Source organism: Streptomyces sp. NPDC127108 (genome assembly GCF_042677545.1).
Taxonomy (GTDB): Bacteria; Actinomycetota; Actinomycetes; order Streptomycetales; family Streptomycetaceae; genus Streptomyces.
Map to the genome: position 1 here is coordinate 306,670 of NZ_JBHXTE010000002.1, position 57,671 is coordinate 364,340.

Annotated in this window: 49 protein-coding genes and 3 pseudogenes (1 of these 52 running past the window's edge); 24 read left to right on the top strand and 28 right to left on the bottom strand. The window is 71.4% G+C overall.

The genetic code is table 11. The features are described from left to right. Positions 1 to 318 precede the first annotated feature (318 nt). Positions 319 to 525, top strand: a complete 207-nt coding sequence (locus tag ACFVHO_RS02765) for a hypothetical protein (protein ID WP_385709202.1) — start codon at positions 319 to 321, stop codon at positions 523 to 525. A gap of 728 nt (positions 526 to 1,253) precedes the next feature. On the opposite strand, the gene ACFVHO_RS02770 is transcribed toward ACFVHO_RS02765, so the two are convergent. The 4 genes from ACFVHO_RS02770 to ACFVHO_RS02785 all read right to left on the bottom strand — a co-directional run bounded on the left by ACFVHO_RS02770 (position 1,254) and on the right by ACFVHO_RS02785 (position 4,100). Continuing rightward, a complete protein-coding gene (locus ACFVHO_RS02770) occupies positions 1,254 to 1,412 on the bottom strand; it encodes a DUF6760 family protein (protein ID WP_087886307.1) in 159 nt (52 codons plus the stop codon). Further along, the gene (locus ACFVHO_RS02775; RefSeq protein ID WP_385709205.1) at positions 1,409 to 1,915 is read right to left on the bottom strand and encodes a hypothetical protein; all 507 of its coding nucleotides are present in this window, start codon (positions 1,913 to 1,915) and stop codon (positions 1,409 to 1,411) included. Before ACFVHO_RS02775 ends, ACFVHO_RS02770 begins: the two co-directional genes overlap by 4 nt. Next, positions 1,915 to 2,358 carry a phage tail protein gene (locus ACFVHO_RS02780; protein WP_385709208.1) on the bottom strand — a complete coding sequence of 148 codons (444 nt, stop codon included), beginning with the start codon at positions 2,356 to 2,358 and terminating at the stop codon, positions 1,915 to 1,917. The genes ACFVHO_RS02775 and ACFVHO_RS02780 overlap by 1 nt, the downstream gene beginning before the upstream one ends. A gap of 140 nt (positions 2,359 to 2,498) precedes the next feature. Further along, positions 2,499 to 4,100: a phage tail sheath family protein gene (locus ACFVHO_RS02785; RefSeq protein WP_385709211.1), complete on the bottom strand. Its 1,602-nt coding sequence runs from the start codon at positions 4,098 to 4,100 to the stop codon at positions 2,499 to 2,501. A gap of 253 nt (positions 4,101 to 4,353) precedes the next feature. Between ACFVHO_RS02785 and ACFVHO_RS02790 the strand changes: the two genes are divergently transcribed. After that, on the top strand, positions 4,354 to 5,022 hold the full coding sequence (locus tag ACFVHO_RS02790; protein WP_385709213.1) for a DUF4157 domain-containing protein: 669 nt from the start codon (positions 4,354 to 4,356) through the stop codon (positions 5,020 to 5,022). A 47-nt stretch (positions 5,023 to 5,069) separates the two neighbouring features. Here the strand turns inward: ACFVHO_RS02790 and ACFVHO_RS02795 are convergent, their stop codons facing one another. Further along, a complete protein-coding gene (locus ACFVHO_RS02795; RefSeq protein WP_385709216.1) occupies positions 5,070 to 7,508 on the bottom strand; it encodes a hypothetical protein in 2,439 nt (812 codons plus the stop codon). 237 nt (positions 7,509 to 7,745) lie between these two features. Here ACFVHO_RS02795 and ACFVHO_RS02800 point away from each other — a divergent pair, with 237 nt between their 5' ends. Then, complete coding sequence (locus tag ACFVHO_RS02800; RefSeq protein ID WP_385709218.1) at positions 7,746 to 9,164, top strand: hydrolase; 1,419 nt, start codon at positions 7,746 to 7,748, stop codon at positions 9,162 to 9,164. Between the two features lie 141 nt (positions 9,165 to 9,305). Here the strand turns inward: ACFVHO_RS02800 and ACFVHO_RS02805 are convergent, their stop codons facing one another. The 3 genes from ACFVHO_RS02805 to ACFVHO_RS02815 form a co-directional block, all read right to left on the bottom strand. Then, positions 9,306 to 11,408, bottom strand: coding sequence for an ATP-binding protein (locus tag ACFVHO_RS02805; RefSeq protein WP_385709220.1), 2,103 nt, complete (start codon positions 11,406 to 11,408; stop codon positions 9,306 to 9,308). Continuing rightward, on the bottom strand, positions 11,405 to 12,100 hold the full coding sequence (locus ACFVHO_RS02810) for a DUF4255 domain-containing protein (RefSeq protein ID WP_385709223.1): 696 nt from the start codon (positions 12,098 to 12,100) through the stop codon (positions 11,405 to 11,407). The genes ACFVHO_RS02805 and ACFVHO_RS02810 overlap by 4 nt, the downstream gene beginning before the upstream one ends. A gap of 159 nt (positions 12,101 to 12,259) precedes the next feature. After that, entirely contained in the window at positions 12,260 to 13,921 is a 1,662-nt protein-coding gene (locus ACFVHO_RS02815; protein WP_385709225.1) for a helix-turn-helix domain-containing protein, read from the bottom strand. A gap of 343 nt (positions 13,922 to 14,264) precedes the next feature. Here ACFVHO_RS02815 and ACFVHO_RS02820 point away from each other — a divergent pair, with 343 nt between their 5' ends. The 7 genes from ACFVHO_RS02820 (at position 14,265) to ACFVHO_RS02850 (ending at position 19,852) form a co-directional block, all read left to right on the top strand. Then, a complete protein-coding gene (locus ACFVHO_RS02820) occupies positions 14,265 to 14,726 on the top strand; it encodes a hypothetical protein (RefSeq protein ID WP_385709228.1) in 462 nt (153 codons plus the stop codon). Beyond that, entirely contained in the window at positions 14,705 to 15,688 is a 984-nt protein-coding gene (locus ACFVHO_RS02825; protein WP_385709230.1) for a hypothetical protein, read from the top strand. Before ACFVHO_RS02820 ends, ACFVHO_RS02825 begins: the two co-directional genes overlap by 22 nt. 110 nt (positions 15,689 to 15,798) lie before the next feature. Further along, positions 15,799 to 16,260: a hypothetical protein gene (locus ACFVHO_RS02830; RefSeq protein ID WP_385709233.1), complete on the top strand. Its 462-nt coding sequence runs from the start codon at positions 15,799 to 15,801 to the stop codon at positions 16,258 to 16,260. A gap of 187 nt (positions 16,261 to 16,447) precedes the next feature. Continuing rightward, complete coding sequence (locus ACFVHO_RS02835) at positions 16,448 to 17,830, top strand: FAD-dependent oxidoreductase (protein WP_385709235.1); 1,383 nt, start codon at positions 16,448 to 16,450, stop codon at positions 17,828 to 17,830. Between the two features lie 84 nt (positions 17,831 to 17,914). Then, on the top strand, positions 17,915 to 18,922 hold the full coding sequence (locus ACFVHO_RS02840; RefSeq protein ID WP_385709238.1) for a hypothetical protein: 1,008 nt from the start codon (positions 17,915 to 17,917) through the stop codon (positions 18,920 to 18,922). Positions 18,923 to 19,028: 106 nt separating this feature from the next. Beyond that, positions 19,029 to 19,616, top strand: coding sequence for a DUF2975 domain-containing protein (locus tag ACFVHO_RS02845; RefSeq protein ID WP_385709241.1), 588 nt, complete (start codon positions 19,029 to 19,031; stop codon positions 19,614 to 19,616). Continuing rightward, a complete protein-coding gene (locus ACFVHO_RS02850; RefSeq protein WP_385709244.1) occupies positions 19,616 to 19,852 on the top strand; it encodes a helix-turn-helix domain-containing protein in 237 nt (78 codons plus the stop codon). The genes ACFVHO_RS02845 and ACFVHO_RS02850 overlap by 1 nt, the downstream gene beginning before the upstream one ends. A 61-nt stretch (positions 19,853 to 19,913) precedes the next feature. Here the strand turns inward: ACFVHO_RS02850 and ACFVHO_RS02855 are convergent, their stop codons facing one another. The 3 genes from ACFVHO_RS02855 to ACFVHO_RS02865 form a co-directional block, all read right to left on the bottom strand. Then, positions 19,914 to 20,444, bottom strand: coding sequence for a hypothetical protein (locus tag ACFVHO_RS02855; protein ID WP_385709247.1), 531 nt, complete (start codon positions 20,442 to 20,444; stop codon positions 19,914 to 19,916). Positions 20,445 to 20,602: 158 nt separating this feature from the next. After that, on the bottom strand, positions 20,603 to 21,478 hold the full coding sequence (locus ACFVHO_RS02860) for a helix-turn-helix domain-containing protein (protein ID WP_385709250.1): 876 nt from the start codon (positions 21,476 to 21,478) through the stop codon (positions 20,603 to 20,605). A gap of 20 nt (positions 21,479 to 21,498) precedes the next feature. Then, on the bottom strand, positions 21,499 to 22,242 hold the full coding sequence (locus ACFVHO_RS02865; protein WP_385709253.1) for a VOC family protein: 744 nt from the start codon (positions 22,240 to 22,242) through the stop codon (positions 21,499 to 21,501). A 63-nt stretch (positions 22,243 to 22,305) separates the two neighbouring features. Here ACFVHO_RS02865 and ACFVHO_RS02870 point away from each other — a divergent pair. The 12 genes and pseudogenes from ACFVHO_RS02870 to ACFVHO_RS02925 all read left to right on the top strand — a co-directional run. Continuing rightward, positions 22,306 to 22,407 (top strand): annotated as a pseudogene (locus tag ACFVHO_RS02870) (cyanate hydratase); the annotation flags it as partial. Positions 22,408 to 22,471: 64 nt separating this feature from the next. Beyond that, entirely contained in the window at positions 22,472 to 23,056 is a 585-nt protein-coding gene (locus ACFVHO_RS02875; RefSeq protein ID WP_385709256.1) for a sigma-70 family RNA polymerase sigma factor, read from the top strand. After that, positions 23,053 to 23,820 (top strand): anti-sigma factor domain-containing protein, encoded by a 768-nt coding sequence (locus ACFVHO_RS02880; protein ID WP_385709258.1) that lies wholly within the window; start codon positions 23,053 to 23,055, stop codon positions 23,818 to 23,820. Before ACFVHO_RS02875 ends, ACFVHO_RS02880 begins: the two co-directional genes overlap by 4 nt. A gap of 143 nt (positions 23,821 to 23,963) precedes the next feature. Continuing rightward, positions 23,964 to 25,571: a molybdopterin-dependent oxidoreductase gene (locus tag ACFVHO_RS02885; RefSeq protein ID WP_385709261.1), complete on the top strand. Its 1,608-nt coding sequence runs from the start codon at positions 23,964 to 23,966 to the stop codon at positions 25,569 to 25,571. A 76-nt stretch (positions 25,572 to 25,647) separates the two neighbouring features. After that, on the top strand, positions 25,648 to 26,307 hold the full coding sequence (locus ACFVHO_RS02890; RefSeq protein ID WP_385709264.1) for a fasciclin domain-containing protein: 660 nt from the start codon (positions 25,648 to 25,650) through the stop codon (positions 26,305 to 26,307). A 764-nt stretch (positions 26,308 to 27,071) separates the two neighbouring features. Next, positions 27,072 to 28,088, top strand: a complete 1,017-nt coding sequence (locus ACFVHO_RS02895) for a hypothetical protein (RefSeq protein ID WP_385709267.1) — start codon at positions 27,072 to 27,074, stop codon at positions 28,086 to 28,088. A gap of 103 nt (positions 28,089 to 28,191) precedes the next feature. Continuing rightward, positions 28,192 to 29,718 (top strand): amino acid permease, encoded by a 1,527-nt coding sequence (locus ACFVHO_RS02900; RefSeq protein WP_385709270.1) that lies wholly within the window; start codon positions 28,192 to 28,194, stop codon positions 29,716 to 29,718. A gap of 65 nt (positions 29,719 to 29,783) precedes the next feature. Beyond that, the gene (locus ACFVHO_RS02905; protein WP_385709273.1) at positions 29,784 to 30,584 is read left to right on the top strand and encodes a GNAT family N-acetyltransferase; all 801 of its coding nucleotides are present in this window, start codon (positions 29,784 to 29,786) and stop codon (positions 30,582 to 30,584) included. Positions 30,585 to 30,715: 131 nt separating this feature from the next. Beyond that, positions 30,716 to 31,093: pseudogene (locus ACFVHO_RS02910) on the top strand (ATP-binding protein); the annotation flags it as partial. A 164-nt stretch (positions 31,094 to 31,257) separates the two neighbouring features. Then, positions 31,258 to 34,110, top strand: a complete 2,853-nt coding sequence (locus ACFVHO_RS02915) for an AAA family ATPase (protein WP_385709276.1) — start codon at positions 31,258 to 31,260, stop codon at positions 34,108 to 34,110. Positions 34,111 to 34,271: 161 nt separating this feature from the next. After that, positions 34,272 to 35,144: an NAD-dependent epimerase/dehydratase family protein gene (locus ACFVHO_RS02920; protein WP_385709279.1), complete on the top strand. Its 873-nt coding sequence runs from the start codon at positions 34,272 to 34,274 to the stop codon at positions 35,142 to 35,144. Beyond that, positions 35,137 to 35,958, top strand: coding sequence for an MBL fold metallo-hydrolase (locus tag ACFVHO_RS02925; protein ID WP_385709282.1), 822 nt, complete (start codon positions 35,137 to 35,139; stop codon positions 35,956 to 35,958). Before ACFVHO_RS02920 ends, ACFVHO_RS02925 begins: the two co-directional genes overlap by 8 nt. Positions 35,959 to 36,011: 53 nt before the next feature. Here the strand turns inward: ACFVHO_RS02925 and ACFVHO_RS02930 are convergent, their stop codons facing one another. From ACFVHO_RS02930 to ACFVHO_RS02940, 3 genes are read right to left on the bottom strand one after another with little or no spacing between them, the layout of a single operon-like run. Beyond that, entirely contained in the window at positions 36,012 to 37,646 is a 1,635-nt protein-coding gene (locus ACFVHO_RS02930) for an ABC transporter substrate-binding protein (RefSeq protein ID WP_385709284.1), read from the bottom strand. After that, entirely contained in the window at positions 37,633 to 39,684 is a 2,052-nt protein-coding gene (locus tag ACFVHO_RS02935; protein ID WP_385709287.1) for an ATP-binding protein, read from the bottom strand. Before ACFVHO_RS02935 ends, ACFVHO_RS02930 begins: the two co-directional genes overlap by 14 nt. Positions 39,685 to 39,709: 25 nt before the next feature. After that, a complete protein-coding gene (locus ACFVHO_RS02940; RefSeq protein ID WP_385709290.1) occupies positions 39,710 to 40,573 on the bottom strand; it encodes a hypothetical protein in 864 nt (287 codons plus the stop codon). Between the two features lie 480 nt (positions 40,574 to 41,053). Here ACFVHO_RS02940 and ACFVHO_RS02945 point away from each other — a divergent pair, with 480 nt between their 5' ends. Next, positions 41,054 to 41,656, top strand: coding sequence for a phosphoribosylanthranilate isomerase (locus ACFVHO_RS02945; protein ID WP_385709292.1), 603 nt, complete (start codon positions 41,054 to 41,056; stop codon positions 41,654 to 41,656). Here ACFVHO_RS02945 and ACFVHO_RS02950 read toward each other — a convergent pair. The 13 genes from ACFVHO_RS02950 to ACFVHO_RS03010 all read right to left on the bottom strand — a co-directional run bounded on the left by ACFVHO_RS02950 (position 41,622) and on the right by ACFVHO_RS03010 (position 56,055). Further along, a complete protein-coding gene (locus ACFVHO_RS02950) occupies positions 41,622 to 43,043 on the bottom strand; it encodes a PLP-dependent aminotransferase family protein (protein ID WP_385709295.1) in 1,422 nt (473 codons plus the stop codon). The genes ACFVHO_RS02945 and ACFVHO_RS02950 overlap by 35 nt on opposite strands. A 238-nt stretch (positions 43,044 to 43,281) precedes the next feature. Continuing rightward, positions 43,282 to 44,601, bottom strand: a complete 1,320-nt coding sequence (locus tag ACFVHO_RS02955; protein ID WP_385709298.1) for a Gfo/Idh/MocA family protein — start codon at positions 44,599 to 44,601, stop codon at positions 43,282 to 43,284. Then, complete coding sequence (locus ACFVHO_RS02960; protein ID WP_385709299.1) at positions 44,598 to 45,701, bottom strand: Ldh family oxidoreductase; 1,104 nt, start codon at positions 45,699 to 45,701, stop codon at positions 44,598 to 44,600. The genes ACFVHO_RS02955 and ACFVHO_RS02960 overlap by 4 nt, the downstream gene beginning before the upstream one ends. Then, a complete protein-coding gene (locus ACFVHO_RS02965) occupies positions 45,698 to 46,987 on the bottom strand; it encodes a M20/M25/M40 family metallo-hydrolase (protein ID WP_385709302.1) in 1,290 nt (429 codons plus the stop codon). The genes ACFVHO_RS02960 and ACFVHO_RS02965 overlap by 4 nt, the downstream gene beginning before the upstream one ends. Further along, positions 46,984 to 47,820, bottom strand: a complete 837-nt coding sequence (locus tag ACFVHO_RS02970; RefSeq protein WP_385709305.1) for a sugar phosphate isomerase/epimerase family protein — start codon at positions 47,818 to 47,820, stop codon at positions 46,984 to 46,986. Before ACFVHO_RS02970 ends, ACFVHO_RS02965 begins: the two co-directional genes overlap by 4 nt. After that, a complete protein-coding gene (locus tag ACFVHO_RS02975; protein WP_385709308.1) occupies positions 47,817 to 48,938 on the bottom strand; it encodes a DegT/DnrJ/EryC1/StrS family aminotransferase in 1,122 nt (373 codons plus the stop codon). Before ACFVHO_RS02975 ends, ACFVHO_RS02970 begins: the two co-directional genes overlap by 4 nt. Beyond that, entirely contained in the window at positions 48,935 to 50,065 is a 1,131-nt protein-coding gene (locus ACFVHO_RS02980; protein ID WP_385709310.1) for a DegT/DnrJ/EryC1/StrS family aminotransferase, read from the bottom strand. The genes ACFVHO_RS02975 and ACFVHO_RS02980 overlap by 4 nt, the downstream gene beginning before the upstream one ends. Beyond that, a complete protein-coding gene (locus tag ACFVHO_RS02985; protein ID WP_385709313.1) occupies positions 50,059 to 51,021 on the bottom strand; it encodes a Gfo/Idh/MocA family protein in 963 nt (320 codons plus the stop codon). The genes ACFVHO_RS02980 and ACFVHO_RS02985 overlap by 7 nt, the downstream gene beginning before the upstream one ends. Beyond that, complete coding sequence (gene trpA, locus ACFVHO_RS02990; protein ID WP_385709316.1) at positions 51,018 to 51,824, bottom strand: tryptophan synthase subunit alpha; 807 nt, start codon at positions 51,822 to 51,824, stop codon at positions 51,018 to 51,020. The genes ACFVHO_RS02985 and trpA overlap by 4 nt, the downstream gene beginning before the upstream one ends. Continuing rightward, positions 51,808 to 53,004 carry a tryptophan synthase subunit beta gene (trpB, locus tag ACFVHO_RS02995; RefSeq protein WP_385709319.1) on the bottom strand — a complete coding sequence of 399 codons (1,197 nt, stop codon included), beginning with the start codon at positions 53,002 to 53,004 and terminating at the stop codon, positions 51,808 to 51,810. The genes trpA and trpB overlap by 17 nt, the downstream gene beginning before the upstream one ends. Next, complete coding sequence (locus ACFVHO_RS03000) at positions 53,001 to 53,780, bottom strand: indole-3-glycerol-phosphate synthase (RefSeq protein WP_385709322.1); 780 nt, start codon at positions 53,778 to 53,780, stop codon at positions 53,001 to 53,003. Before ACFVHO_RS03000 ends, trpB begins: the two co-directional genes overlap by 4 nt. Before the next feature lie 14 nt (positions 53,781 to 53,794). Continuing rightward, positions 53,795 to 54,811 (bottom strand): anthranilate phosphoribosyltransferase, encoded by a 1,017-nt coding sequence (gene trpD, locus ACFVHO_RS03005; RefSeq protein ID WP_385709325.1) that lies wholly within the window; start codon positions 54,809 to 54,811, stop codon positions 53,795 to 53,797. Further along, positions 54,808 to 56,055, bottom strand: coding sequence for a nucleotide sugar dehydrogenase (locus tag ACFVHO_RS03010; RefSeq protein ID WP_385709327.1), 1,248 nt, complete (start codon positions 56,053 to 56,055; stop codon positions 54,808 to 54,810). Before ACFVHO_RS03010 ends, trpD begins: the two co-directional genes overlap by 4 nt. A gap of 307 nt (positions 56,056 to 56,362) precedes the next feature. On the opposite strand from ACFVHO_RS03010, the pseudogene ACFVHO_RS03015 reads away from it, so the two are divergent. After that, positions 56,363 to 56,503: pseudogene (locus ACFVHO_RS03015) on the top strand (IS701 family transposase); the annotation flags it as partial. Positions 56,504 to 56,505: 2 nt separating this feature from the next. Here the strand turns inward: ACFVHO_RS03015 and ACFVHO_RS03020 are convergent. Then, a protein-coding gene (locus ACFVHO_RS03020; protein WP_385709329.1) for a PLP-dependent aminotransferase family protein crosses the window boundary here: on the bottom strand, positions 56,506 to 57,671 show its 3' portion. It continues 271 nt past the right edge of the window; 1,166 of the gene's 1,437 nt are visible here — the last part of the coding sequence; the start codon falls outside the window, past its right edge — the gene reads right to left on this strand; its stop codon occupies positions 56,506 to 56,508.

Genomic DNA, 57,671 nt, shown 5'->3' on the forward strand with positions numbered 1-57,671 from the left:
GCCGGGGCTGACGGTGCGGGGACCGCGCGCTGTGCTGGGGCGCTAGGGTCGGCTGGTGCTGGTGCTGGTGCTGGTGCTGGTGCTGGTGCTGGTGCCGATGGCGTTGCCGATGGCGATGCCCCGGTCGACGTGCTGCTCGCGGTCCGCGCAGGCGTGGGCTCCCGTCGTGCGACGGGCAGGGCACGGCGTTGCACGGCCGTCGACGCGGTCGGCGCCTTCGTCAGGGGCCGGGGCCGTGCTGCGGGGGGCGCGGCCAGCGGTACGGGGGACACGCGGACGCCGCGAGCCGGGGCCGGAGTCGGCGAGGAGGCCGGGCCCGTGGCACTCGCCCGCACCACCGGCATCGAGGCGAGCGCAGGAGACGACGACTCGCCCGCAGGAGCCGGAACCGGCAACGCACGGGACGGCCCCGACACGTCCGCCGAGCCGGACACCTCCGAGACGGCCACAGGACCGGCACCAGGTGCGCCACCGGAACCGGCCGCCCCACCGGAACCAGCCGCCCCCGCCGAAGCAGCACGCTGAACCGCCGTCGCCCCGGCCCCGGACGCCGCCGCCCCGGCCACGGAAGCCGCCGCACGCGCGGACGCCACCGCCGAGGCACTCGACGCCGAAGCCCTCGACGCCGAAGCCCTCGACGCCGAAGCCCTCGACGCCGAGGCACTTGACGACACTGACGCCGACCCGACCGAAGCCCCCGACGCCGGACGCCCACCGGACCCGACCTCCCGCGCCCCCGCGCTCCGCACAGCGGGCGCCGTCCCACCCCCGTACGAAACCGCTCCCGTCCCCGGAACCGCCCGCAACGGCACCACCGGCATCCGCCGACCCGTGGCTCCCGCCCCGGACCCGGCCCCCGCACTCCCCAACGGCAGGGATCCCGAAGGCCGTTCAAGCCCCGTCACCGGTCGCGCCGACTCCGTCAGCGCCCCCGAGAAGAGGCCGCCGGAGCCGGAGTCCAGGACCGTCGTGAGGGCCGAGGATCCGGCGAAGGACGGGTTCTGCCACGTCGGCAGCCGCGTGCCGAACGCGGCGTCCGCGACCCCGGCCCGCCCCTCGGGCACAGCGCGCTGGATCGGCGCGAGCCCCGGCCAGGCGGCCACGGGCGGCGGACCGGGCACAGGGGTACCGAACCCGGAACCACCGGACTCGGCGCCACCGGACGCAGCCCCGTCCGAAGCGGCAACAACCCGCCCCTCCCCGCCCGTGTCACCCGCAAGCTGCCCCCGCAGCCGCTTCAAGAACCCCACAGCTCAGCCCTCCGCCCCGGCGCGCGTCACGAAGGACGCGATCTGGTCCGCGTAGCGGCGGCGGTCGTGGTGTTCCAGGTCCAGGATCGCCGCCAGGCTCCAGTGGAAGTGGTAGGCGACGTACGCGATCTCCTCGTGCAGCCGGTCGGTCGCGTACGTCACGATTCCCCCAGGCGGCTCCCGCCGAGTTCCACCTCGAACGGCTCGGAGCAGTGCGGGCACTCCACCGCGGCGCGGGTGTGGCCCTCGGCGTTGATCTGCCGGTAGAAGTCCTGCAGGAAGGCGAGGTCGGAGGCGAACATGGACTCCACGGTCCCGTCGTGCACCATCGGCAGCGTGCCGAGGCGCGTGATGACGCGGCCGAGCAGCACCACCGACAGGTACGCCGGGTTCTCCTGGACCCGCACGTCGCGCAGCGGGACCAGCTCGTCCCGCGCCGTGGACAGGCGCATCACGCCGTCCCGGTGCACGGTGCCCGACTCGTCGACGTAGCCGCGCGGGAGCTGGAAGGGGAACTCGGTGCGCAGCTCACGGGGGTTCGCGTCGAAGGGTGCGGCGGCGGGAGACGGGACGGGGGAATCCGCTCCCGCCGCCGCGGTCTGGGGGGCCTGCGGCGGCGCGGCGGCCGTGCCCGCGCCGGGCGCACCGGCTGCCGTGCGCCGCATTACTCGATGACCAGTTCTTCGAAGACGATGGTCACGGTCTCGGTGAGCGCGGAGGCCTCGCCCGCCTTCAGGGTGCTGGCGTCGACCTTGCTGCACCAGGCGTTGCGCAGGTTGTAGCGCTTCACCGGGTTGTCCTGGAAGTCCATCATGATGATGGAGGCGTTCTTGCGGGCCGTGCTCATCTGGCCGTTGATCGAGTCGTTGATCCAGGTCGTGAACGACGACGACTGGGTCATGCCGCGCACCACCGTGCACTGGCCGTTCTTCTGCACGCCCGGCAGCAGATTCACCTCGGGCTTGCCCTGCGCGGAGTTCTGCTGGTGGACGATGACGTCCTGTTCGAGAGTGAGGCCGCTGACCTCCGCGAGGTACTCGACCATCACACCGTCGATCTGCAGACCGAAGTTGTGTGAGGTGAGGGAGTCACCCTGCATGAGACTCATGTGTTCGCAGTCCTTCTAGGCTTCGGATCTTTGGGGCTTCGGAGCTTCGGAGCTTCGGAGCTTCGGGGCTTCGGGGCTTCTTGGCGATGGGCGCGCTTCTTCACGACGGGCGTACGCGCGAGGGGTCCTGGCCCGGCGGCCTACTCCTCCAACTCCCCGCTCCCGCTGGAGAACTGGGACAACCGGAAGATCACGAACTCCGCGGGCTTGACCGGCGCGATGCCGATCTCGCAGATGACCCGGCCGAGGTCGACCGACTCCGGCGGGTTGGTCTCCTCGTCGCACTTGACGTAGAAGGCCTCCTCGGGCCGCTGGCCGAAGAGCGCGCCGCCGCGCCACTCGTTGACCAGGAACGCCGACACGTTGCGGCGGATGCGGGCCCACAGCGCGTGGTCGTTCGGCTCGAACACCACCCACTGGGTGCCGATCAGGATCGACTCCTCCAGGTAGTTGAAGTAGCGGCGGATGTTCAGATAGCGCCACTCGGGGTCGGAGGAGAGGGTGCGGGCGCCCCAGATGCGGATGCCGCGGCCGGGGAAGGCGCGGATGCAGTTGACGCCGATGGGGTTGAGCAGGTCCTGCTCGCCGCGGGTGATCTGCAGCTCCAGGTCGACGGCGCCGCGCACGACCTCGTTGGCGGGCGCCTTGTGCACACCGCGCTCGGAGTCGTTGCGCGCCCAGATCCCGGCGACGTGGCCGCTCGGCGGGACCATGCGGGCCTGACCCGACGCCGGGTCGAAGGACTTCAGCCAGGGGTAGTACAGGGCGGCGTACTTGGAGTCGTAGCCCGCCGTCTCCTGTCGCCACAACTGGATCTGACGGGCATTCAGGCCGGGCGGCGGGTCGATGACCGCGACCCGGTCGCCCATCAGCTCGCAGTGCGCGATGAGCCCGAGCTGGACGGCCTTGACGGCCTCCAGGTCGATCGTGCCCCGCTGGTAGGCGGCCATGAGGTCGGGCACGGCCACCATGGAGATCTCGTCGACGGCCTCCAGGCCGCCGAAGCCGGTGCGGTCCGAGGAGTCGCCCAGGTACTCGGCAGGACCCGCGTGCCCGGACGCCGCCCGCTCCGTCGGCGCGGGCAGCGGCGCCGCGGGGGCGGGCGGCGCGGCCAGGGCGACGGTCTGGTTCTCCGGACGGGCGAGCTGTGCCGCCGCCGCGGCCTCCGTCACGGTGATGAGCTTGGAGCGCTCCTTGACCTGGGCGACGACGTAGGAGCGGCTGCCCTTCTTGGCGCTCACGTCGAACGACTCGACGGCCTTGTCGCCGTCCTTGACGATCAGCTTGAAGCGGTCGGCTGTGCCCTCGCCCTCGGGGTCGGCGACCTCCACGGACAGCTTCCCGGTGCTGCCCTGCGCGGTGGCGGCCACGGAGAACGTGCCCAGCTGCTTAGCCTCGGCGGCGGGCAGCGCCGCAGGAGCGGCGGCCGTGCCGGTCACCGCCGCCGGTGCCTCGCCGTCCGCGGACGCGCCCTCGGCGGAGCCGCCGATACGGACCACGTACGCGGCGGAACCGCCGTTGTTGAAGAAGCCGTAGACGGAGTGGGCGAGGTAGTAGCCCTCGGTGAAGTCGCCGAAGGACGTGACGTACTGCGTCCAATTCGTCACCAGGGTCGGCTCGTTCAGCGGTCCGGCCGGCGCGAGCCCGACGAAGGCCGCCACGGAGGTGCCCACCCCCTCGATCGGACGTGAACCGCTGGCCACCTCCTCGACGTAGACGCCGGGCGACAGGTAGGACGGCATGCTCTGCTCTCCTCGGGTACGGGACGGGACGCTCCCACCCTCGCGGCCGCCTGCCGCCACTGAAACGTCCCCAGGTGCCGGGACCGGGGCAACGTCCGTGCCCGCAGGGGCAGTTGGCGAATCCGGTCGGCCGGAGGTCCGGACCCGGCGCCCGCAGGCGTGCCCGCGAGGGTGCCCCCGTGGACCTGTGCGGGCCGGGACCGGCCGGTCAAGGGTGGTGGGTCAGCTCTGTCCCGCGCCGAAGGGGAGCGTCGTGCACGCACACGGAACACCGGCCAAGCAGACCGGCGACCAGGCCGAGGCCCACCGCGCGCGCCCGGCCGGGCCGCGGCGCGCGCCCGGTCCCGCCACGTCGGCCGGACGGATCCTGAGCCTCCAGCGCCTCGCGGGCAACGCCGCCGTGTCGCGGGCCGTCGAGGAGGAGCGGCACGCGCACGGCCCCGGCTGCGGCCACGGGCAGACCGAGCCGTCCGGTGAACAGCCGGTCATGCAGCGGCAGGTGGGCCTGGGTGCCGCCATCGCCTCGCCCGGGGCCCCGCTGGAGCCGCGCATCCGGGAGCGGGCCGAGCAGGCGTACGGCATGAACTTCGGTGACGTACGCAAGCACGACGGCCCCGAAGCGCAGCAGTCCGCCCGGGAGTTCGGCGCCCTCGCCTACACCGTGGGACCGCACATCATCGCCGCCGAGCCGAACCTGCCCGACGACGTGATGTTCCACGAGCTGGGGCACCGCTTCCAGAACGCGATGGGGCCCGTCGCGGGCACCGACGACGGCACCGGCGTCAAGGTCTCCAGCCCCGGCGACCCCTTCGAGCTCCAGGCCGCCTCGAACGGCAAGAAGGTCGCCCGGGGCGAGACGCCCGACCTGACGCTGCCCGGCCGTCCGGCACCGGCCGGGCACGACACGGACGACGAGGGCTGACGTGGCGCCGGCCACGAGGCCGGCGCCACGCCGCCGGTCGCGGCCGGTCAGAAGCCGCCCATCTGGACGTCCTCGTCAGCAGTCGTCTGGAACCGGACCATCCTGCCGCCGACGCGGATGTAGTGGTGGCCGGTGTCGTCCTCGATGTAGATCGCCTGCCCGAGCGTGTCGAGATGCAGGGTGAAACCCGGGACTTCGGGCGCCTGCGGCGCGTATCCCGCACCGGCCGCGCTGCTCTCGCCGCCGTAGCCCGCTTGTGACGAGGAGCCCGGGGCGTAGTAGTCGGCCTGCGACGAGGAGCCCGCCTGGTAGTGGTCCGTCTGCGCGGGGGAAGGCGCGGCGTACTGGTCCGCCTGGGGCGAGGAGGCCGCGGCGGAGTCCCCCTCGAGCTCCGCGAGCCGGTCGAGGCCCTTGCGCCTGATGGCCTTCCGCAGATTGTCCCCGTTCGAGCCCGTGTGCAGGTACGCGGACATCTCCGGGACGCTGTAGTGGCCGTCGCGGCGGAGCCGGGCGAGTGTGGCGAGGAGGTCGAGGGGGGCCTTGATGGGGTTCAGGTCGCTGCCGGACCTGCCCGCGTGGAGCCTCTCCCAATCGGCGCACCAGTCGTAGCCGGACAGGCCGCGGATGGTCGCCTTGATGGTGTCCTTGGCCGCCCGGTCGAGAGGTATCCCCTTGGGGAACTGCTTGTCCACCGCGCCCTTCTTCCTGCTCTTCGGGGCATCGGACTTCGGGGCCTTGTTGGACCGCTGGGGCATGTGTGTCTTGTGGCCCTTTTCCTCGTACTCGGTGAGATAGAGGCCGAGTTTGCCCTCGGACAGGTCGATGGCCTTCCCGAGGTGCTTGAGGGTCATCATGGCGGTCGTGCGGTAGCGGGACATCAGCTCGATCGCCTGCCGGCGGTCCTCGTTGGTGGCGTGAACGCCGTTCCGGCCGTTCCAGAGCACGTACAGCTGTTGTGCCTGCGCCTCGGTGAGCTCGTCGGTCCTGCGGCGCGGGGCCGTGTGCGTCGCCTTGCCCTTGCCGATGCCCGCGGGCGCGGTCTCCTCCGACCAGGTCTTCTCCAGCGGCCGGGAGACACGGGTGTACGTGTTGGCCTCGTCGAACTCGGCGTCGCTCGCGGACGGTGTCACGTCCGCGTGCCGGGACGCGAGACGCCCGGGAACCCTCAGCGAGGGGCCGCCGTTGCGGTGCACGGCCTGCGCCGGGGCCGCCTCGTGCGCCATGGCGGGGGTGCTCGTGATGTCGTTGTGCACCATCTGCCTGATGTACTTCAGGTAGTCGTCGTCCATGATGTGCTTGAGATGGTCGCTCACGGAGCCCACGGCACCCTGGAAGTAGTGCCCGTAGTTCTCGTCGAAGCGGAGATTGCCGAAACCCATCTCGTTCCGGTAGTACATCAACGCCGCGGCGCAGCCCATGCAGGGGCGGTACTTTCCCATGATGGCGAGGGGCCTCGTGACCGCCTGCCCCGGACTGATGCCGGCGCGGCTCAGGGCGAGGAGCAGTTTCTGCTCCGCGTGCAGCGACTCCTCCTGGGTCGGCTGCCCGATGTACTTGCCCTGCTTCTTCGCCCTGGGGTCCAGTGCCGCGAACCGGAGCAGGAACACGCGGCCCGAGTACTTGGGGCTCGTGATGTAGGAGTTGAGCTTCTTGTCCTCGATGTCCACGACCGTGACCGGGGCGTTCAGCTGCGCGCGCAGTGTCAGGGCAGTGGCGTCCTCGCCCCGGCCCTGCTCGCCCGCGCCGCGCTGTCCGCTGACGATCGCGGCGTTCTTGCGCCGGTAGCTCGCGAGCTTCCGCTGCAGGTTCGCCGCCTCGTGGGGGTGCATGCCCCGTCGGTGCCCGCTGTCGCTCTGCTGGAACGCCAACAGCTCCTGCAGTGTGGGCTCTTTTCCGTACACCTGCCGGCCCTGGCTCACGAGGGTGTCGACCGACGAGTTGAAGTTCGAGGCGAAGAGCAGCCGGTCGTTGATCAGCATGCCCTGGACCTCGCGGTTGTTGGCGTCCTCCGCGTCGCGGTCCGGATCCTCCTGCTTGGCCCGCTCCTGGGCGCCCTTCATGCTGTCGAACAGCAGGGCACTGGTCTCGTGCAGGGTCTCCTCGGCCTCCTCGCCGTCCTTGAAGCGCGGAAACCGCATCCAGAACTCTTCGTGCGCCCGGCCCTGCCGCCGCGCGCCGTAGTTCACCAGCGGCGGCCCGTCCACCTCGGTCTTGATGTCCTTCAAGACGGCCTTGTCGTCCCGCCGGGAAGCCCCCTTCCGCGAGCGCTTCCCCGACCCGCTGCCCTCACCCGCACGCTGCACGGAAAGGACCCGGCTCACGGCCCCGTTGCCCGCCGCGTCGGCCATGGCGCGCACACCGGCGGGCGTCATCCCCTCGGCGGTGCGCGGCAGGGGAGAGGGGGAGCGGGCCGCCGACCGGTGGCGGGGCTCGTCGCGTCCCTCCCGTCGCTCGTGACCGCGGTGGTCGGTCTGCCGCTGCCGCATGAGCGCCTCCAACGTCGGCGGGGGTCGCCGTCCAACGTCGGCGAGAGTCGCCGTCATGGTGCCGTGGCCGCCGCGCGCGGCACAGGGCCGCGGGGGTGGCCACGAGGGCACACCCGGCTGCCCCGGGGGCGCCCCGCCCGGCGCTGCCCGACCTGCCGCAGCCGCCGCCCGTCGGGGCAACCGGGTCTGCCCGGCGGCCTCCTGACACGACCGGCGTCCGCTCCTAGCGTCGTGGGCGTGAGCCTTTGGACCTCCCTGGAACCAGCGTCCGCGACCGTCGACCCCGGCAGCAGCACCACGGTGCGGCTGCGGGTGCGCAACACCGGTGACATCGTCGACGAGTACCACTTCGAACCGGTCGGCGCCCTCGCGCCCTGGACCACGGTGGAGCCACGGTCGCTGCGCCTCTACCCGGGGACGACCGGCACGGTGGAGCTCACGTTCGCACCGCCGCGCACCCCGGACGCGACCGCCGGACCGAACCCGTACGCGGTGCGGATCTCCCCGACGGAACACCCGGACGCGGTCACCGTCCCCGAAGGCAACCTCACCATCACGCCCTTCACCGAGGTACGCGCCGAACTGGTGCCGCCCACCGTGAAGGGCCGGTTCCGGGGGCGGCCCCGCTTCGCCGTGGACAACCTCGGCAACACCAAGGTCACCGCCTCGCTCAGCGGCAGCGACACCGGCGACAAGCTGTCGTACGACCTGCAGCCGGGCAACGTCCAGATCGAGCCCGGCCGGGCCGCGTTCGTGAAGGCGACGCTGCGGCCCAAGCAGATCATCTGGTTCGGCTCCAAGCAGGAACAGCCGTACGCGCTGACCGTGCGGCGCTCCGGGACCGAGCCGATGGAGGTCGACGGCACCTATGTGCAGCGCGGGTTCCTGCCGGGCTGGCTCGCCACCACGCTCGGACTGCTCCTCGCGCTGTCCATCGCGTTCCTGATGATCTGGCTGACGTACAAGCCGCAGGTGAGGAGCGCGGCCCTGGAGAAGCCCGAGAAGGCGGGCGCCATCGCCAAGCCGAGCCCGTCCGCCCCGATCAAGAGCGCGCCCCCGAAGCCCGAGGACAAGCCGGACGAGGAGCCCGAGAAGTCCGGCGGGGGCGACGAGGAGGAGAAGGGCGGTGGAGGCGGCGGGGGCGGAGGCGGCGGGGGCGACGAGCCCGAGAAGGACAAGAAGCCGCGCAAGGTGTCCGCGGCCACCGCCGTGCGCAAGCTCGCCGAGCGTGAGGAGGGCCGGCACATCTGCTACCGCGTCTACGTCGCGGACGGCGGCTGGCAGAAGCCCGAGTGCGACGGCGCCGAGGCGGGCTCGGTGGGCCAGGGCAAGGCCGTCAAGGCCCTCAACGTCGCGGTCTCAAGCACCAACGGCGTCACCGGAGCCAGCGCCTTTGTCGTCGACGGCTGGCGGGAGGGCGACGAGTGGGAGACAGCGGACGACGAGACGAACCTGTACCTCGGCAGCACCGACGGGGACGTCAACCCGATGCAGGGATACACCATGCAGGTCTTCGACGGCTCGGTGTGCCACGACGCGTACGTGAAGGACAAGCAGTGGATGGGGCAGTCCTGCACCGAACCCGGGAAGTGGACGTACGGCGGCAGCCCCATGGAACTGAACCTCCAGCTGGAGGCGGTCCGCTTCACCGTCTGACGGGTCCGGAGGCCGTCCGCTTCACCGTGTGACGGGTCCGGAGGCGGTCCGCTTCAGCGTGTGACGCGTGGGGGCGTGACACGAGGCGAGGGGCCGGTGACCTGGTCAAAGGCCACCGGCCCCGCGCCGTTGTGCGCCCCCTCACCAGTTCGCCTCACCCGGCACGAGCCGCCCCGCCTTGCGGTACTCGCGGCGCGCGCCCTCCAGCAGATCGCCCGCGCCCACCGGCTCGTCCCGGCCCGCCGCGAGGTAGGCGGCCGTGACCACGGCGCCGCGGATCGCGCCGCCGGACAGCTCGAAGTCCCGGGCGAGCGGCCCGGTGTCGAGGCCGTCCACGCGCGGCACGTGCGCGAGACCGTGCCGCCACAGCGCGAGCCGCTGCTCGGCGTCCGGGAAGGGGAAGTCGACCACCAGGTCGAGGCGGCGGGTGAACGCGTCGTCGATGTTGGCCCGCAGGTTGGTGGTGAGCAGTGCGATGCCGTCGAAGGACTCCAGGCGCTGCAGCAGGTAGGCGCTCTCCAGGTTGGCGTACCGGTCGTGGGAGTCCTTGACCTCGGAGCGCTTGCCGAAGACGGCGTCGGCCTCGTCGAAGAGCAGCACCGCGTCCGTGCGGTCGGCCTCCGTGAAGATCCGTTCGAGGTTCTTCTCGGTCTCGCCGACGTACTTGTCCACGACCGACGACAGCTGCACCACATACAGGTCGACGCCCAGATCGGCGGCGATCACCTCGGCGGACAGCGTCTTGCCGGTCCCGGACTCGCCCGCGAACAGGCCGAGGACACCGCGCCCGCGGCCGCCGCCCGCGCTGAGCCGCCAGTCGCCGAGGACCCGGTCACGGTGGCGGGCGCGCAGCGCGAGTTCGTGCAGCTGGGCGAGCGGCCCGGCGGGCAGCACCAAGTCGTCCCAGCCCACGTCGGGTTCGATGCGCCGGGCGTGCTGTTCCAGCCCCGAGGCCGACTGCCGACGGGCGGCGAGCCGGACGTGGGCGGCGCTCAGCGGCGTCCCGTCGAAGGCGGCGAGCGCCGCGGCGGCGCGGGCGGCCCGCCCCACGCGGTCACCGCCGAGGTGGTACGGGGCGACGGTCCCGGCCAGGTCGAAGGCGTCGGCGCCGGGGCCGAGCGCGGTGCGCCAGACGGTCGTACCGCCCGTGGGGAGCCGGGGTGCCTGCAGCACCAGCGGGTCGTGCGCGGACCACTGCGGGTCGTACGGGCGGGGGTCGGCGAGCAGCACGGTCACGTCGGTGGCCGCGGTCAACTCCTCGACCATCGGGCCCGGTCGGTCGGGCAGGCCGCACACCACGACCGCCCGGCCGCTGAGGCGCGCCTCGCGCAGGAGCTCCGGGACGTGGTCCGCGGCGCCGGAGTAGCGCAGCGCGTCGACGCCCGCCGTGCGCAGGGCGGACGCGAAGGTCGCCAGGGCGTCGCCCTCGCGGTGCTCCCGCAGGTAGACGGCGAGCGGGCCTTCGCCGAGCCGGGCGGCGAGCCGCTTGGCGAACGCCTCGTCGTGCCCGGCGGCGGGCGGCGGTTCCGGCATCGGGGCGAGACCACCGAGGAGCGCGGCGTCCGGGGTGTCGTCGCCCAGCAGGTGGGCGGTCAGACGGTCGGGCACGCGCAACGCCCGGGACAGCAGCGGCCGTTCGGTGTCCTCGACGGTCAGCAGGCCGTGGGCGCGCAGCGGCGCCGAGGGGTGGAAGCGGGCGCGGGCCTCCGCCAGGTGCGCGGGCACCCCGCACAGGTCGAGTACGAGGCCCACGGTGGCGCGGCGGCGGCTCACGTCGTCGTTGAGGTAGCCGTAGAGCGGCTCGAAGGTGCGGTCGAGGTCGGGGGCGAGGGCGATGAGCACGACGGCCGTGTCCAGCTCGGTCAGCCGCGTCCGGGCGGCCGTCCGGGCCAGCCGGTCGTCGATGCCGTGCGGCCACCCATCCAGGGCGCCCGGCGGGACGTCGGCGCCCTCCGCGCCCTCTGTGTCTTGCGCGCCACCCGGCCAGGTGCTCAGGAGATGGTTCACGGCGTCCTCGGGCACGTAGAGGCCGCGCAGGGGGTCGTTCGCGGTGGGGTCGTCCGCGGAGCGGTGCTCGACCAGGGCGGTCACCGTGCGCCGCAGGTCGGCGAGGCGGGCGAGGAGGGGGTGGGCCGGGTCCTCGTGGGTGCCGGGGGCGTGGGACCGGGCGGTGGTGCGGGAGGGGGCCTCCAGGGACGAGGGGTCCTCCAGGAACGAGGGGTCCTCCAGGAACGACGCGCTCATGCCCCCTCCGTACGTCGCGCGGCCGCCCGCTCGCGCTCGGCCGCCTGCTGCTGCGCGGCACGGGCTGCCGCCACCTGATGGGGCCGGTGGGCGCGCTCCGTCGACCGGGGCGGGCCGCCGTCCACACCGCGGATCCGGATCGCCGCGCCCTCGGTGACCGGGGGCCCGGCGTCGTAGTCGGGGACCGCGGGGAAGGGCGCCGTCACCACGACGTCCAGGGAGGGCTTCAGCTCGCCGCCGAGCGCGGACCAGATGTCGGCGAGGGAGCGGGACTCCGACTGGGTGCCGCCGACCGTCACCGGCACGGTCAGGCCGAGGCGGCCGAGCGCGTCCGGGAGTTCCCGGGGGGACAGCAACTCGTGGGGCAGCAGCGTCGCAAGGGCGGCGGACAGCAGCCTGTGCTCGTCCTGTGGGGTCTTCGTCCAGGCCGTCACCAGGTACGAGAGCCGGAACCAGCGCGGCGGCCGACGGCGCCGCACCACGACGTCCCGCTCGTCGCGCACGGGGGAGCGGCCGCGCTGCCGTCGCGAGGAGTCCTCCCGGATGTCGTACAAGTAGGCGTTGATCACAGGGGCGTTGCGCCGGGCGGCCCAGTCACGGGTGGGGACGTCGAAGGACACGTCGATGCCGGAACCGGCCAGCGCCCCGCCGCGCAGCAGGCCCTTGAGGACCTCGTCCACCTCATGAATCACGCTTGCGCTCCCGCCTGCCGCCCGCCGGGACCGGCCCCGCGCCGCCCCGCGACCGATCGTGCTCCCCGCCCGCCCCGGGCCGCACGCACGCCGGGGACGACGACGGGGCAGAGTTCCGTGCCTCAAAGTCCCGCCCCCGCCGCCCGGTCGGCCGGCGCCTCACCCGTACTGGACGAGCAGGGGCCGTTCGGTGATCCGCTCGCTGTCCTGGCCGTCGACCTCGCGGACCCGCCCGTCCAGGTACCGGACGGCCTTCGCCCCGCCGCCCACCGGGACGTCCGCCGTGCCGGTCAGCGTCCAGCGGACGCGGGCCCGTCGCGCCGTGCCGTGCTCGTCGGGGATCAGGAACTCGCACTGCCACACGTTCTCGGGCAGGTCGATCTGCACACCGTGCCCGCAGGAGCGCACCCGGGCGTGGGCCAGCCACTGCTGGAGGCGGCCGACGTAGAGCCCGGCCTTCGCGGGCGGCTGCCCCTCGGCCTGGAGGACGACGGGGATCTTGCTGTTGCCCCAGGCGTAGAAGTACATGCGCCGCACCTGGCGCGCGTACAGGCCCGTCAGATAGAAGCGGACGGCGTGGTCGGCCGCCCGGTCCTCCGGCAGCGGGTCGTTCAGGGGCAGGGTCTGCGTGGTGCCCGTGTTCCACAACGGCAGGTGGTAGCCCGCCCGTTGGAAGGTCCGCTCGACGCTCCGGACCGCCTCCAGCATGGTCTCCGGCGGATCCGTGACCCGGTGCTGATAGAGCTTGATGCCGGCCGCGTCGCAGTGCTGATAGCCGCCGAGCTCGGCGAACCGCAGCAGGAACCGGTGCGCCGAGGCCGTCCACAGCTCGGTGACGGAGGGGCAGACGACGGTCGCGTCCCTGTCGTGCTCCCGGATGATGCGGCTCGCGCGGCGCGTCATGTCGACGAGCGTCCGGACGCTGCCGTTGTAGTGGTGCTCGTGGTTGCCCATGACCCACAGTTCGTACGCGTCGATGCGGCCGCCCGCGTGCCGGACCAGCGCCCGTACGAAGGCGTCCCAGTCGTCGAGGTCGTCGGGCGGTGCCGCGCGGGAACCGTCTCCGTACGCGGCCTTGCGGGCTTTCGGGGCGGCCCAGGTCGGGGTGGCTCCGAAGACGAACAGGGTCGGCAGCCCCGCCCGTTCGGCGCCGCCGAGCAGCCGGTCGAGCGTGGACCAGTCGAACTCCCCGCGCCGGGGCTGGAGTTGGGCCCAGCGCGTCTCGCTGTCCCACAGTCGCACCGCACCCACCCGGAACGCGGGCATGGCCCCGCTGAAGCTGTTCATGGTCACACCGAACAGCGCCGGATCGACGGGGAGCGGCGCCTGGGACCAGCTCGTCGCCCCGGCGGGCACCGGTACGTCCGGGGGCGCGCTCGTGTCCGGCGTGCTGGCGACGGCCGTGCCCAGGACGACGATCGCCATGAGGAGGGCGAGGACGAGGTGCCGGTCGGGTGGGCGGCGGCGCGGGGGGTGGTCGGGGCGGGGAGGCGGTCTTGTGCCGGGAGCTGGAGCTGGAGCCGGAGTTGGAGCCGTGGTCGTGGCCGCAGTTGGACCGGGCTCGGTCTCTCGCGCCCCGCCCGTCGCCGATCTCCAGTACCGCAGCAGTTCGTTCAACTCGTCGGGACAGGCCCCGCATTCGGTGGCTATGCGGACGAGGAGTCCGTAGTCGCGCGGCACCGCCTTCCCGCTGCAGTACCGGTGCAGGGCGGAGCTGCTGGTGAAGACGCGCCGCCCCAACTCCTGGTAGCTCAGCCCGCTGCGCTGTTTCAGTCCCGTCAGCGCACCGGCCAGTTCCCGGCATTCCCGTGCCTGTGCCAAGTCCCCCACCCCCGTGACGGCCTTTCAGCTCGCGCCCAGCATCCCACGCCTGTCCCAACCCGAGGGAGACATGGCAGGTCAACGGCGTGGCGGGCGTCCCCGGGCGAGCGGGGACGCGGCTGCGCTGGCCGGGTGGCGGCGGGCGGCGGCACAGTCGGTCCCGTCGTCGCCGGGAAGGCCGGTGGCGGTCGCGGACGGATTCGGGGGAAGAGCTGTGCCTTCAAGGACTTCGAGCGCTTCAAGCACGTCGCGTACTCAAGGGACTTCGCGTACTCCACGGAACTCGCGCACTCCACGGGCTCCACGGGCAAAGGGCCGAGCGGCCACGAAGTTCGTGCTGCCGGTGCTGATCGCGACGAGCGCGGCGGTACTCACGCCGGGCAGCGCGGCGTCGGCGACAGGCGGCGACGCGTCGGCGGCCAGGTACGGCGAGGTCGTGAACCGCACCAACAAGGAGATGGAGTTCGCGTCGTTCAGCGGCAACGGTCGCGTGCATCGGTGCGATGTCTGGAACAACACGGTCGACGCGCGCCGTGCGAACTTCGAGAACCTCAAGTGCAGGCAGCAGCGCCTGGACCCCGGTCAGGACGCCGGTGGTCCGAACGACGGCGGGGACGTCGACGGCTTCACCTTCGAGCGGAACGCGTACTCCCTCCACATGATGCTTCCGCTGCCCACGGTGCCGCCGGTGATCGTGTCCAAGGGGACGAAGAAGAAGGGCGTCTGGACCAAGATCACGGACTTCGACGACGCCTCCTGCTCGGGAACCGGGAGCAAGCCGGCGTGTCTCGTCACGATCGGCTGACGGCGAGGTCCCCGGCGCCGAGGGGTCGCCGGGGGCCCTCGTCCCGTCCCGCACGCGCACGTGTCCCGCTGGGCCTCGCCGCCGCCGTACTCCTCGTCGTACCGCTTGCCGCATGCGGCCCCGGGGCCGACGCGCCCGCCACGACGGCAGGCCACGACGCGGCGCCGCGCCGCCTGAGCGACACCGAGCGGTACCGCCTGGCCCACGCGGAGCAGGCCCTCATCGCGGCCTGCATGACCGGGCGCGGCCAGGACTACCGGGTGTGGCTGCCCCTGTCGGTGGCGGAGAGCCGTCCCGTCGGGCCGGTACTGGACGATCCGCGCTGGGCCCGCGAGCACGGCTACGGCAGCAGGATCGAGGCGAAGGCCGCCAAGGCCAAGCGCGAGAACCCCAACCTGGTCCACCTCAAGTCCCTGACGGGCGCGCGCCGCACCGCCTACCTCGACGCCCTGACCGGCGGGCCCGACGCGCCCGAGATGAAGGTGACCCTGCCGACCGGCGCCACGATCAGCAAGAAGCTGGGCGGCTGCACGGCGTACGCCGAGAAGCGTCTCTACGGCGACCACCGGACGTGGTTCACGGCCGAGAAGACCACCACCAACCTGACGCCCCTGTACGCCTCGAAGCTCACGCGCGCCCCCGCCTACCGGGCCGCGGTCGCCTCCTGGTCGCGCTGCGTGCGCACCCACGGCTACACCCTCGCCTCCCCGGCGGCGGCCCGCGATCGGCTGCGCACGCGGATCCCGAAGCTGCCCGCCGACGCCCGCTTCGCCGCCGAGGTCCGGCTCGCGGTGACGGAGGCCCGCTGCGCCCGCGAGACCCGACTGCGCCAGATCGCCCAACGGACCGAGGACACCCTGCGCGCCGCGCTCCCGACGAGGATCCAGCGCGAGATCCGCACTCACAGCCGCCTGCAACGAGCGGCCCTGGACCGCGCCCGGGACATCGTCGGCACGTCGTGACCGCCCCCCCCGGACGCCACCCGCACACCACAAGAAACCCACACCCCAGAACCCGCACCACAAGAAGCCCACACCACAAGAAGCCCACACCACAAAGGAGCAGAACCGCCATGCGCCGAACAGGAACCCGAACAGCCGCCGTCACACTGGGAATAGCGGCCCTCGCCGTCATGGTCCCGACGACCACCGCCCACGCGGGACCCAACTGCAACGGCATCTACCTGGACAACCCGACGGACGGCAACGTCCGCGCCTTCGACGCCAAGGACTGCTACGGCGGCATGATCGCGGAAGACACCGACAACGACGTGAACTGGGACAAGAGCGGTGACGTCTACAACGCCAACGACCGCGCCGGTTCCGTCATGAACAACGGCTTCCCCGACACCTACGACATCGTCGCCTTCTACGAGCACTCCGACTACAAGGGCGGCTACGCCTGCCTCACCCGCGGCGAGAAGTACGCCGACGACCTGGACCAGCCCTCGGACGTCTACACCAACGGCGTGCGCATCAACAACACCATCAGCTCCCACCGGTGGGTGTTCGACTGCCACTGGATGGTGAGCTGACACCCGCACCAGCCGCCGCGTGAAGCGCCGTCCACCTCCCCGAACGGTCTTTGCCGTTCGCCGAGTTGGGCGGCGACGCGACGTCGTGTGCTCCCGTGCGCTCCCCGGTCGGTCTTGATCGCCTCCGTGACTCAGGGTGAAGTGGCACCAGATCTGAGCCGAGCGCCGAGAGGAACGGGACGGGTCCATGGCCACGAACAAGCGCAGCCCCCAGTCCGCCCCCCGCTGGGAGCGGGCCGTCGTCGTCGGTGGGGGGTACGCCGGTCTTGTCACCGCGCGGGTTCTCGCCGATCACTTCGGCGAAGTGGTGGTCCTGGAGCGTGACCCGGTGCGGCCGGACACGGGGGTGCACCCGCACATTCCGCAGGGGTATCACGCGCACGCGCTGCTCGCGAAGGGCGGTGAGGCGCTGGAGGGGCTGTTCCCCGGGCTGCGGGCAGAGTTGGCGGACATCGGGGCGCCCGTCTTCGACTACGGCGAGCGGATCAGCTTCCTGTTGCCGACCGGTTTCGCGCCGCGTGAGCCGGTCGGTGTGTCCATCCAGACGTTCACGCGCGACGAGCTCGAACGGCGGTTGCGGCAGCGGGTGTCGGCGCTCGGGCCGGTGCGTCTGCTCGCGGCCACCCACTGCGAGACGGTGACGGGGAGCGCACCCGGCCGCCTGGACCGGGTGCGCTACCGCACGGCGGGTTCCGGCGAGTCCGTCGAGGTCACCGCCGACCTGGTCGTGGACGCGTCGGGCCGCGCCACGTCCATCGACCGCTGGCTCACCGACGCGCACCTGCCGGTGTCCGGCAAGACCGTCATCAAGGCGAAGATCACCTATACGTCCGCGTGCTACCAACGCCCGCCGCGGGACCGCGAGGACGGCCCGGACTTCGACGTCGCGTACCAGATGGCCTTCGCGCCCGGCGTCCCGCGCGGCGGGGTGGTCCTCGCCGTGGAGCACCACCGCTGGATGTGCTCGCTGTTCGGCTTCGACCAGCACGTGCCGCCCACCGACGACGAGGGCTACCTGGACTTCGCCCAGACCCTCGACAACCCGCGCCTCGCCGAACAGATCAAGCGCGGCACCCGGCAGGGCGAGATCCACCGCTACACCAACCCCGGCAACGAGTGGCGGCTGCACCACAAGAACCCCCGCTGGCCCGAGCGCCTGATCGCGGTCGGCGACGCGGTCTGCGTGTTCAACCCCGTGTACGGACAGGGTCTCACCGTCGGCGCGCTCGAAGCGGACCTGCTCGGCCGCCTGCTGGCCCGCCGCCGGGGCGGCGCGTCCGGCCTCGACGGCCTCAGCCGCGCCTACCAGCGCGGCGCGGCCCGCCTGATCAAGGTCCCGTGGACCATGGCCACCAGCTCCGACCTGATGTGGGCCCCCGGCGACCAGCCACTTCCCGCCCGTTTCGCCCACTGGTACAACGAGCACGTCTTCGCGCTCGCCGTGGGCGACCCGGATGTCTGGGCCCGGTTCGTCCGCGTACTGAACATGTCGGCCCCGCCCACGCTGCTGTTCCACCCGGCCGTGCTCGCCAAGGTGGTACGCCGCGCGCTCACCCGCCGCACGCGCTGAACCACGCCGAACCAGGCAGTCGGCCCTGGCGAGAAATCGATCATGAAATGATCATCGACGGCTCGTCAGATGTATACCTTTGCCGTGACTTTCCGTAATTTCCTCCCCCTGACCTGCGCCGCGACCGCCCTGGCCGCGGCGCTCTGCGCCTCCCCGGCCGTCGCCGCGGAGCCGTCGGCGCCCCGTGCGTCCGAGCCCCGCACGGCCGCCGCCGCGCCCGCCGAGAACACACTGTGCGTCTACAGCACCGAGATCACCGACAAGACCACCGGCGGCTACGTCTGGGACGTCGGCACCCGCGCCCACGCGCTCTGGAAGTCCGAGGACTTCCAGACCAAGTACGGCCGCCTCTCCTACGGCGAGCAGACGAACAAGCTCCTGTACGAACTCAACGTGAGCCAGCACGTCTTCGGCCACAGCTGGCTGGTCCACTTCAATTCCGGCGGCGCCTTCCAGCGGCAGCTCGCCGGGGGCGGCACGGCCCGCTACGACACGTACTCCTTCCAGCCCGAGGACCCCGACGGCCGCAACGGCGACGGCAGCCCGGTGGACGGCATGTCCGTGAACTACACCGGCTACGACATCAACGCGCCCGGCAAGCCCCTGGTCGAGTGGGACCGGCCGAGCCGCAAGCAGGACCGCGACGGCGCGTACGCGCCCCGGGCGGCCCGCTGCAAGACGCTCAGCGCCACCCAGCAGGCCGCGTTCGACCGGGAGATCGCGCGGCGTGAGCAGGCCGACGAGAAGTACACGCTCCTGCCGAGCTGGAAGTACCTGCTGACCGGCGGCTGGGCGGGCACACCCGCCCGTAACTGCACGACCTTCGCCCTGCAGGTCTGGGACGCCGCGATGGTGGGCTCCCCGTCCGAGCGCATCGACCCGACGCTCCCCCTGCCCGCCGCCGACCTCAACCGGCGCGGCGCGGAGATAGCCGCCGACCTCACCCAGAGCGAGTACTCGGCGTGGATCCCGGCCCTCGCAGGCAAGTGGATCCACGAGAAGAACGGCAACCGGGACGAGAACGACGAGGTGCCGCGCTTCGCGGACGACCACCTCGCACCGGCGGCCGCCCCCGCCGGGGTCGGCGGCTAGGCCGGGGCCGACGGCGCGACCCGCGATCGGCGCCGAGCCGTGACTTGTCGATTATCGATATGGCCCGCTACGGTGGCCATATCGAAAATCGATAGGGAGGAATGCGGTGAACACGCGACTCACGAGGACCCTGGCCTCGGTGACCCTGCTGCTCGCGGTGCTCAGTGGGCTCGGCTTCATCGGCATGGCGATCACGCACCTGGCCGACGACGGCGCGGTCTGCGTGGAGACGGGCTTCTGGCGCAACACCGAGGTGGCGCCGGGCTCCATTTCGGTCGAGAAGGGTGTGGAGGCGACCGGCAGCGGCACCCGCCTCTGCCAGGACAGTCCCTCCGTGGGGCAGCGCGCCGCCGACCTCGGGGGCCAGTTGCCCTGGCTGCTCTTCGGCGCCGTCGCGCTGCTGCTCTTCTCCCGGCTCCTCGATGCCGTCGTGGAGAAGGGGCCGTTCACCGATACGGTGGCCCGGCGGCTCTCCACGCTCGGCTGGGTCGTCGCCGCGGGCGCCCCCGTCGCGAGTCTCGTCGTCGGCTGGTCGCACTCCTGGCTCGTCGGGAGCATGGCGCCGATCGTGGGTTCCGGGCCCGAGATGTCCGGGTCCCTCGGACTCGTCCTCGCCGGCCTCGCCGCACTCGTGATGGGCAAGATCATGCGGGAGGGCGTACGGATGCGAGAGGACCTCGAAGGGACCATCTGATGGCCGAGGAGGAACTCCACGCGATCCGCATCCACCTGGACCGGATCCTCGCCGAGCGCGGCATGACCCTGACCGAGCTGTCCGCGCAGGTCGGCATCACCGTCGTCAATCTGTCGGTGCTCAAGAACGGCCGGGCCAAGGCCATCCGCTTCTCGACCCTGTCGCGGATCTGCGAGGTCCTGCGGTGCCAGCCGGGGGACCTGATCACCCACGACCCGGACGAGCCGCTGCCCTGAGTCGGCTCGTCCGGGCGGGGGCCCCGTACCGCAGTGGTGTGTGGGAAGCCCTGGCGCGGGCTCAGGATGCGACGCGTTCCCCGGACGGCTCGGCGACCACGATCTGGATGTGGCTCGGGGCGTACTTGCGGGACTTGGCGACCATCTTGGCCAGGTCGAGCTTCTGCCGCTGGACGGCCACGTACATCGGCGCCGGAACGGCCGGGTGGGCCGGGGGGACCTCCGCCCCGGCGGGCAGCCGCGCGCCGTCCCGCAGCCGTACGCCGATCAGCGCTTCCTCGCTGTTCGGGGGCGTGGCCACGACGAACTGGGTGACGTCGTTCCAGGGCAGCAGCACATTGCCGACCCGCACTCCGGCGGCGTCGAACTGGAACAGGATCCGCTTGGAGTCGAACCAGGACGAGATGAACGGGATCGCGGCGACGATCACCACACCGCCCTTCATGTCGAGCGCCCAGCCGAGAAGCACGGCGAGGAGCACGACCCCCGCGATGGCGCCCCACAGACCGGCCAGGTCCTGGGGCGAGAACGGGCGCGTGACCTTGTAGCGCTCCCACCGCCCGCGGCGTGCCGGCTGATTCGGATTCGACATCGGGGTCCCCCTGAAGTGATGGTGCCGTGCGTCGACGTACTGGACCCCGGGCCGGTGGCCCGAAGATCACAGTCGGGGACCTTAGTGACGTACGGGCGGGCTGGCTTGGACAAATATGACCTGCGCGGCACGGGCCCTGAAGGAGACGGCCGCAAGCCCTAGAGCGGGACGGCGCCCTCCGCCGGGCGGGCGGCGGCCATCTCGCCGGGGGTGATGTCGGCGAGGGCGCGGAACTCACGGTTCAGATGGGCCTGGTCGTAGAAACCGCAGGTGGCGGCCACGTCGTTGAGGTCGCCTTCCGTGCTGGCTAGCAACCCCATGGCCCGGTGGAAGCGGAGCACGCGGGCGGCCGTCTTCGGTGTCAGACCGATCTGCTGGGTGAAGCGGCGGACCAAGTAGCTGTGGCTCCAGCCCACTTCGGCGGTGATACGGGCGATCGGCACGGCCCCGCCCGAACGGGAGAGCAGCCGCCAGGCGTGGCCCACCTCGGGCGCGGGTTCAGGGCCGCGCCCGAGGCGGGCCAGTAACGCGGCGTCGAGCAGGTCGAACCGGGCTCCCCAGCCGCTGGTGGCCGCGAGCCGCTCCACGAGCTCTCCGGCGCGGGGGCCGAGGACGTGCGGGAGCTCGACCACCTGGTTGGTCAACTCCCGCATCGGCATGGCGAAAAGCCGGTAGGCCCCGAGCGGCGTCAGTTCGAGCCGGATCGCCTCCTGGCCGCCGGGGTGGTCAAGGACCCGGGGCCCGTCTTCCAGTCCCGCGACCAGCGACCCCACCACGTGCTCGGCGGGGCCCGTGGGCCGCAGCCGCCGGACCTGGGCGAACGGCGCCCCCAGGCTGATCACCACGGCGGCGCGGCCCGTGGGGACGAGCCGGACCCGGAAGGGCGAGACCGTCGCCTCCCAGTACCCGGCGTAGCTGTGCAGATAGGGGCGCAGACCGGGCGGCCAGGGCCGGGTCACGCGCCACCGGCCGCCGCCCACGGGCGTCATCTCGACGCCCCGGCCGACAGCACTCCCGATCCCGCGCCCTGGCATGCCCGTTCCCTCCCCGCGCGTCAGCGGACCGCGAGGACGCGGAACTCGTGCCCCTCCGGGTCGGCCAGGCACCGCCACGGGACATAGCCCCGGCCGAGGTCGATGTCGCGGGCGCCGAGGGCGTGCAGCCGGGCGACCTCCGCGTCCTGGTCATCCCCGGAGTACGGCAGCAGGTCGAGGCGGAGGCGGTCCGGCACGGTGTGCCCGTCGGTCGAGCGGAGGAACTCCAGATACGGGCCGACCCCCTCGGCGGAGCGCAGCGACGCGTGCTCGTCGGTCACCTCGTGCACGGTCCAGTCGATCGCCTCGCCCCAGAACCGGTCCATGGCCCGCGGGTCCGCGCAGTCGACGACCACGGCGGCGATCGGTCCCGTGTCCCGGTAGATCTCCCGGGGTTCGAGGACGCAGAACTCATTGCCCTCCGGGTCGGCGAGGACCGTCCACGGCACATCGCCCTGACCCACGTCGACGGGCGTCGCACCGAGCGCCTTCAGGTGCGCGACCAGTTCCTCCTGATGGGTCGCGGAGGTGCTGGCGAGGTCGATGTGGAGGCGGTTCTTCGTCGCCGTCCTGGGCTCCGGTACGGCCACGACGTCGATGCGGACGGCGGTCGCGTCCGGCCACACGAAGTCCCCGCCGGGCGCGACGCCGGTCACCCCGGGAGCCTCGCTGGAGACGCCCCAGCCGAGCGCCTCCGCCCAGAACCGTCCGACCGCCGAGTCGTCGAGGGCCTTGAAGTTCACCTGCACGGGTCGCAGTGCCATGAACACGACTCTATGCCGTCCCGGCCCGCGCCCACCGGGTGGTCCGGTCGGCGAAGGCGCGGGGTCCACGAGCAGTTCGGCGACGGCATCATCTCCGCGATCAACTTCAAGCTGGACGTGCGGAAGGTCGCCGACCCCAGCCCTGCGCCACGATCGTCGATCACACCAATCCGCCGTGCCGTCGGTGACGAATCACTGGTGCGAAGCACTAGTGCCGGAGGTTCACCGCGTGAAGGAAGTCGTGCACATCGGAGCCCGGGTGACACCGGGCCCCGACCTCCAAGAGCTGGTCGCCCGGGTCGCCCGTGGCGAGCAGGAGGCGTTCGCCGGTGTCTACGACGTCGCGGCGGGCCCCGTCCTCGGCGTCGTACGCGGCGTCCTGCGTGATCACGCCCAGTCCGAGGAGGTCACCCAGGAAGTCCTGGTGGAGGTCTGGCGCACCGCGCCCCGCTACAGACCCGACCGGGGCACGGCCATGAACTGGATCCTCACCCTCGCCCACCGTCGCGCGGTGGACCGCGTCCGCTCCGTGGAAGCCTCGTCCGCCCGTGAACACAAGGCCGCCCTCTTGGCACACACCCCGGAGTTCGACGAGGTCACCGAGCAGGTCGAGGCCCGCCTGGAACGCGAACAGGTGCGCAGATGTCTGCGCACCCTGACCGAACTGCAGCGCCAGTCCGTCACCCTCGCCTACTACCGCGGCTTGACCTACCGGCAGGTGGCCGAACTCCTCGCCCTGCCCCTGGGCACCGTCAAGACCCGGCTGCGCGACGGCCTCATCCGGTTGCGCGACTGCCTGGGAGTGAGCGCATGACCATCGCCGACGACCCGCACACGCTGACCGGCGCCTACGCCACAGACGCGCTGGACGACGACGAACGCGCGCAGGCCGAGGAGCACTTCGCGCACTGCGACGCGTGTGCCCAGGAGGTGCGCGAGCTGTCCGAGGCCGCCACGCGCCTGGGACTCGCGGTCGCCGCGATGCCCCGCCGGGGGATGAGGGACGAGGTGCTCCGTCGTATCGCCACCGTCCGGCAGGACGTTCCGCGCGCCGAACCGGACGCCGGTCCCGACCGGACACCGCACCGGACCCGATGGGCACCTCGATGGGCGCTCGCCGCCTGTGTCGCCGCGGCCGCTGCCCTCGGCGGCGTCGCCCTCTGGCAGCATCAGCAGGCCCAGGACGCCCGCGAAGAAGCCCGGCAGGCCCAGGAGCAGGCCCAGGAACGGTCGCAGGAGCTCGCGGCGGTGCTCGCCGCCCCGGATGCCAAGTCCCGCACCAGCAGGTTCGCCGACGGAGCCAGCGGCGCCGTCGTGGTGTCGGCCAGTCGCAACCGGGCCGCCTTCATCGCGGCCGGTCTGCCCGAGCCTCCGCGGGGCAAGGTCTACCAACTGTGGTTCAGCGACAACGGGTCCATGCGCCCGGCCGGTCTCATGGACCCCGGCCAGGACGACGCGGCGATGCTGATGGACGGGCCGGTCGACCGGGCCACCGGCATGGGGATCACGCTGGAGCCCGCCGGAGGGTCGGCGCGGCCCACCACCGAGCCGGTGGCGCTCATGAGCCTTCCCACCTGAGCGGACGGCCTTCCCGTTCTCCCGCCGCCTCCCTCTGCCGACGGCCTTCCCGTTCTCCCCCTTTCGAGTGGCGGACCAATCCGTGAGCCCACCGGCACCGGATTCCCCACGTGAGATCAGAGCGAAGGGTGTTGCGGCGACCAGTGGACTGGTGGCGGGCGCCGGCGGGTGCCGCGAGCGGACTGCTGGCCGGCTTCGCCGCTCTCGCCGTCGCCGAGCTGGTGTCCGCCACGGTACGGCCGGAGGCGGGCCCTGTGGTGGCGGTCGGCGGGGCGGCGATCGACCGCACGCCCGCGTCGGTCAAGGACTGGGCGATCAAGGAGTTCGGCACCAACGACAAACTCGTCCTGCAGTTGGGCATCCTCGCGGTGCTCGCCCTGCTGGCCATGGCGCTGGGGTTGGTCGCCCTGCGACGACGCCTCGTCGGGGCGGCGGGGGTGCTGGTCTTCGGGCTGATCGGCGCGCTGGCCGCGACCGGTCGGCCCGACTCGACCGGGTTCCGCGACGCCTTCCCGTCGTTGGCGGGGGCGGTCGCCGGGGCGGGTCTGCTGTACGGGCTCAGCGGCCGCCTGGCCACCGCCTCCGCCCCCGGCGGCGACCGGGCCGAGGCCCCGTCGGAGTCCGGGGACGCGCCGAGCGCGGAGCGGCCCGCGACCGGCGAGTGGGACCGGCGTGGATTCGTCATCGCGGCCACGGTCGCCGCGGCCGCTTCGGCGGGGGTCGGGGCACTCGGCAGGTCGTTCAACGCCTCTCGCGGCAAGGCGGCCATCGCCTCCCGCGCAGCCGTCGAGCTGCCCTCCCCGGCCTCGCCCGCCCGCGCCGTGCCCAGGGGCGCTCAGGTGCGCGTGCCGGGAGTCAGCTCCTTCACCACGTCCAACAAGGACTTCTACCGAGTGGACACCGCACTGGTGGTGCCCAAGGTGAACGCCGACACCTGGCGTCTGAGCATCCACGGCAAGGGCGTCACGCGCGAGACGACCGTGTCCTTCGCGGACCTGCTGGGGCGTGAGCTGATCGAACGGGACATCACGCTGACCTGCGTGTCGAACGAGGTCGGCGGCCCTTACGTGGGCAACGCCCGCTGGATCGGGGTCCGGCTGGCGGACCTGCTCACCGAGTGCGGCGTCGTGCCCCCGTCCCGGGGCGGCCCCGCGGACCAGTTGGTGGCCCGGTCCGTGGACGGCATGACCATCGGCAGCCCCGTGGACGACGTGATGGACGGGCGCGACGCGATGCTCGCGCTCGGCATGAACGGCCGGCCGCTGCCGTTCGCGCACGGCTTCCCCGTCCGCATGCTCGTGCCGGGCCTGTACGGCTACGTGTCCGCCTGCAAATGGATCGAGGACATCGAGCTGACCACGTTCGACGACTACGACCCGTACTGGGTCAAGCGCGACTGGGCCCGCAAGGCACCCATCAAGACCCAGTCCCGGATCGACACCCCCCGACCGTTCGCCAGGCCCAAGGCGGGCACGGTGATGGTCGCCGGGGTGGCCTGGGCGCAGCACCGTGGCATCGACAAGGTCGAGGTGCGCGTCGACGACGGCCCCTGGCGGCCGGCCGACCTGGCCGCGGAGGACACCAGGGACACCTGGCGCCAGTGGTCCTTCCCCTGGGCCGCCACCCCCGGCGGCCACACCCTCACCGTGCGGGCGACCGACCGTGCGGGCGCGATCCAGACCGCTCGGCGGACCCGCACGATCCCCGACGGGGCGAGCGGTCGGCACTCGGTGGTGGTCACCGTCGACTGAACCGGACTCTCTGCCCGAACACTTCCTGCCCCCCACGCGCAGCCCAACTGCTGCGCCCGTCTCCCCAGGAGAAGAAATGAACACCGCATCCCGCCGTCTCAGCCGCACCGCCGTCGCGATCGCCTCGGTCGCCATGCTCCCGCTGGCCCTGACGGCCTGCTCCGACGACAGCAAGGACAGCGCCTCGTCCGACAGCTCCAAGTCCTCGGCCGCCAAGGACGAGACCACCGCGAGCCCCTCCGAGGACACCGGCAGCATGACGGAGCCGTTCGGCCCCGGCTGTGCGTCCGTGCCCAAGGACGGCAAGGGCAGTTTCGACGGCATGGCCAAGGACCCCGTCGCCACCGCAGCCTCCAACAACCCGGCCCTGTCCACGCTGGTCACCGCCGTGAAGAAGGCCGGTCTGGTGGACACGCTCAACAACGCCGAGAACATCACCGTCTTCGCGCCGACGAACGACGCGTTCGCCAAGATTCCCAAGGCGGACCTGGACAAGGTCCTCGCGGACAAGGCCCAGCTCACGAAGATCCTCACCTACCACGTGGTCGGCAAGCAGCTCGCGCCCAAGGACCTGGAGAGCGGCTCCTACGCGACGCTGGAGAAGTCCAAGCTCACGACATCCGGTTCCGGGGAGTCGTACAAGGTGAACGACTCGGCCGAAGTCGTCTGCGGCAACGTCAAGACCGCCAACGCGAACGTCTACATCATCGACACGGTCCTGATGCCCAAGAAGTGACACCGAGATGCCCAAGAGCTGACACCGAGCGCCCCGTGCTCCTTCGTCCGGCCGGATCACCGACCACGACGGCTCTGATCACAGTCAGTGACGATCGCGTCATCCGGCCAGTCTCAGAAGGTCCATGACGAACGGAGCGCCCTCTTGACGGACCGGTCGTACGCTCCTTCGCCGGAGCGTACGACCGGTCCGGCTCGTGGTCGACCGTGTGTTCCGCGGTGCGAGCCGACCGGCGCCGCCCCCGCTGTACGGACGGCCGCATCCTGCGTTGAGCGCGACATAAGACCAGGTCAACCTGGGTATGTCCGCGTCCGTCGAGGGTGGCGGCCCGGTTCCGCATGCGCGAGGGCGCGGGGCTGGGAGCGTCCGGGGCCCGGCAGCTCACCGGCTGTGTGCGGAGCCTTACGGGGCCCGTCACAGATGGCTACTCCCGCCTGCCGCGTGGCCGAAACTTGTGTCTGGGCAACCGAGCAATCTTGGGATTCTCTGGTCATGCGCCTCTCCAGGCACTTAAGTACCTGTCAGACATCCACTACCGGCCAAGAAAACAACCACCGGCTGGGTCACGCACCAGCGGCCGCACCACCCAGCTCGTCGGCCCGCACCGCTGTTCCCGCGTGACCGCGCCACCCCGTCCCGACTGCCCCGAGGGTCCTTCAGCCTATGGCCGCCAGTACACACCGGTCGGTGTCGTGCGCACACCGACCGGCGAGCCGTAGCGCTCATGGCAGCGGCCCGCAGGCGGCCCGCCGAGGGGTGCGCTGATGGCGAGTTCGAACCCGGCGGGCCGGGACACGGACCTCTACGCCGCGGTGCAGGACATCCAGGCGGGTTACTGGATGCAGATGCGGCAGGTGCTCGCCCGGACGGGCAACTGGCCGCAGTGGACGTCCCGCACCCAGGTCCTCGGGGTGGTCGCAGCTCAGACCAACGTGGTGGAGCTGTGGCTGAAGGAGGAACCGGGGAGCCTCGCCGCCCGGGTGATGTACGCCAGGGTCGCCACCGAACGCGTGCTGCAAGCCCACCGCAGGCACTGGGCGCAGGGCTCCCAGCAGGCACGGGACCTGGAGAAACTGGCGGACCGGGCCCGGCAGGCGTGCCACCAGGCGAGCGAGGGGAACCCCCACGACGCGGTGCCCTGGATCTGCCGCCTGGCCCTGGCCGAAATCGACACGAGCGACCGCTACCCCGAGCACGACACGGCTCCGCCGCCGCACGAGTACCTGCTGCCCCGCGGGCCCTGGGGCCTGTTGGGGGAGGTGCACCGGCGGGATCCGTTCAACCGCGAGGCGTGGCACCGCATGTCCCAGGCGCTCCAGGCCCGCCCGGGTCCGGCGGGCCGCCAGGCGGTCGCGACGGACTTCGCCCGCTGGGCGGTCTCCTTCGCGCCGCCCGACTCGCCCCTGCTCCTGCTGCCTCTCCACGCCCGTGTGCAGGAGTTCCGGGAGCGCCGCGAACGCGGCACCGAAGTCACGCTGAACCTGCTGTGGACCAGGGAGGACACCACCCGAGCCGTCACGAACGCATTCGAGGGCTGGTTCCGGAAGTGCGATCCGGCCACCAGTTCCCAACTGGATCTCAACTACCTCGCGTACGCCCTGACGAGGGGCGGCTTCCCGCAGTGGGCCACCGAAGTCTTCGACGCCATCGGCGACTTCGCCACGCCCGCGCCCTGGCAGTACGACGCCCGGCACCCCAAGGACCAGTGGCGGAGGGCATTCGAGGAGGACCGCGACGCCTGTCTGAGATCCCACCCGAGGCGTACGGGAGAACACCCCTGACCGCCTACCCGTCCCCATGGGCGGGCGCCGCCACACCCCCTCGGCGGCCCGGCAGCCACCCCGCCCGCACCCCCTTCTTCCAGCTTTCCCCCGCGGAGAACCCATGACTTCGGTAAGAGCACCGCGCCAGCAGCCGAACCCGGTCGACGACGACGGGGAGGACGCACGCATCCTCCAATCGCTGGGCTACACCCAGCAACTGCACCGTCGGATGGGGGCCTTCGGCAACTTCTCGGCCTCCCTGTCGGTCATCTCGATCATGTCGGGGACCCTGCTGCTCTTCGGCTTCGGCCTGAACTCGGGCGGCCCCGCGGTGATCACCTGGGGGTGGCTCGCCATCGGGCCGCTGGTGCTGTGCCTGGCCGCGGCCCTGGCCGAGATAACCTCCCGCTACCCCACCAGCGGCGGCCTGTACTACATGGCCCGCCAGCTCGGCGGCGAGCGGTGGAGCTGGTACACCGGCTGGCTCAACCTCCTGGGCCTGCTCGGCGGAATCGCCGCCCAGGACTACGGCATCGCGACGTTCACCGCCGCGTGGATGAACCTGCAGTTCGACTACACGCCGACCCCGGAATCCCTGCTCGTCCTGTACGCGATCATCCTCGCGCTGCACGCGGTCCTGAACCTCTTCGGCACCCGGCTGATGAACATCCTGACGTCCGTGAGCGCGTGGTGGCACCTGGCAGGGGCCGTCGTCATCATCGGCTCCCTGGCGTTCGTGCCCTCCGACCACCAGTCGGCCGGCTTCGTCTTCACCGAGTTCACCAACAACACCGGCTGGGGCGCCCCGGTGTACGTGATCCTCCTCGGCATGCTGCTGCCGGTCTTCGCCCTGGCCGGCTACGACACCTCGGCCCACCTCAGCGAAGAGACCAACCACGCCTCCGTCGCCGCGGCCCGCGGCATCTTCCGCTCGGTGGCCGTGTCCTGGATCGCCGGCGGCATCCTCCTGACCACGCTGCTGTTCGCCATCCAGAGCTACACCACGACCCTGGACAGCCCGACCGGCGTACCGGTGGCGCAGATCCTGCTGGACGCGCTGGGCATGGCCGCTGCCAAGGCGCTGCTCCTGGTGATCATCGTGGCCCAGTTCCTGTGCGGCTACACCGTGACCGCCAGCGCCAGCCGGATGATCTACGCCTTCGCCCGGGACGGCGCCCTGCCCGGATCGGCGCGCTGGAAGAAGGTCAGCCCCCGCACCGCCATCCCCGCCAACGCGGTCTGGCTCGCGGTCGCCGTGGCGTTCGTGCTCGCGCTGCCGTCCTTGTACTCCTCGACGGCGTTCTCGGCGGTGACCGCCATCTCGGCCGTGGGATTCACCTCGGCCTACGCCATCCCGGTGCTGCTGCGACTGCTCCACCGCGACCGGTTCACCCCGGGGCCCTGGAACCTGGGCCGCTGGAGCCGGCCGATCGGCTGGGTGGCGGTGCTGTGGGCGGCCGCGGTCACGGTGCTCTTCCTGCTGCCGCAGAGCTACCCGATCACCGCGGACACCTTCAACTACACCCCCGTCGCCGTGGTGGTGGCCTTCCTCATCGCCGCCGTGTGGCGACGCTTCGGACGCGACTCCTACCACGTGCCCCGCTCCGGTTCCCCCACCGAGGACAAGCAGTTCGAGGGCATCATCTGATGGTGGCGACACCGGGTGCCGCACCCTCGGCACCCTCAGCGAACCCAACGACCCATGGGAGTACGGTGACTGGCCTCACGGAGTCCATCGAATCGGCACGGCAACTCGCCGTGGCCTGGCGTGCCATGGTGCTCGACCGCGCCGCGGACGCGGACGTGCGCGACCTCCCCGGCATCGCCGTCCGCTGGGCCGACAGCCCCTTCGCGTTCTGGAACTGCGTCACCCTGACCGAGTCCGGAGTCGGAGCCGAACTCGCCGCGCGACGCCTGGGCGAGGCGGCCGACATCATGCGCGCCAAGAAGCACCCGGGCTACCTGTGGCTCTTCGAGGACCTCTTCGACGAGGAGGCGCGCGCCGCACGGGTCACGGCAGCCGAACAGGCCGGCCTGCAGTACGCCTTCCCCGGCACGGGCATGGCCGGAGACCTGCTGCCCGTCCCCGACCCGGTCCACCCCGACCTGACGTTCGTGCGGGTGCGCACCGACGAGCACCTGCGGGCCTACGCGGACCTCCAGTCGCGCGCTTACGGGTTCCCCCTGGAGGAGGGCCGCGGCGGCCTGGTCGGACTCGCGCGCTGGAAGAGCGACATGTACGCCTACCTGGCCATGCGCGGCGACGTCCCGGTGGCGTGCGCCGCGACGGTCGAAGCGGACGGCCGCCTCTTCGTCGCCTTCGTCGCCACCGATCCGCAGTGGCAGCGCAAGGGTTACGGCGAGGCGGTCACGCGCAAGGCGCTGCACGAGGGCGCCCGCGCCACCGGCCTGACCCGCGCCACCCTGCACGCGACCGTCGCCGGGGCCCCCGTGTACCCGCGCATCGGCTTCAAGCCGAACTCGCCCATCCACTTCTACAACCTGAAGGACTGATGACGCGCCACGGGCAGACCGCGGCGTGAACGCCGAGCCCTCCGGCCGTCTCCTGGCGGCGGAACGCACCTGATGTCGGCGATGCCCCCGCTCATGGAGACCACGGAGCCGGGGGCACCAGCCGGAGAGGGCGGTGCGTCGTCGTGGCGGGGGAGGCGGGCATCAGGAAGTCGCGCCTGCTCGCCGACGCCGCCCACCGTGCCGCCGCGCGGGGCATGGCCGTGACCTCCGGATGGGCCACCGAGCTCGACCGCCTCTCCCCGCCGGCCACCCTGGTGAACGCCCTCAGCCAGGACACCAGGCCCGTGCTCGACGAGGCGGACCGGGCGGAACTCGCGGCCCGGACCGCCGTCCCCTACCGGCAGACGGCACTCCTCGCCGAGCGGATCGCCGCTCACGCCCGCACAGGACCGCTGTTGATCGTCCTGGACGACGTGCAGTGGGCCGACGACACCACCGCGCTCCTGGTCCGCACCCTCGTCCCCGCGCTGGCCGTTCGGCCAGGCTGAGCCCGCAGGAGCCCGCCGCGATCGAGGACGTCGCGCGCCGCTCGACGAGTGTGGAGGTCACCGGCCTCTGACGAGGCCTCGGGCCCATGACATCGTCGACCACGTTCACTGTGAGGGGGGAGGCGTCTTGAGAGCGAGACGCCTTGGGGAGGGGGAAAGCACCGATGACCGAAACGGTCCGGGCGGGCGTCGACGACCGGGGGCCCGCCGACCTCAGCGGCCGGGACCACGAACGGGACGCCCTCGACGGGCTCCTGGCGGGAGCCCGGGAGGGCAGGGGCGGCGCCGTGGTGCTCATCGGCGAGGCGGGATCGGGCAAGACGGCACTGCTCGACCGGTGTGCCTCGGCGGTGGCGGGCGGAGCCCTGCTGCTGCGGTGCACGGGTGTCCAGTCGGAGGCGGCGCTGCCGTACGCCGGTCTGCACGTGCTCCTGCGGGGAGCCCTGGACCGGGTCAGGAGCCTGCCGGAGCGTCAGTTGCGGGCGTTGCGCGGGGCGGTCGCCCTGGACGACGTGCCCGCCGGGGACCGCTTCCTGGTCGGGGCCGCGACGCTGGGTCTGCTCGACGAGCTGTCCGAGGAACGTCCGGTCGTGGTCCTGGTCGACGACGCGCAGTGGCTGGACCTGGAGACCGTGGACGCGCTGCTTTTCGCGGCCCGTCGGCTCGGCATGGGGCGGGTGGCCATGGTGTTCGCCGCGCACGAGGACTCGGTGGTCCTCGACGCCGCGCCGGGCCTGCCGGTGCTGCACCTCGGGCCGCTGACCCACGCGGAGGGCGCGGCGCTCCTCGGCGGCCGGGTGCCCGATCTGCACGCCGACGTGAGCAGCCGGATCCTCGGGCTCGCGCAGGGCAATCCGCTCGCCCTGGTCGAGCTCGCGGGGGCTCTGACGGCGGCCCAGCGGGACGGGAGCGAGCCGCTGGACGCGCGGGAGATCGCCGTGCTGCCGGCCTCGTGGCGGGTGCGGCGGATCTTCGACGAGCGGATCCGGGCGCTGCCCGCGCCGACCCGTCTGCTCCTGACGGTCGCCGCGGCGGACGACACCGGTGACGTGGCGCTGGTGGTGGCGGCGGGAGAACGGGTGGGCGCGGTTGCCGGGGACCTCGGCCCCGCGGAGGCGGCGGACCTGGTGCGGGTGTCCGGGCGCCGCCTCGTGTTCCGGCATCCGCTGGCGCGGGCCGCCGCCTACCAGGGGTCGGTCCTCGTCGAGCGGGCGTCCGCGCACCGGGCGCTCGCCGAAGCGGCGCAGGGCGCGGGGGACATGGGCCGCCGGGCCTGGCACCTGGCCGCGGCGACCGTCGGCTACGACGAGGAGGTCGCCGCCGAACTGGAGCGCAGCGCCGAGCTGTTCCGCTCGCGGGGCGGCCGCGCGGCGGTCGCCGCCGCCTACCGGCGGGCCGCACGGCTCACCGAGGACCAGGAGGCCCGGTCGCTGCGCCTCGCCGCCGCCTCGGCCGCCGCGGCCGAGGCCGGACAGGCGGAGCTCGCGGGGACGCTCGCCGACGAGGTGGGGCCGGTGAGCAGCCCGCCCGCGGCCGCGAGGCTCGCCAGCGTCCGGGCGGCGCTCGAACACCGGCAGGGCCGCGCGGAGTCGGCGCGATTGCTGCTCGTCGAGGCGGCTTCCGAGGTGACGTCGTACTGTCCCGCCACGGGGGCGTGGCTGCTGTTCGAGTCGGCCACGATGGCCTGGGACGCGCCGGACCCGGTCGCGGCGGCCCGGGACACCCGGGTGCGGACGGCCGCTCTGGACTTCGGCGACGATCCCGTGCACCGGGGCGCGGCCGGGGTGCTCGACACGCTGGCGGGTGATCCGGTGGGCGGGGCGGCGGCGATACGGGAGTTCGCCGGGTACGTCGTACGGACCCGGCACGAGCGCGGCCTGGCCGACCAGGTGCGACTGCACGGCTGGGACATGCTGCTCGGCGAGTACGGCACGGTGCACGACGAGGCCGTCGCCCTGGAGCGGGAGTGCCGTGCGGAGGGTGCCGTCGGGGTGTTGCCGCGGGTGCTGCTGCGGCTTGCGCGGCTGCGGCTGTTCCTGGGCCGGCACCGGGACGCGTACACGACGGCGGTCGAGGGCCTGGAGATCGCCTGCGACACCGGCCAGCGGCATCTCGCCACGATGCTCAGCGGTGTCCTCGTGGTGCTTGCCGCGCTCGACGGGGAGCCGCCGCGAGAGGACGACGGGCCGGACGGTGCGGACAGTTGGGGCGGTGGGGACAGCGGGGAGCGGCCGGGCGGCGGGCGGGGGTCCGCCGGGCGGGCGGGGCGGGACCTGTACCCCGGTGTCGCGCCGATCCCGATCTGGCTGACCAGGGCGCAGGGCCTGCTCGACCTCGGGCTCGGCCGCTACGACCGGGCGCTGCAACGCTTCGCGGTCCTGACCGGCGGCCCGCACCGGCACCTCATGGTCTCCGTGCACAGCCTGCCCGACCAGGTGGAGGCCGCCGTCCGGACCGACCGGGCCGCCGACGCCGGGCGGGCCGCCGAGCGCTTCACACGCTGGGCCGGGGTCACCGGGACCGCGTGGGCGGGGGCGGTGGAGCTGCGCTGTCGCGCCCTGCTCGCCGCCGACGACGCGGGGGCGGAGGAGTGGTACGAGCGGGCGCTCGCCGCCCACGAGGGGGACGGCCGCCCGTTCGAGGAGGCACGCACCCGGCTCCTGTACGGGGAGTGGCTGCGCCGGGCGAGGCGCAGGGCCGCCGCCAGGGACGCGCTGACCACGGCGCTCGAGTCGTTCGAGCGGATGCCGGCGGCCGCGTGGGCGGACCGGGCCCGCACGGAGCTGCGGGCTGCCGGTGCCACCCCGGCCGCCCCGGCGGCGGGCGCGGACCTCGTGGGCCGACTGACCGCACAGGAACTGCGGGTGGTCCGGCTCGCGGCGACGGGCCTGAGCAACCGGGACATCGGCGCCCGCCTGTTCCTCAGCCCGCGCACGGTCGGCTACCACCTGTCCAACGCCTACCCGAAGCTCGGTGTGACGTCGAGGGCGGCGCTGGGGGCGCTCGACCTGGGCTGAGGTCCACCCGCCCGCGCCGCCTCCGTCAGCCCGGTCACGTACGGACCCACCCCCGTCATGTACGGACCCCGGTACGGCACCCCGGTCATTCGACGGATCCGCAGGCCCGGGCGGGGTTCTTACTGTCTTCCCGTTCGAGGAACATCCACTTGGGAGAGTTCATGAAGGTTCTGGTGCTCGGCGCCACCGGCTACATCGGCTCCGCGGTGGTGTCGCGACTGACACAGGAGGGCCACGACGTGGTGCCCCTGGTCAAGAACGCGGCCGCGCTGCACCCTGACGTGCCGGTGCGGGTCGGCGATCTGACCGACCCGGCGTCGCTGCGCGCGGCCGTGACGGACGACGTGGACGCGGTGGTGCACCTGGCCGCGCCGACCGGCGAAGAGGCGGTGGACGCCGCCGCCCTGGAGGCGCTGCTCGCGCCGCTGCGCGGCACGGGCCGGGCCTTCGTCTACACCAGCGGCGTGTGGGTGCTCGGTGCCACCGGGGACGCCCCGCTGACCGAGGACGCCGACACCGACCCGATCGCGATCGTCGGCTACCGGCCGCGGATCGAGCAGCAGGTCCTTGCCGCCGCCAGGGACGACGTGCGGGCCGCGGTGATCCGCCCCGGCATCGTGTACGGCCGGGACGGCGGCATCCCGGCCCTGATGACCGGTTGGGCCCGGGAGCACGGCGCGGGCCGCTACGTGGGCGCGGTCACGACCCGCTGGCCGATGGTCCACGTCGACGACCTCGCCGAGCTGTACGCCCTCGCGCTGGCCAAGGGCCACGCGGGTGCCCTCCTGCACGGCGTGGCCTGGGAGTCCGTCCCGGCGGCCGCAGTCGCGGCGGCCGCCGACGTCGCTGCGGGCGGTACCGGTCGGGCCGAGCCGTGGTCCCTCGCCGAAGCCGCCGAGGCGGTCGGGGCACCGTTCGCCGAAGCGCTCGCAGTCGACCAGGTGGTGTCGGGTCGGCGCGCCGTCGAGCAGCTCGGCTGGCGTCCGAGCCGCCCGTACGTCCTCACCGAACTCGCCGGAGGCAGCCGTGACTGACACCACCGCCCTCGTCCCCCCGATCTGCCGCACCTGCGGCACCCAGTACGCCGCCGCGCGTCCGGACTGTCCGGTCTGTCTGGACGAGCGGCAGTACGTGGGCCGCGACGGCCAGCAGTGGACGTCGGTGGCCGGGCTGCGCGAGGAGGGACACAGCGGCCGCTTCGAGGAGCAGGGGCCCGATGTGCTCGGCATCGGCGTCACCCCGCAGTTCGCCATCGGCCAGCGGGCCCTGCTCCTTCGCACCGCCGCCGGGAACGTGCTGTGGGACTGCGTGCCGTACCTCGACGACGCGATGGTGCGGGCCGTCGAGGAGCTCGGCGGCATCGACCACATCGCGATCAGCCACCCGCACTTCTACTCCTCGATGGTGGAGTGGGCGCACGCCTTCGACGCGCCGATCCACCTGCACGAAGCCGACCGCCAGTGGGTCGGCCGACCGGACCCCGCCGTGCGGTTCTGGAGCGGGCGCACGCTCCAGCTCACCGACGAGGTGACCCTCATCAACCCGGGCGTGCACTTCCCGGGCAGCGCGGTCCTGCACTGGAGCGCGGGCGACGGGGCCCTGTTCACGGGCGACGTGGTCAACGTCTGCCCGGACAACCGCTGGGTGACCCTCATGTACAGCTACGCCAACCACATCCCGGAGCGCCCGGGCGCGGTCCGCGCGGCGGCGGACCTGCTCGCGGGTTACCGCTTCGAGCGGATCTACGGCGCCTGGTGGCACCGGGTCGTCACCTCCCAGGGCAACGAGGTCCTCGCCCGGTCCGTCGAGCGCTACCTCCGCTTCGAACAGGGCACGGTCCAGGACTGACGGCCCCGGCCCGGGAGTTGCCGGCGCCCCGGCGAGACCGTCGCCCGAGTACCTCACCGCGGACAGGAGCCACCCTTGCCCGGACTGGTCCGGAACGCCTTCGGCGGGCTGTAGTCCTTCGGTCGCGGGTACTCGATGACAGGAACGGTCTTGCAGACGGGCCAGTTGCCGTTCCCCGAGGTGTACCCGAATTCTCCGCTGGCGCCCCGCACGCAGTCCCCGCAGTCGCCGTCGGTCCCCACCGTCATGTTGCCGATGTTGCTGTTGACGTCGAACTTGGAGGGCAGCTTGCCCTTGTTGTTCTCGTTGTCCGTGAACTGGGTGACGGCCTTGATCAGGACCTGGAAGGCGTCGTAGTGCATGATCGCGTAGCCGTCGTCCAGGTCGGCCCTCTTGATGCCCGCCTTCCCGGTGATGGTGGTGAAGAACGTCTGGAACTGCCCGGGAGCGTCTTCGCCCCGGCTCCACGAAGGGTTGTCCGTGGGCGCCGCGTTGAGCGTGACGACGTTGGCCTCCGTCATCGCCTTGCGCATGGACTCGCTGGTGAGCCGCGAGGTGAGCCCGGTGGAAACACGGAGGATCCGGATGGGCGTCTTGGCCTTGTCCTCGCGGTTCTTGCATTCACCGTCCTCGTCGATGGCCTTCACGAGCTCGGGCAGGTCCCAGTCCCGGCCCGCCACGAACACCGTGTCCGCGCCCGCCTTGCACAAGCTCGAGGCAGCGGGCGCCATGGCGGCGGATGCTCCCGCGTAAGGCCCCATGGTGCCGACGTACGACTTGTCCCGGACCGTGAGTTTGTACTTCGTGCCGAAGCGATCGAGGAGCTCCGCCTTGGTGTTGGTGACGTAGCCGTCCTCGGTGCGCGAGTCCCAGACGAGGAAGCCCTTGCCCTTGCCCGGCTTGTCATCGAGATAACGGGCGAGGGCTGCCACGGAGTTGCGGTTGTTCGGAGGCGCCTTGTAGAGGGTCCTGGCCTTGATGGTGGGGGAGCTGAGGACACCGCTGACCGCCGGGATGTTCTTTTTGGACAGGGCTCTCGCCGCGGCCTGTGTGTCCGGCTCGCTGTTGGGCAGCCCCATCACGCCCACGAGCGGGGAGTCGTCCTCCGTCTGCTCCCCGCCGCCGCTGAGCTTCGCCACCGCGTCCACGGCGGGCTGCCACAGGTCGAGGTCGGTGCCGATGTTGCCGAGCAGCATCTGGAATCTGACGCCGCTGCTGGAGCGGTTGGCGTTGTGCTGCGCGGCATAGGCGCCCGCCAGGCTGCGCTTGACGAGCGGCGCGGTCATCGCCCCGGTCTTGTCGGTGTTGAACGGGAGCAGCAGGGCGACTTTCACGTACGGCTTCTTGTCGGCGTCACCCTTGGAGCTCTCCCAGAGGTCCTGCACCCACTTGTTCTCCTTGGCGATGCGCTTGACCAGCCCGGAGAACTCCTTGTCGGGTCCGTCATCGCCCGGTTTGAAGACCGGTACTTGTGCCGTCGCGTCCAGTAGGCCGACGCACTCGCCCTCCTTCTCCACGAGCCCGTCCTGGCAGTCGCTCCTGGTGAGGATCGGCACGACGATCACTGCCGTGGCCCCCAGCAGGACGAGGGCCACGAACCCCGCGGCCCACCGGCCCAGGATCCTCTCCCCGCGCCTGAGCTCGCGCCCCCTGACGAAGGGGCGGACGAAAATGTCAGTGAAGCTCACCTTGGCTCCCTTCAGGGCCGAGCGCCGGTAAGGCGAAGGACGGGGTGCGTAGCTCGCGCAGGGCGTCGTGCCACTCCTGGGCGGCGTCGAAGAGCGTGCCCGCACCCGTGGCATGCCGGCCCGACAGGAGTTCGAGGTCGAACCGGATCCGGTCGCACAGCTTCTCGTCCGGCGCGGTCAGCGGATCGGCGGCCATCCACACCGCGTGCAGCAGACGGCGTATGGAGCGCAGCACGTCGTCCTCGGCCGGTTCCGTGCCGCTCCTCCCGCTGGCCTTGTCCCAGCAATCCGCCGCCCAGTCGGCACGGGGCGGCGGATGCGGCGCCGACGCCACGTGCCACAGATCGCGCAGCCAGTGCTCCGCGGTGTCCGACGACGCGAACAGGTCGTAAAGGCACGTCACCACGTGCCCGGCATTGCCGCCCGCGAGCGCGTGGTGCAGGGCGTCGATGGGCTGCCCGGCGCTCTCGTGGTAGTCGTGCAGCAGCTGGTGGAGGCCGTACCAGGTCGGGCCCGACGGCGTGGATTGCGCCCGCTGGCGGCGCAGTTCGAGCACGAGGACAGCCCGCAGGAACGGGTCGGTGACGAAGGGCCGCGGCGCCCGTGCGCCGTACTCGGCGCGCAGATGGGCCCGGGCGGTCTCCACGGCCATGCGATCCGGGTCGGCGGACAGGTACTCCGCGGCCAGGGCACGCGCTGCGGCGTTGTCGTGGGCAACGGAGAACAGGGTCAGATTGCGGCGCAGCTCCGGGTCGGGTACGAGTCGCGCCGCGATCTGCCGGGTCACCGACTGCCCGTCCAGTCGCAGCGCGCCCACATCGAGCCCCGGCGTGGCCGCGCTGTCCGGATGGGCCTGCACCGCCTCGGTCAGGAGCCCGCACCCCAGAGGGGATCCCTGGGTGAACCGGCGTACCACACGCGGCAGTTCACCCCGCAGCGAAGGGGCGGCGTCACTCAGCATGGCCACGATGTCGTCACGCCTGAGCGGCGGCAGTTCGACGGTGATGAGCCCGGCCGACGGGGTCCCGGTCTCCGGTCGCCGCCAGTCGGCCGCCCCGCCCGTGACCTGCTCCAGGGTGAGTTCCGCCGCATCGGGGCGCGAGCGGTGGCGGGTGCTGCCGCGCGCGGCGGCCACCACGACCAGTGGGTCACGGGCACCCTTCGCCCGGTGGGTGAGGAGTTGGTTCAGGAGGAGGGCGCCCGGCGCGGACTGCGCGTTGTCGAGCAGGAGCAGCGGGCGAGGCGGCCGGTTGAAGCGCATCCAACGGGTGTCGTAGCGGGCCCGCAGATCCTCCAGGAGCGCCGCGGCAAGCGTGGCCTCGGCCACCCCCCGTAGGTCGTCGCCCTGGTGGAAGGCGCGGGAGAGCGCGAACAGGGGCGACTCCCCCTGGCGGACCCCGGGCCGTCCCGCGTAGAAGGACTGCACACCGTCCGCCTGCTTCTTCGGCAGGTACCGCTCGGTGAACAGCTTCACCGAGGCGTCCACGACCGGCTTGAGCTCCTCCCGGTCGAGGACATTCGGCAGGTCGGCGTTGACGTCCCGTACCCAGTTGGCCACGGCGGTGGAGCCCTCATCGGCCAGACCGCCCCCGGTGAGCAGCCGCCGCACCCGGTCCTGGGCGGCATCCTGCTCTTTCGCGTCGCCGAACCGCCAGGCACAGACGGCCACGAGCCCGGTCCACAGGCGCGGCAGCTGCAGCCGCTTCCGCTCACCGGTGACCGGGGCGCAGAGCCCGCGGGCGGCGTCGATCAGGAAGTCGGCGCCCGGCGAGGTGTTGGCGACGAGGGCCTCGCCGGAGGCGAATGCGCGCGCCGGTGCGCAGTCCACCTCGGCCACTGGAATACGGGTGCGGTACGAGCGGTACAGCTTGTCGAGGACCGCGGTGCGGCCGCTGCCGTGCGGACCGGTCAGGAGCAGCGCGGGCGGATCGTCCCGGTGTACCTGATCGACGTCCTCGTGCTCCTCTTTGCGGCGGCACCCCACCAGGCGTGGCACCAGGTCGTCGAGGAGGACGTCCCGCCCGTACAGTCTGCTCACGCTCGTCCTCTCCGCTCCGTGGCGCTCAGCCGCCGAGCAGTCTCGTCAAGGTCGGTCCAATGGTCTGTAACAGCGCCTGTGCCGCAGCGGAGTCGGGGGCTGATGCCAGCTGGTCACGGATGCGGGTCGCGAGGGTGCGCGTCTGAGGACTCGGCGGCTCGGGTTCCTCGTCGCCGCGCAAGTCCCGGTCGGCCCGGATGAGTTGGTCGATCTGCTCGGGATCCAGGTTGAGGCCGGTCTGTTGGTTGAACGTCTCGACGGTTCCGTACAGGACATTGACGTTGCCCGTGACCGGACCGAACGTGATGTTGCCCGGGACCGGTTCGCGCGCCACATACGCCGATACGTCGCTGCCGCCCTCGGTCGCGCAGTGCCGCCCGCGCTCGGTCAGCCCGGCCCGGGCCTCGATCGCCTCCCCGCCGAGCGTGAGCAGCCCGACCCTCTGCAGGTAGCGTGCGCTGCCTTCGACGACGCCCTGACCGAGCACCCGACCGTGGAACGAGGCTTGTTCGGCGATGAAGAACTCCTTGAGGCGCGGGTGGCGCCCGGAGCGGTTCTCCTCGTACGCCCACGCGATCAGGGCATTCTCGGTGTATCGCTTGATCGCGTCCGGGTTCCCCAGTTCCGCGACCAGTTGATCTGCCCGCGCGAGCCCCGCGGTGGTGAGCTCCGCGTCCGGCGGCGGCCGCTCCCCGTCCTCCTGGATCCGTACGAGCCCTCGCTCCTGGAGCGTTTCGATGAGGGCGGCGACACCCAGTGCGGGCTTGTTCTGCTGCACCCCGAACTCGCCGGTCGGCACAGGCACATCGATCTGCCGGCCGCACTGCTCGTGGAGCCACAGCAACAGCCGTACTTCATAGCGGCCCAGCGAGCTCGTGCGGTGCGTCATGGTGAGCCCAACCCCCGTTGGCACAGCGGCATGAGGTGAAGCGCGTGAGCAATGGAATCTACATCCGATGCGAGTCGGTCACCAGGTCCCGGCGGCGCCCCGGACACCCCAAGACTCCCGCGCCGCGTGGCGCGACCGGGATGGTCGGCCGGCGAGTGCTGGAGCCTGCGACTGCAGCCAGCCCCGCCGCTCTTCTGGGTGGCCCTCACCTGCGCTTTTGCGTCGTGGCAGTCGCAAGCCGCGCCACGAGACGCTGCGTCGTCCAGGCGGCCGACCTCGGCCGCCGACTCGTGGACTCCGCGGTGTTCTGCCCGTGTTCCCCGCTCAGGGCCGCCAGGTCGGCTTTGACCTGCTCGATGCGCTGCTCGGCCACCCGCTGATCCGCCCGGTACACATCCTCAGCGATGACGGTTCCCCGACGTCTTCACCGAGCATTCTGAGCATGCAGACCTTCTTCCCTCCGGTCGGTAGACTCAAGGTATGCACGTCAAGATCTGTGGTCTGCGGCGGTTGCCTGACGTCGAGTGCGCTGTCGAGGCGGGCGCGGACGCCATCGGGTTCGTGCTGTCCGAGAGTCCCCGTCGGGTGGGCCCCGATGATGCCGATCGGTTGGCGGCAGCGGTGCCGTCGGACGTGCTCACGGTCGCGGTGTTCCGGGGCGTTCCTGTACCGGAGATCCGGCAGGCGATGACCGGTTCGCGCGTCCGAGCCATCCAATTGCACGGCGACTACCGGCCTGCTGACTTCGCTTCGCTGCGTGACCTGCCCTTCCAGCTCATTCGCGCTACGTCCGTGCGGTCGGGAGAGACCTTGCGCACCGGCGACAGCGGCGAGGACATCCTCATTCTCGACTCGCAGCGTGCGGGATCCGGGGAGACGTGGGACTGGTCCTCGGTGGCCGACCCGGGCGGGCAGTGGATGCTCGCGGGCGGGTTGCACCCGGGCAACGTGGCCGAGGCCGTGGCCGCCGTACGGCCGTGGGGAGTCGATGTGTCCAGTGGTGTCGAGTCGAGCCGTGGTGTGAAGGACCCGGGTCGTATCCGGGAGTTCATAGCTGCGGCACGGGCGACCGCGCCAGCTTGACCGCAAGCTCGCGCAGCACCTGAAGCGCCTCCGCCAACCACGCGTCCGACTGCATGGCGTACCCGACGACTATGCCCGGCGCGGCATCATCGCGGTCCAGACGGAAGTGACTGGCGCCGCGCAGCTCGATGCGGTTGAGCCGGGCCCGGTGAACGAACTCCGCCTCGTCCAGGTTCGGCGGAAAGCCCAGATGCGCATGCAGGCCGGCCGCCGCCCCGGTCAGCTCCAGCTCTGGATCTCCGTTCTCCACCAGGTAGTCGCGCACCATGCCGAAACGCCGGCGGTACGTTTCACGCACCCGCCGTAGGTGCTTGTCGCACCTGCCGGTCTCGATGAACTCGGCGTACGCCAGCTGCTCCACTGTGCCGCTGCCCAGGTCGAACAGCTCGCGGGCCTGTTGCAAATCGGACACGACGCCCTCCGGCGCCACCAGCCAGCCCAGCCGGAGACCTGGCGCGAGGGTTTTGCTCGCCGTGCCGCCGTAGACGACGTGGTCAGGCGCGAGATGCTGCAGACTCAGTGGTCGCGCGGCCTCGTCGTACCAGAACTCGCCGTCGTAGTCGTCCTCGACGATCAGGCCGTCGACCCGTCTGGCCCACTCGACGAGTGCCTGCCTTCTGCCCGGGGAAAGCACGACCCCGGTGGGGAACTGGTGGGCGGGCGTGACCAGCACCGCCCGCACGCCGCTGCGCTCCAACGCTTCGACGCTGATGCCCTGGTCGTCAACGGGGATTGCCACCGTGCACATGTCGACATTGTCGAGGAACTGCCGCATCCCGGGATGCCCGGGGTCCTCCAAGGCGAGCCCGTGGACACCGCGGCGCTGGAGCATCCTGCACACCACGTTGAGCCCCTGCGCGAAACCGGTGGTCACCATGACCTGCTGCGCGGTCGCTCGCACCGACCTGACTCTGCCCAGGTAACCCGCCAGCGTCTGGCGTACTGACAGCACGCCGGACAGCGGCGGGTAGTCCAGGTCGACGTCGGAGATATGGCGCAACACGGTGGTCAAGCAGGTCGTCCACTCGCCACGTGGGAAACTGCGCACGTCAGCACTGCCGGGCACCAGGTTCCAGTGGTTCTGAGCGGGCCGTTCCGCCGACGTTCGCTTGGCCGTCGAGAGCGATTCCTGCTCGACGGCCTCGGAGACACGGGTGCCCGAGCGGTCCCGGGAGACAAGCCAGCCCTCGGCGGTCAGTTGCTGATATGCCTCGACGACAACTGAGCGGGACACCGTCAGATCCAGCGCCAGCCGTCTACTGGAAGGCAACCTGGTATCCGGCTGCAACATCCCGTCTCTGATCAGTTGAATGATCCGGGAGCGAATCTGCTCGCTGAGTGCGGCGCTGGCCGATCGATCGATGTCCAGTGGTAGGCAAACGGACACGGATCTACTTCCCATTGGTAGATTCGACGGCCCAATTGTATGCGTTGAACAATGCGTTGGATTCTTCGGCGGAGGTCAAACGCCACACATCCCCACGAGTGCGCGGTCGACGGCGCAGACCACTTCCTGCTCGTCGATCCCGGCCACGACACACCCCGGGAACAGCACGTTCGTGGTCTGCCGGGTGAGCGCCCGATGCACTCCGTCGCGGTACCGGACCAGCGCGCGTGTTCCTCTGTCACCTGCTTGCCTCCTTGAAATTGACCTCGGAGCCGATCCGAAGGTTCACGTCGGACGCGGTACACAGGGCCGGCACGTCGATGAGGATGTTGTAGTGGTTGGGGAAATGGCATTCGTCAAAACCGGCGACCGTACCGATGCGTCGGCCGCCCAGCCAGACCTCGTCCCCACGCTCCACCACAGTGGCGCTCTGGAACTCGGCGAATCCGAGGAATCCGACGTGGTCGATTCGGTCGCCCTCCGATGACGGTCGGTCGGTGGTGGTCAGCAGCTCATGCACCTCGCCCGCCCGCACACACCGCGACGCCCACGGGGAAAGCGTCATGCCGCGGTCGTCGAGGGCGTGAAAGAGCAGCTTGACCACCTTGGCGACGGATTCGTGCTTGGCACTCGTCCGAAGCCGCGTCTCCTTGCGGCGGGCGACCCGGTAGGCGTCTTCGACCAGGGCCACCAGGTCTGGGCCGGGGTCGCGGTGATCGCGGCCCTCGGCGATCGCGGCCTTGAACCCGTCGAGGATGCCGCTGTACTCGTGGGCCAGCGACGACTTGAACGCGTCATGGCCATCGAGCAGGTCGGCGGTCAGCACTGTGCCGTCGCGCAGCTCGACCACGATGTCCTTGATCTCGCCGGTCGGCAGCGCCCAGTCCAGTTCGACCCGCGCCGGCACACCGTCGGCGCTCACCAGGTCGAGCTCGGCACAGAACTCGGTACCGGCCCTGACGTCGCCGATGGCGGCGTCAGTGAGCCGCAGGTCGCCGAGCAGGTGGCGTACGGCATCGAGAGCGTTCGGTCCATTGTCGATGACGCAGCCGCCACCGCAGCGGCTCACGTCGAGGTACCACAGATCGCCGCCGGTGTGCTCCTCGATGTTCTCGTGGTAGCGGTGCACGACCTGCGCGATCCGGGTCCGGTCTGCGGGCAGTCTCGCGGCCAGGTCGAGAAGGTGCCGGTTGTAACGGCGGTGGAAGGCAGTGAACAGCACTGACCCGGTGCGGTGGGAGGTCTCGATGACCCGCTGCGCGTCGGCGGCAGTGATGGCCAACGGTTTCTCGCAGCACACCGCGACTCCGCGTTCCATCGCGGCGCAGGCCACGTCGGAGTGGAGGTCGTTGGGCAGCGTGATGATCACGCCGTCGACCAACCCCGCGTCCAGCAGCTTCCGGTGGCTGGTGAAGCCCGCCAGACCCCGCTCACGCCAGGGCGCGAGCTTCTTTCCGTCGAGGTCGCACACGGCGGCCAGACTCAGGCCGGGGTCACGTTCGATCGCGTCGAGGAAGTACGGGGCGATCGCGCCAAGACCGATGATGCCGAGCTTCACGCGGGCACCTCCGTGGTGAGTGCCTTCGGCTCTGCCACACCGACGTCGGCGGCGAGCGCACGGACATCGGCCGCCACGGCGTCGGGTAGCTCGACGCCGTGGGCCAACGACCTGGCGCGGCGTGCGGCCTCGGGCGCCCCCGGATAGGCGACCTTGCCGCCGGGCCGGGTGGGCGGGCAGTCGCGGACGGTGCCCAACAGCTCATCGATGCCCGCGGCGAACGCCTCGGGCGCGCGGAACCCGGCCGGGTCGATGGCGATGGCGACGTGCCCGACGTCGGTGTCGGGGAGCGGCTCGCCGTTGAGCACCTTGCGCGTTGGCCCGAATGCCGCGCCGGCCAGTGGACCGCACAGGATCTCGACCAACAGGCCGAGGCCGAAGCCCTTCGCGCCGCCGGTGGTCAGCGGGCCGCCCAGCCACGCTACGTCAGCGGTGCCGTCGAAGTACCGTTGCGGATCGGTGACCGCCTGTCCGTCGCTGTCGTAGAGCCAGCCCTCGGGCAGCTCGGCGCCGCGCGTCTTTGCCGCAGCGATCTTGCCGGTGGCAACCACGGTGGTGCTCATGTCCAGTACGAACGGCTCGTGTTCGCCGGAGGACACCGCCACGGAGAGCGGGTTGGTGCCGAGCATCCGTACCGTGCCGCCCAACGGTGGTGCGACGCCCTGTGCACCGCAGTTGGTCAGTGCGAATCCGATGAGGCCCTGTTCGGACAGCCGTTGGGAGTAGAAGCCCGCGCTGCCGAAGTGGCTGCTGCCGTGCACGGCGACCATGCCGATGCCGTGCGTGCTTGCCTTGTGCGCGGCCAGGTCGGTGGCGGCGGTCATGGCCAACAGGCCGAGGCCGCCGTTGCCGTTGATCACTGCGATCGCGCCCGCGTCACGGTCGACCTCGGCCTTGGCATGTGCGCTGATCCGGCCGTCGCGCAGCCGGGGCGCGTATATGTTGAACAGCGCGTTGGTGCCGTGGGTGGTGAAGCCGTGCTCGTCGGCGTAGCACACCACGTCGGCCGCGGCAGCGGCCGAGGCGGTCTCCAGGCCGCACGCCGCGAACACCTCGGTGACGAAGCGACGGAGGTCGCTCGCCTGCACAAGAACACTCATGTCGACTCTGCTCCTTGGGGAAGGGTGTTTCGGACCTGCCTGCCGAAGGCCAGGACCAGGTCACGGCAGCGTGAGGTGTAGCGGTCGAGTTCGGCGATCTCGACGTGCTCGTCGGGGGTGTGGGCGCCATTGGCGCCGAGGTCGCCCGGCCCGCAGGCGGCCACGTAGCGGCCCGCGCCGGCCGCCCAGATGGCGTCGCAGGTGAATGCGGTGCCGTCGGCGACAGCGTCGTGCCGAGGAAAGCCCGCGTCCGCCAGCAGCCGCTCCATTGCGCGGTCGCGGTTGGCAAGAGCGGGCAAACCGCGTTTGAGCCAGGTGAGCCGGACAACCTCGGCCCACTCGGCAGCTATCCGGTTGGTCACCGGGTTGGCACCGAAGCGGTCAGCGAACTCCTTGCCCGCGCCGTCCACGACTCGCTCGACCGCCGCAGTGAGCGCGGTGGCCGTGCCTTGGTCGTAGTAGGCGATGTTGAGTCGCAACTCGCCGGTGCCGTAAACCCGGTTGTGCGCGTCGCCGCTACGCGCCCCGGCCACGCACGCCTTCGCGCCCAGCCGTTCGGCGAGCGGCCCGATCTCCTCGGCGAGTCGGGTGGCCACGAAGCCGAGTGCGACGGTGGCATTGTGGCCTGCGGCAGGGTGGTCGTCAGTGCTGTCCTCGCCGTGCACCGACACCATCGGCGTCATCGCTGCGCTGCAGGCATCGAACACCCGGCATCCGGTCGGCTCCGCGAACAGCATCACGCGCCCCGCCCAGCCGGAGTCGACGAGCCAGCGGGTGCCGTAGACACCCATCGCGCCGCCTTCCTCGCCAGGCACGCCGGCAACCTGCACCTCGATGTGTTCGGCCAGCCATGGCGCGGCCCGGAACGCGGCTGTGATCCCCGCGATCGCCGCGACGCCGGGGCCCTTGTCATCGACCGCGCCCCGGCCCCGCAGCATTCCGCCGTCGAGCCGGGGCGGGACATGCGGGCCGACGGTGTCCATATGGAAGTTGACAACCAGCCGCCGCTCGACCGGCTGTGGCTCACCGATCGCGACCACCACCGAGGGCTGCGCGGCCAGGAACTCGGCGTCGGCGGTTGCCCGCACCTGCTGGGGCACTCCCACGCGCTCCAGGTGCGACAGCGGCGGGCTGTCCCAGCGCCGCTGCGTCCAACCGCGCGCCACCGCACCGGCTGCGAACAGCCGCTGCGCGTCGACGAAGCTCGCCAAGTTCCCACCCTCCAGCGGGCTGACGGTCGGAACCGCCATGAGCTCCAGAATCCAGTCCAGATCTGCCTGGATCACGCCGTGACCGCCTTGCCGACGAGCGCCTTGAGCCTTCGGACATAGTCCACATAGGCCATTTCCGTCCGCTCCGGGTCGCCGGAGACTCCCAGGTGCGGGATGAGGGCCACGTGCGGCTCGACGCTGTACCAGCCCTGGTAGCCGGAGTCGACGAGCAGTTGCAGACAGCCCAGCAGCTCGGCGTCGCCCTCGCCCGGCCGACCGAACACAGCCTGACCGTCGGTCACCGTGCCGTCCTTGATGTGCACGTGCTCCACGTACGGCAGCACTTCGCGCAGGAACGGCAACGAGCGGTAGTGGTGAGCGATGCCGTTGCCGATGTCGAAGAGCAGTCGTAGCCCGGCCACCTCCGACACCAGTTCCAGCGTCCGCGCGGCACCTGTGCTCGCCCAGCCGTGGCAGTTCTCGTGCAGCAGCACCACGTCCAGTTCGGCAGCGGTCTCGACGAGCAGGCGCAGCTTACGGATCGCCTCGGCACGCCACTCGCGCTCGGGCCTGCCGTCGTTCGGATACGACATGATCCGCAGCTGCCGACAGCTGAACCTCTTGGCGTTGCGCGCTGCCCTTCGCAGAATCTCCAGCTCGGATTCATCGGACACGCCGACGTTCACTGACCAGCTGCCCAGTGGCGTATCCACGACCGGCACGGTCAGCCCGGCTGCGCTCACGGCCTCGGCCGCAGCATCCGCTTCCCCGTCGGAAAGCAGGTGTACGCCCCTGCCGTCCATAGTGCGCAGTTCCAGTGCCTGCAGCTGAAGCTCCAGGTGGACTGCGATCTGCCGGGCCAAGCCCGCGGCGCCCTCGTCGCCGATCCCGCACAGCCGGTCGATCACGCTCGTGCCCCGTAGAACTCGTGGATCGCGTCGGCGACCCGGTCGATGTCGTCACGACTCAGGTCAGGGCGCAGCGGCAGCGCCACGCTCTCGCGGGAGAGCTGCTCCGCCACAGGGAACTCGCCTTCACGGTGTCCCAGGTGGGCGAAGACCGGCTGCAGATGCAGCGGACGCGGGTAGTAGATCACTGTCTCGATCCCGCGTTGGGCCAGGTGCTCACGCAGTTCGGCGCGCCGCTTGGCCCGCACGACGTAGGTGTAGACGGCTCGTCCTGCGAAGTCGGCGGGCGGGGGCAGCACTTCGGGGCCCAGAGGTCGCAGTCGCTCTTCGTACCACTGCGCACGCTCGCGCCGCGCGTCGAGCACCGCCGCGTGATTCTTCAGGGCCTTCAACAGGAAACCCGCGCTCAGTTCGTCCATCCGGCAGTTGAAACCGACCAGCTCATGCACAAAGCGCTGCCCGGGGCGCTGGCCGTGGTTGCGCAGCATCCGAACCGGCAGCGCCAGTTCGTCGTCATCGGTGATGACCATTCCCGCGTCGCCGATGCCGCCCAGCGGCTTGCCGGGGAAGAACGAGAACACCCCGGCGTCGCCGAGTGTCCCGGCAGGCTTCTGGTTCACGGTTGCCCCGAAGCTGACCGCGCTGTCCTCCACCAGCCGCAGGCCATGGGCGTCGGAGAGGCGGCGCAGCGCGGCCATGTCCGCGGCGCAGGAGAACAGATGGGCAGGCAGCAGCGCTCGGGTGGCCGGGCCGACAGCGGCCTCGGCGGCAGCCGGGTCGAGCGTGCCTGTGTGCTCGTCGACATCGGCGAACACCGGCCGGGCGCCGGCCAGCGCTATGGTGCTGGCCGAGGATATGTAGGAGAACGCGGGCGTGACGACCTCATCGCCCGCCTTGATCCCCAACGCGGTCAGAATCAGCGTCAGCGCGCCCGTGCCGCTCGCGCAGCCGATGGCGTGACCGGCCCCGGTAGCCGCAGCGACCTCGTCCTCCAGTGCGGCAACCCGCGACTTGAGGATGTGCTCATCGCTCTCGCCGATCTCGCGGACCAGCTCCACTACGCGCTCGACGTCGGGGGCGTAGCGGCGGGACCAGCCGTGAAAGGAAACAGTGCTCATCGGGACACCTCGCGGTGGAACCGGGTGATCAGGTCGCAGACACGGTCGACCTGCGCGTCGGTCAGGTCCGGGTACAGCGGCAGCCCGACCGCTCGCCTGCTGGCCCCGGTGGCGACCGGGGTGGGCAGCTGCGCGCCGGGCAGGTCACGCAGGGCGGGCTGCTCGGACAGCGACAGCGGGTAATACACCTCGGTGCCGATGCCGTTGGCGTCCAGGAACGCGACAAGTTCGTCGCGATGATCGGCTTCGATCAGGTACACGTACCAGACCTGATTGCTGGGGCGTTCGGCGGGCGCGAGCCATGGCGTGTCGACCACGTCGGCCAGCCGCTCGGTGTAGCGGGCCGCCAACTCGGCACGGCGCACGATCTCCGCATCCAGCGTCTCCAGCCTGCTCAGCAGCATCGCGGCCTGCAACTCGTCGCAGCGGCTGTTCCAGCCGAGGCTTTCGTAGACGTACGCGCCGTCCTCGGCCTGCCCATGGCAGCGCGCCGCTCGCACCCGTGCAGCAATCCCGTCGTCGTTGGTGATCAACATGCCCGCGTCGCCGAGGGCTCCGAGGGTCTTGGTGGGGAAGAACGACAGCACCCCCGCGCGGCCCCACAGACCTGCATGGACACCGTCGACCCACATGCCGATGGCCTCGGCGCTGTCTTCCAGGAGCTGCGCGCCGCTGTGCTGGGCGACCTCGCGCAGAGCCAGCAGGTCGGCGGTCTGGCTGAACATGTGCGCAGGCATGATCGCCTTGGTCCGCGGGGACACCGCCGCGCCCGCCTTGTCGGGGTCCATGGCGAACGAGCCGGGCAGCACGTCGACAATGACCGGTTCGGCGCCGACGTGCAGCACCGCGGACACCGTGGCGAAGAACGTGTACGCCGGGACGATCACCTCGTCGCCGGGGCCGATCCCAGCCGCGCGCAGCATCAAGATGAGCGCGTCAGTACCGTTGTTGCACGCCACCGCGTACTTGGCGCCGGTGTAACCCGAGATCGCCGCCTCCAGCTCGGCCACGGCGGCATGCGCGGTGAACCTGCCGCTCTCGGCCACGGTGCGAAGCCGCGGTTCCAAGGAGGGCCAGTTGCGGCGGATCGAGTCGGCACCGGAGAAGAAGGGAACCGGTGTCAGCACGGGACGGTCCTTTCCGAGTTCGTGATGGACATGGCTTGGGTCAGCAGGGAGATGACCGAGACGTGGCTGGCCAGCGGAGCGGGCGGCGGCGGAGCCTGCCCGGCCGCATGGGCGTAGGCGAGCTCGATGAACCGGGTCAGCGGCGCGTCGGGCAGCACCTCGCGGTCGTCACCGATGACGCGGACCTGACCGAAGTCGTCGTCTGCGCTGACGGAATAGTCGGCGACGATCTCCCCGGTGGTGCCGGTCAGGCGCAGCCGCCGGATGCGGATGGGTGAGGTGAGGTCGCTGTGCAGCGTGCTGGTCACCCCGTTGGTGTGGCGTAGCACCATCTCGGCCCCGCCGACGCATTCGGGCAAGGGGCTGTCCCAGGCGTGTGTGTCGGCGATGTGGTCGACCGCGCCGGCCAGGTGCAGCGCGAGCAGCACCTGATGCGGCATCTCGATGTGGAACGCGGTGCGGTGCCCCCGGTCGCAGAGAGTTCGCCGGAACCGCGGCTTGCTCTGCTCCACGTGCAGCTTGACCAGCGTGCCGATCCTGCCCTGCGCGATCAGCTCCGTGACCCGCTCGGTGACCCGGCTGACAGGCCAGACGCTCACCGCATGGATGCGTGCGCGCTCGGCGAGCCGGTGCATCTCGACGGCCTGCTCGAGGGTGTTGGTGATCGGCTTCTCCACGATGATGTTTCGCGCGCCCGCCGCGACCAGCTGCTCGGTCACCGGGAGGTGCTGGTCGACCGAGGTCGTCACATGGAAGACGCCGGCAGAGACGTCGGGCAGCAAGGCCATCGCCGAGGCCAGGTCGGGGAGCCTTCGCGCTCCGTCCGGTACCCCGGCCCGGTGCACAGGGTCCACCACGAGCACATCGTCGGCCAGACCCAGAGCGCGCAGACTCCGATGATGCAGGTCGCGGCCCGCGTGACCGTAGCCGACTATCACGGGGCGCAGCGTGTTCACCGGCCCGCCGCCTTCAGCTCGCGCAGGAGCCGGGTGACCGCGGCCCGCCGGGCGGCCGGGTCCTGAGCGGCACCGACTTCCCTGAGCAGGGCGCTCCCGACGATCACACCGTCGGCCAGTCCGCGCAGTGCCGCGACATGCTCGGCCCGGGAGATACCGAACCCGACCGCAACCGGCGCGCTGGTCTCAGCCCGCACCCGTGACAGATACGCCGGCAGCCGGTCGTCCAGTTCCTCACGAGCGCCGGTGACCCCATCGGTGGCCAGGCAGTACAGGAATCCGCTGGTGGCTGCGCCCGCGGCGGCCAACCGCGCCGGGCTGCTGCCGGGAGAGGCGAAGAACACCAGATCCACCCCCGAGACGCGGGCGGACTCCAGCCACATATCGGTGAACTCGGACTGGTCCGGCGGAAGATCCGGCACGATGAGCCCGTCCACTCCGGCCTCGGCGGCGTCGGCGAACAGCCGCTTGACCCCGTAGCGCAGAAACGGGTTGAGATATCCCATCAGGGCGATAGGCGCCCGTATGCCCGCGGCGCGGGCTGCGGCAACTTGGCTCAACGTCCCCGCAGTGGTCATGCCGGCATCGAGCGAGACCTGGCCCGAGTGCTGGATGACCGGGCCGTCGCCCATCGGATCCGAAAAGGGCACCCCGAACTCGATGACATCCGCGCCACCGGCGACCGCGGCCTCGACGAGGCCCACGGTCTCATCGACGGTTGGGTAGCCCGAGGTCAGATAGGCGATGAGGGTGAGCGACCCGCTCGCGCGGTTTGCCGCGAACGCCTCAGCAATCCTGGACACGCGTGCCGTCCTCTCCGATGGACAGCGCTTCTGCGGCGCTGCTCAGGTCCTTGTCGCCACGGCCGGACAGGTTGACCAGCACGTGCGCTTCATCGGGCAGTTCGGGCAGGATCAGCGGCAGCGCGGCCACCGCGTGCGCGGACTCCAGCGCCGGGATGATGCCCTCGTGACGGCTCAGCGCCGCGAAAGCCTCCAGTGCCTGTGCGTCGGAGACAGCGAGGTAGTGGACACGCCCGGTGTCACGCAGGTGGCTGTGTTCCGGCCCCGCCCCGGCGTAGTCCAGACCGGGTGCGATGCTGTGGGTCGGATGGATCTGGCCGTCTGCGTCCTGCAGCAGGTACGTATGGGTGCCATGGAAGACACCGGGTTGGCCGTGCAGCAACGGTGCGCTGTGCCGACCGGGGATGCCGGTTCCGTCGCCGGCCGCCTGCACGCCGTAGAGGCGCACCGGGGCGTCGAGGAAGGCACTGAACATGCCGAGGGAGTTGCTGCCGCCGCCGACGCAAGCCACGACCGCGTGGGGCAGTCGCCCTGTCTCAACCTGGATCTGTTCGCGCGCCTCGCGGCCGATGACCGACTGCAGCTCACGCACGATCGTCGGATACGGGTGCGGGCCGATCGCTGAGCCGAGCAGATAGTGCGTCTCGGCGGGGTGGGCGAGCCAGTCCCGGATGGACGCGTTGATGGCGTCCTTGAGGGTTGCGCTGCCCGCGTCCACCAGGACCACCCGGGCGCCGAGCAGCCGCATGCGCTGCAGGTTGGGCTCTTGCCGCTTGGCATCCACGCTGCCCTGGAAAATCGTGCACTCCAGGCCGAGGTGCGCGCACACCGCAGCCACTGCCACCCCGTGCTGGCCCGCGCCGGTATCGGCGGTGATGCGCCGCTTGCCCATCCGCTGTGCCAGCAGTGCCTGGCCGATCACGTTGTTGATCTTGTGTGCCCCGGTGTGGGTCAGGTCCTCGCGCTTGAGCCAGACCGTCACGCCGCGCCCGGTGTGCAGCCTGCGTATCGGAGTGATGGGTGTCGGCCGCCCGGCGAACCCCCGCAGCAGCGCGTCGACCTCTGCGGCGAACGCCGGGTCGTCCTTGGCCGCCTGGTACTCCTCCTCGACGCTGGCCAGCGGGCCGACCAGTGTCTCGGGGACGAACTGCCCGCCGTACGCGCCGAACATGCCGGTCATCGGCGCACCCCCGCCAGCTCGCCCAGGGACTCGGCCAGCGCGGCGCTGGCCAGCAACGTCTCGCCGACCAGCACCGCGTCGAACCCGGAGTCGGCGACCCGCTTGACGTCTCCCGCGTCACGGATGCCGCTCTCGCTCACGGTCACCACATCGCCGGGCAGCAGCGCGCGCAGGCGCGCGGCGTTCTCCAGGTCCACCTTGAAGGTCTGCAGGTCACGGTTGTTGATGCCCACGATCCGAGCGCCCATGGCCAGCGCACGCTCGATCTCCTCGGCGGTGAAGGTCTCCACCAGCACATCGAGGCCGAGGTCGGTCGCGGCCTGGACGGCGTCGCGCAGTCCGGCGTCGTCCAGCGCCCGCGCGATCATCAACACCGCGTCGGCCCCGCCGCGTGCGGCCAGCTCGACCTGGCGCACATCCACGATGAAGTCCTTGTACATGACCGGGACCGTGACCTGTTCATCCAGCGCGATCTCGCTGACCAGTGCGGGGGAGCCGCCGAAGAACCGGTCGTCGGCGAGGACCGACACCGCGTTCGCGCCGAAGGCCGCGTAGTCGCGGGCCAGTTCGACACCGCGCTCAGCGGGCCAAAGGTTTCCCTTGGACGGTGATTTCGGTTTCACCTCGGCAATCACCGCCACGGTGTCCTGCCGCAGCGCTGTGGCCAGCGCCCCTGGCCGGGTCGGCACCGGGCGCGTCGTGGGTACCCCATCGGCCCGCGCGGTGCCGTCGCGCCACACCGACCGTTTGTGGGCGAGGATGTCATCCAGGTACATCAGTGGTTTCCCTTTCATGTGTGACGGCCCGTCAGTGCTGTGAGGAGCCGAAGTGGGACGCCGTCGGCGAGGGTGGCGCGCATGCGCTTGAGCTGGTGCATGAGCTCTCCCAGCGGGTCGGCCGGGCGCGCGACCGCTGTGGTCAATGCCGCTGCGTTGAGTGCGCAGGTGTCGAGCAGACCGGGGGAAGCCCGGCCCCTCAGCACCGTCCGCGCGATGGCCGCGTTGGTGTCCGGACCGCCGCCGAGGAGATCCTCGGGCCGCGCCTGGTACGCACCGACTTCTCTCGGGTCGAGCACGAACTTGCGGACCATGCCGTCCTCGACGGCCAGGATCCTGGTCCGCTCGGATGTGCTGATCTCGTCCATGCCGTTGTCCGCGCGTACCAGCCAGGCAGGGGACAGCCCCAGCCGGGCCGCCGCCTCCGCCATCACCGTCTGGTCGCGTTCGCCCGCCACGCCGATGATTCGTGCGCCGGTCACCACAGGGTTGGTCAACGGGCCGGTCAGGTTGAACAACGTGGGGAATCCCAGTCGTCTCCGCAGCGGTGCCAGTTTGCCGACAACCGGGTGCACCGCCGAGGTCAGCACGAATGCGAAACCGTTGTCCCGCAACGACTCCGCGATGCCGGCAGGCCCGGGGTCGATGTCGACGCCCAGGTGCTCCAACAGGTCTGCGCTGCCGCATCGGTTCGTCACCGCGCGGTTGCCCGCTTTGGCTACGGCAGTCCCCGACGCGGCCGCTATGAGGGCGGCCAGCGTCGAGATGTTGACCGAGCCGGACCCGTCCCCACCGGTGCCGACGAGGTCGGACGCCCTGCCGTCGAACGGGACCTGCGTGGCCGCGGCCAGCACCACGCGCGCCAGCGCTTCCACGTCGGCGGGTCGGGCGCCCGAAACCGCCTTGGCTGTCAGATAACCCGCGGCATCGGTCTCCGGCGTCGCCGGATCCAGCAGCAGCGCCGCGGCCGCGCTCGGGTCGCCGGCTCGGCCCGCGACGACATCCTTGGTCAGGGTGGCCAGGCCGCTCACAGGTGCACGACCCCGTCCCCCGCGTTCACCACGTTCCAGCAGTCGAGCAGCATGGGCGCGGCGTACCAGAGCGGCCTGTTCATGATCTGCTCGTGCGGGGTCGTCAGCACCAGGCAGTCGAAGGCGGACACCGATTCCCGGTCCCACTCCACCCTGGTCACCGCCTCGCCGTCCACCACCAGATGGGGGACCATGGGGTCGGTGTAGGAGACCTTCGCGTGGCCGGCGCGCAGCACTCGGATCAGGTCTATCGCGGGCGCGTTGCGGGTGTCGCCCACCCCGGGCTTGTACGCCACGCCGGCCACCAGCACCCGGCTGCCCGTGAGGTCGGATCCCCCGGCGCGCAACAGATCGGCCAGACGCCGGGCAACCGTTTCCGGGCGGGTGCGGATCCGCTGGTACGCCTGAGTGATCATTGGCAGACCGACTCCGCTGCCTTCGGCGACGGAGCGCAGGAACATCGGATCCACCGCTATGCACTCGCCGCCCACGCCCGGGCCGGGGCGGTGCGCCAGAAAGCCGTACGGCTTGGTCGCCGCCGCGTCGATCACGTCATTGACCGGTACGCCAAGTTCCCGGCACAGGTCGGCCAGTTCGTAGGTCAGCGCGATGTTCACCATGCGGAAGGCGTTCTCGAACACCTTGGCGGTCTCGGCGATCTCCAGGCTCGATACGGGAATCACCTGCTCGGTGACCGTGCCGAACAGCTCCGCGCCCGCCAGGGCGCAGGCCGGGGTGAGGCCGCCGACCACCTTCGGGGTGTTGGCGAGCGTCCAACCTGCCTTGTTGGCCGGATCGATACGCTCCGGCGCGTGTGCCAGGTGGAAGTCCACACCGGCGCGCAGGCCGGACAGTTCGGCCAAACGCTTCGCCAGGCCGGCGGTCGTGCCCGGTGGGACGGTGGACTGCAGTACCACTACCGACCCACGCCGCAGCCGCGGTCCGATCGCCTCGGTGACGGCGAACACCGCAGCCAAGTCAGGCTCCCCGGCTTCGGTCAACGGGGTGGGGACGCAGATCGCGACGGCCTCGACCGACGTCAGTGCTTCCGGGTCGGTCGTGGGTATCAACTTCCCTGCATCGGCACTCAGGTCCGTATGGGATACATCGGGCAGGTAGGACCTTCCCTCCGCGATGGCGGCGATCTTCTCGGCGTCGCTGTCGAGGCAGACCACTGTCAGACCCGCGGCAGCGAATCCGAGAGCTAATGGCAGCCCGGTGTAGCCGACGCCGACGACGGCCACCCGCCCCCCGGGCAGGGGACAGCGGCCGGACATACTGGTTTTCAAGGAAATCCCCCATTGGTGATTGCGAGTGCGGAGTACGCCGCGGTCGCCGCGGCAGACTCTCCGCACGCGTCACCGGCCAGATCTCGGTGACTCCTGAAGAGTCACCGAGCGGACGGCGGGGGCACCAGTCCAGATTCCCGCGCCGCCACCGGACCAGCCAGTGGGGGCTCAGTTATGCCTTCCCGGTCGTGTTGATGCGGAGCAGGCCAGGGGGAAGGACATACGGCAGGTTGAGGGCTTTCAGGCGGAGTTACCGGGGCTTATGACGGATGTGTTTGCCTCGGCACCTCGCAGGATCAACGGGCGAAGAGCGAAGGGCGACCGCTATCTGCGGGGGCTGATGCTGGACGGGTGGCGCAAGCCGATCCAGCGGGTGGCGGACAGGTTGCCGGACGGAAACGAGCATCAGCCCATCGCTTGGCTCAGGACCGAGACCAGCCGGGTGATCGAGGCCGGGGCGAGCGCCGCGTAGCCGATGACCAGGCCACCCGGCGCGCCCGGCGGACTCCCCATCCGGCACTCGGCGAGACCCTGCACGTCGAATCCGTTCAGGCGCAGCGAGGACAACACTGTCTGTTCACGGACCTGTGGCGGGAGTTCGGCCAGCAAGTGCAGGCCACTCGCGTCTCCCCGGACGACGACGTCCGGCGAGGCGGTGCCGAGCTCCTCGACCAGGTGCATCCGTCGCGTACGGTATCTGCGGCGCATCTGGCGTACGTGGATGTCGTACCCACCGGTCAGCAGCAGGTGGGCGAGCGCCAACTCGTCCATGGCCTGCCCGGCCAGGCTCGTGACCACCCTGCGGGCCACGAGCTGCTCTTGCCAGGCGCGCGGGGCGACCAGCCAGCCCAGCCGCAGTGCGGGTGCGAGCGTCTTGCTGACGGAGCCCAGCAGCACGGTGATATCCGGGGCCAGGCCCTGCAGGCAGCCGACCGGGTCGCGGGCGTAGCGGAACGCCCCGTCGTAGTCGTCCTCAATGAGCATCACGTCGTGCGCACGGGCCAGTTCAATGAGCGCGTGCCTGCGCGCGGCCGACAGGATCACACCGGTCGGGTACTGGTGTGCTGGTGTGAGCAGGACCGCCCCGAGCCGCCCCGGCTCGCGGATGGCGTCCACCACGATGCCTTCGCCGTCCACCGGCACGCTGACCACAGTGATCCCCCGCCGGGCCATCAAGTCACGCGCCCCAGGGCTGGCCGGATCCTCCACCGCGATGTGCCGGCGTCCGGTCGCGGCCGCCACGTCGGCCAGCAGCGCCAGCCCTTCGGCGACGCCATTGACCACCATCACGTACTCGGGGTCGATGACCGCGCCCCTGGTCCGGCGTAGGTATACCGCCAGTTCGGCGCGCAGCTGCTGGTGCCCCCGCGGGTCCCCGTAACCGAAGTCGGCGCTGCTCATGGTCATGAGCGCGTGCCGGTAGGCGGCCAGCCATCTGGTACGCGGAAAACCGCCCAGGTCGGGCAGGCCAGGGCGGGCGACCGGGGGTGGTACGGACGGCGTGGGTGCCGGGTCCGCCGCCGTGACCGAATCCGCGACACGCGTGCCGGACCCCTGCCGTGCCAGGAGGA

Coding starts and splice junctions, on each gene's coding strand:
- ACFVHO_RS02775 (WP_385709205.1), bottom strand. CDS start 1,915: ATGCGGCGCACGGCAGCCGGTGCGCCCGGCGCGGGCACGGCCGCCGCG.
- ACFVHO_RS02780 (WP_385709208.1), bottom strand. CDS start 2,358: ATGAGTCTCATGCAGGGTGACTCCCTCACCTCACACAACTTCGGTCTG.
- ACFVHO_RS02785 (WP_385709211.1), bottom strand. CDS start 4,100: ATGCCGTCCTACCTGTCGCCCGGCGTCTACGTCGAGGAGGTGGCCAGC.
- ACFVHO_RS02795 (WP_385709216.1), bottom strand. CDS start 7,508: ATGCGGCAGCGGCAGACCGACCACCGCGGTCACGAGCGACGGGAGGGA.
- ACFVHO_RS02805 (WP_385709220.1), bottom strand. CDS start 11,408: ATGAGCGCGTCGTTCCTGGAGGACCCCTCGTTCCTGGAGGACCCCTCG.
- ACFVHO_RS02830 (WP_385709233.1), top strand. CDS start 15,799: ATGCGCCGAACAGGAACCCGAACAGCCGCCGTCACACTGGGAATAGCG.
- ACFVHO_RS02835 (WP_385709235.1), top strand. CDS start 16,448: ATGGCCACGAACAAGCGCAGCCCCCAGTCCGCCCCCCGCTGGGAGCGG.
- ACFVHO_RS02850 (WP_385709244.1), top strand. CDS start 19,616: ATGGCCGAGGAGGAACTCCACGCGATCCGCATCCACCTGGACCGGATC.
- ACFVHO_RS02855 (WP_385709247.1), bottom strand. CDS start 20,444: ATGTCGAATCCGAATCAGCCGGCACGCCGCGGGCGGTGGGAGCGCTAC.
- ACFVHO_RS02860 (WP_385709250.1), bottom strand. CDS start 21,478: ATGCCAGGGCGCGGGATCGGGAGTGCTGTCGGCCGGGGCGTCGAGATG.
- ACFVHO_RS02865 (WP_385709253.1), bottom strand. CDS start 22,242: ATGGCACTGCGACCCGTGCAGGTGAACTTCAAGGCCCTCGACGACTCG.
- ACFVHO_RS02880 (WP_385709258.1), top strand. CDS start 23,053: ATGACCATCGCCGACGACCCGCACACGCTGACCGGCGCCTACGCCACA.
- ACFVHO_RS02890 (WP_385709264.1), top strand. CDS start 25,648: ATGAACACCGCATCCCGCCGTCTCAGCCGCACCGCCGTCGCGATCGCC.
- ACFVHO_RS02895 (WP_385709267.1), top strand. CDS start 27,072: ATGGCGAGTTCGAACCCGGCGGGCCGGGACACGGACCTCTACGCCGCG.
- ACFVHO_RS02900 (WP_385709270.1), top strand. CDS start 28,192: ATGACTTCGGTAAGAGCACCGCGCCAGCAGCCGAACCCGGTCGACGAC.
- ACFVHO_RS02915 (WP_385709276.1), top strand. CDS start 31,258: ATGACCGAAACGGTCCGGGCGGGCGTCGACGACCGGGGGCCCGCCGAC.
- ACFVHO_RS02920 (WP_385709279.1), top strand. CDS start 34,272: ATGAAGGTTCTGGTGCTCGGCGCCACCGGCTACATCGGCTCCGCGGTG.
- ACFVHO_RS02940 (WP_385709290.1), bottom strand. CDS start 40,573: ATGACGCACCGCACGAGCTCGCTGGGCCGCTATGAAGTACGGCTGTTG.
- ACFVHO_RS02945 (WP_385709292.1), top strand. CDS start 41,054: ATGCACGTCAAGATCTGTGGTCTGCGGCGGTTGCCTGACGTCGAGTGC.
- ACFVHO_RS02960 (WP_385709299.1), bottom strand. CDS start 45,701: ATGAGTGTTCTTGTGCAGGCGAGCGACCTCCGTCGCTTCGTCACCGAG.
- ACFVHO_RS02975 (WP_385709308.1), bottom strand. CDS start 48,938: ATGAGCACTGTTTCCTTTCACGGCTGGTCCCGCCGCTACGCCCCCGAC.
- trpB (WP_385709319.1), bottom strand. CDS start 53,004: ATGACCGGCATGTTCGGCGCGTACGGCGGGCAGTTCGTCCCCGAGACA.
- ACFVHO_RS03000 (WP_385709322.1), bottom strand. CDS start 53,780: ATGTACCTGGATGACATCCTCGCCCACAAACGGTCGGTGTGGCGCGAC.